This is a genomic window from Chimaeribacter sp. YP20170169 (genome assembly GCF_056739715.1).
This window is the reverse complement of the sequence record NZ_CP176824.1, coordinates 1,609,466-1,663,779: the sequence shown is the minus strand read 5'-3', so window position 1 is coordinate 1,663,779 and position 54,314 is coordinate 1,609,466. Positions and strand designations below refer to the sequence as shown.

Here is a 54,314-nt window from a genome sequence, read left to right as displayed (position 1 = left end):
ACCAGCTACTTCAGGCAGTGATCACCGATTTCAAACCTGACGCCTACAACGCGGAAAAGCACTTCAGCCCACAGGCGCTGGAGGAGAACTACCGCATCCTGAAAAAGGCGATGCAGATTGGCGAAGAGCTGGTGAGTTATCTGGAAAATCCCCGACCCCGATGACCAACATAGGGCCGGGAAAATACACCAGTAAGAGGATCAATTATCTCTTTACTCATGTGGGGAGCATCGGTGATGACAAACTGTTTATCGAGGTCACCAACACAATTGATGGCGGCTCTATTTTTTACTCGCGCTTGTTTCTGTTCTCAGTAGCCCATACGCCGTGGGCCATCGAGCAATCCTTTGCCCTGATCTCTGGATAGACGTTGCTGGTAGAAAACCATCAGCACCGTTTGCTACACCTGCATATTCATCACATCCTGATACGCCGCGACCAGTTTATTGCGTACCTGAACGCCCATTTGCAGGGCGACGGAGGATTTTTGCATCTCCACCATCACGTCGTTCAGGCCGATGCCGGGGACGCCCAACTCGAACTGCTCCGCTTGGGTGCGGGCGCTGGTCTGGATGTCGCTGATCTTGCCGAGCGCGGCTTTTAGCTCGCCGGCGAAGCTGGCCTGCGGGTTGGCCTGCGCCGGTGCGCCGCCGGTGGCCTGAATGGCGGTGGCGCGCAGTTGCTGTAAAACGCCCTCAATGCCTTGAATTGACATGCTTTTCCTCTATTCCCCCGCCCAAGCCGGCTGGCCCGGCGGTCATCACGCTTTTTGATGGCTGACACCCTACCACAGGCTTTTTGCCCTAAAGCGCCTAATTAGCCGCAAAAAACACGGCTTTTTCAGCCATCAAAATCGGGGGGTGCGGCAAATAATGGCTCACCTTTAAAAATGGGAAAGTTCCTATTCCTGAAGCTCGTGCCTTTAGACGCGTCAACGCAAACCGCCAGGGAGTCCGTTTTGCAATTCAACACCATCACTCACATCCGTTTGCCGCATAGTGGAGTCACCGCATGAGTGCCGCTACCAGCGAGAACCGTGAAAACGGCATGACCGCGCTGTTAAATCGCCTGCGCGCCAACCCCAAGGTCCCGCTGCTGGTCGCCGCGGCCGCGGCAATCGCCATTGTTGTCGCCATGATGCTCTGGGCGCGCACCCCTGACTACCGGGTGCTGTTCAGCAACCTGAGCGACAAGGATGGCGGCGCCATCGTCACCCAACTTACGCAGATGAATGTGCCCTACCGCTTCGCCGACAACGGTGGCGCGCTGCTGATCCCGGCGGACAAAGTTTACGAGACCCGTCTGCGCCTCGCGCAAGCCGGCCTGCCGAAGGGCGGCGCGGTGGGCTTTGAGCTACTCGATCAGGAGAAGTTCGGCATCAGCCAGTTCAGCGAGCAGATCAACTACCAGCGCGGCCTGGAGGGCGAACTGGCGCGCACCATTGAGACGCTGGGGCCGGTGCAGAGCGCCCGCGTCCACCTCGCGATGCCCAAACCGTCGCTGTTCGTGCGCGAGCAGAAATCCCCCTCCGCCTCCGTCACCTTGGCGTTGCACGCCGGGCGCGCGCTGGATGAGGGTCAGATCAACGCCATCGTCTATATGGTCGCCAGCAGCGTCTCCGGCATGGCGCCGAGCGGCGTCACGGTCGTTGACCAGAATGGCAACCTGCTAACCCAGACCGGCGGCAGCGACCGCCTCCTCAACGCCACCCAGCTCAAATACACCACCGAGGTGGAGAGCCGCTTCCAGCGCCGGATCGAGAGCATCCTGACACCGATGGTCGGGGCCAGCAACGTGCGCGCCCAGGTCACCGCCCAGATCGATTTCGCCGCGCGTGAGCAAACTGACGAGCAGTACCAGCCCAACGGCGACGGCGAGAAGGCCTCCGTGCGCTCCCGCCAGCTGAGCACCAACCAGCAGATTGGTGGCTCTAGCGTAGGCGGCGTGCCGGGCGCGCTCTCCAACCAGCCGACGCCGGCCCCCACCGCGCCGCTGGAGAACAGCACGGCGAAAAATGACAAAGATGCCAAGGGCAACGCGGCCCGTACCGCCACCACCGCCCGCAGCAGCGGGCCGGAGAGCAGCCGCCGGGATGAGACCACCAACTACGAGCTGGATCGCACCATCCGCCACACCACCGAAAGCGCGGGCGGCGTGCAGCGCCTCTCCGTGGCGGTGGTGGTCAACTACGCCGCAGGTGCGGATGGCAAGCCCAAGGCGCTGAGCGAGGCGCAGATCAAGCAGATCAACGATCTGGTGCGTGAGGCGATGGGCTACTCCGCCGAGCGCGGCGACAGCCTGAACGTGGTCAACACGCCGTTCAATGACGCGCCGACCGGCCCGGCAGAGCTGCCGTTCTGGCAACAGCAGTCGTTCTTCGACCAGCTGATCAACGCCGGTCGCTACCTGCTGATCCTGATTGTGGCCTGGATCCTGTGGCGCAAGCTGGTACGTCCGCAACTGCGCAAACAGCAGCAGGCCCAGCAGGCTGCCCAAGCCGCCGCCGCTGCCCCGGCCGCGCCGGCTGCCGATGCCACGGCCAAACCAAGCATGGAGGAGCTGGCCCAGCGCAAGCGCTCACAGCAGCGCGTTACGGTGGAAGTGCAGACCCAGCGTATGCAGGAGCTGGCCGATAAAGAACCGCGCGTGGTCGCCCTGGTGATCCGCCAATGGATGAGTACCGAGCTATGAGTATGACCGGAACCGAAAAGAGCGCCATCCTGCTGATGACGCTGGGCGAAGACCGCGCGGCGGAGGTGTTCAAGCACCTCTCCTCGCGCGAGGTGCAGCAACTGAGCGCCGCGATGGCCAACATGCACCACATCTCCACCAAGCAGCTGGCGGAAGTGCTGGCGGAGTTCGAGGTGAACGCCGAGCAGTACGCCGCCCTGAGCATCAACACCAATGACTACCTGCGTTCGGTGCTGGTCAAGGCACTGGGCGAGGAGCGCGCCTCCAGCCTGCTCGAGGATATCCTTGAGACGCGTGAGACCACCACCGGCATGGAGACGCTCAACTATATGGAGCCACTGATGGCGGCCGACCTGATCCGCGACGAGCATCCGCAGATCATCGCCACCATCATGGTGCACCTGAAGCGTGGCCAGGCGGCCGACATTCTGGCGCAGTTCGACGATCGCCTGCGCAACGACGTGATGATGCGTATCGCCACCTTTGGCGGCGTGCAGCCAGCGGCGCTGGCAGAGCTGACCGAGGTGCTGAACAACCTGCTGGATGGCCAGAACCTCAAGCGCAGCAAGATGGGCGGGGTGCGCACCGCAGCCGAGATCATCAACCTGATGAAGACCCAGCAAGAAGAGGCGGTCATGGACGCGCTGCGCGACTACGACGGCGAGCTGGCACAGAAGATCATCGACGAGATGTTCCTGTTCGAGAATCTGGTCGAGGTCGACGACCGCAGCATCCAGCGCCTGTTGCAGGAGGTGGACAACGAGTCCCTGCTGGTGGCGCTGAAGGGCGCGGAGCAGCCGCTGCGCGACAAGTTCCTCAACAACATGTCCCAGCGTGCGGCCGACATCCTGCGCGACGATCTGGCCAACCGTGGCCCGATGCGCATGTCGCAGGTCGAGGCCGAGCAGAAGGCGATCCTGCTGATTGTCCGCCGTCTGGCGGAGACCGGCGAAATGATGATTGGCGGTGGCGAGGATACCTATGTCTGATGCACTCAACCGGCTGCCGTGGCAGCCGTGGCAACTCAACGATCTCTCCCCTGCCCCGGCGCGCCCGGTGGCGAGCGTGCCGGCGGCCTACGAGGTGCCCAACGAGGGCCACGACGAGCAGCTGCGGCTGGCCGAATTGGCCGCCCAGCGCCAGCAGGCCCAGCAGGAGGGGCACCAGCTCGGCTTCCAGCAGGGCAAGCAGCAGGGCTATGACGCCGGTTTCCAGGCCGGTTATCAGGCCGGGCAGCAACAGGGGTTGGAGGCGGCGCAGCGCCAGCAGCAGCCCATTACCGCGCAGTGGCAGGGGCTGGTGTCAGAGTTCCAGCAGACCCTTGACGCGCTGGACAGCGTGATCGCCTCGCGCCTGATGCAGCTGGCACTGACCGCTGCCCGGCAGATTATCGGCCACACGCCGCAGTGCGACGGCGCGGTGCTGCTCGAGCAGATCCAGCAGCTGATTCAACAGGAGCCGATGTTCAGCGGCAAGCCGCAACTGCGGGTCAACCCGCAGGATGTCGAGCGCGTTGAGCAGCAGCTTGGTGCCACCCTCAGCCAGCACGGCTGGCGGCTGGTGGCGGACGCACAGATCCACCGCGGCGGCTGCAAAGTCTCGGCGGAGGATGGCGATCTGGACGCCTCGCTGGCGACCCGCTGGCAAGAGCTGTGCCGTCTGGCCGCACCGGGGGCGTTATGACCGCGCGTCTGGGCCGCTTGCTGAACGCGCTGGAGGGGGCCGAGCAGCGCATCGCCCGTACCCCACCGCTGCGCCGCTATGGCCGGCTGGTGCGCGCCACTGGGCTGGTGCTGGAGGCGACCGGCCTGCAACTGCCGCTCGGGGCCACCTGCCTGATTGAGCGGCGCGATGCCAACCAACAGGTGCAGGAGGTGGAGAGCGAGGTGGTCGGCTTCCAGGGTTCACGCCTGTTTTTGATGCCGCTGGAGGAGGTGGAGGGCATCCTGCCCGGCGCGCGCGTCTATGCGCGCCCCGCCGCCGATGGCCAGAGCACTGGCAAGCAGCTGCCGCTCGGCCCCCAGCTGCTTGGCCGGGTGCTGGATGGCGGCGCCCGCCCGCTGGATGGCCTGCCGCCGCCGGAGACCGCCACCCGCGCGCCGCTGACCTCCGCCCCGTTCAACCCGTTGCAGCGCACGCCGATTGAGCAGGTGCTGGACACCGGCGTGCGCGCCATCAACTCGCTGCTGACCGTTGGCCGCGGCCAGCGCATGGGGCTGTTCGCTGGCTCCGGCGTCGGCAAGAGCGTGCTGCTCGGCATGATGGCGCGCTACACCCAGGCGGACGTGATTGTGGTCGGGCTGATTGGCGAGCGCGGCCGCGAGGTGAAGGACTTCATCGAAAATATCCTCGGTGAAGAGGGGCGCGCCCGCTCGGTGGTGATCGCCGCGCCCGCTGACGTCTCGCCGCTGCTGCGGATGCAGGGGGCGGCCTACGCCACGCGCATCGCCGAGGATTTCCGTGATCGCGGCCAGCATGTGCTGCTGATCATGGACTCCCTGACCCGCTACGCGATGGCGCAGCGCGAGATTGCGCTGGCAATCGGCGAGCCGCCGGCCACCAAAGGCTACCCGCCGTCGGTGTTCGCCAAGCTGCCAGCACTGGTGGAGCGCGCTGGCAACGGCATCAGCGGCGGCGGCTCGATCACCGCCTTCTACACAGTGCTGACCGAGGGCGATGACCAGCAAGACCCGATCGCCGACTCGGCGCGCGCCATTCTGGATGGGCACGTGGTGCTGTCACGCCGATTGGCGGAGGCGGGCCACTACCCGGCCATCGATATCGAAGCCTCCATCAGCCGCGCCATGACCTCGCTGATCGATGAGACCCACTACCGCCGGGTGCGCCAGTTCAAGCAGCTGCTGGCCAGCTACCAGCGCAACCGCGATCTGATCAGCGTCGGTGCCTATGCGCCGGGCAGCGATCCCATGCTCGATCTGGCGATCCGCCTCTACCCGCAGATGGAGGCGCTGCTCCAGCAGGGCATCCATGAGCAGAGCGACTTCACCGCCGCCTGTGAGCAGCTGACCACCCTGTTGCCGGGCTGACCGGCAACCCCTTTACCTGCGTGAGGTCACGATGAATAGCCCCTCCCCGCTGGGCACCCTGTGCAATCTGGCCCAAAAGGCGCTGGATCAGGCGGCGGCGCAGCTCGGCCAAGTGCGCCAGTCGCACCAGAGCGCCGAACAGCAGCTCACCATGCTGCTCGGTTACCAGGATGAGTATCGCCAGAAGCTGAACCACACCCTCGGCGGCGGCATTGACGCCCTGAGTTGGCAGAACTACCAGCAGTTCATCCAGACGCTGGACAAGGCGATTGAGCAGCACCGCCAGCAGCTGACGCTGTGGAGCCAACGGCTGGAGCAGGCGTTGCGCCACTGGCAGGAGAAGCAGCAGCGGCTGAACGCTTTCCAGACCCTCGCTGACCGCGCGCTCACCCAGCAGCGGATGCAGGAGGGGCGGCTGGACCAAAAACGCATGGATGAATTTGCCCAACGAAGCGCACACAGGAAACGAGAGACATGAACCTTAATGTGTTGACCCTGGCCCCCGCCATGGACGCCACTGCCCTGCCGGACGCCGCTGGCGGTTCGGCCCAAGAGGGTGCCACCGATTTTGCCGACCAGCTGGATGCGCGGCTTGGCCGCCCGGCCGCCGCCGACACCTTGGCTGCGTTGAGCGTGGCCGACCCGGCGACGCCCCCGCCACCGAGACTGCCCCGCTGCTGCTGGACGCCACGGCCGCCGAAACAGCGGCACTGGCGACAGAGGCCAGCGCCCTGCCCACCGGCCTCCAGAGTGCCGCCGTGCCCGCCGCCGACCGCCAGACCGTGCCGGTGAAGGGTGAGGAGGTCGATGTGGTCAGCCAGCTGGCCGCCGCCCTTGGCAAGCTGACGCCAGCCACCACCACCGCCAGCCGCGACGTGCCGCGTGAGGGCGCGCGCAGTGACAAGCAGGAGGCCACGCAAGACGACCAGCAGGCGATTGCGTCGCTGTTTGCCATGCTCGGCCTGCCGCAGCCGGTGATCAGCACGCCGGAGAGCGCCACGGCGAAAGCCACCCCGGCCACTGATGCCCTCACCGTGGCGCTGCCCACCGCCCGCGCCGATCGCGCCCCGCTCTCGGTGAGCAGCGATCGTAGCCACCTGTCGGCCACGCCAACTGACACCACCCTGCCAGCGGCCGCCCCGGCGGCGTCGCAGAGTCTGGAGAGCGCGGCGCTGGCACTCGCCTCCCCCGCCACGCCAGACGCCACTGACGCCCAGAGCGGAAATGACGTGGCTGCCCCGGCCATGCCAGACCCCACAGCACTGGCCGCCCCCGCCACCGCCACACCGCTGGCCGCCAGCAGCAGCGCGCCACCGGCGGCCGCCGCCAGTGCCGCCCTTGGCGGCCAGCTGGCCAGCCCGGAGTGGCAGCAGGCGCTTGGCCAGCAGGTGTTGCTGTTCAGCCGTCAGGGCCACCAGAGCGCGGAACTGCGGCTGCACCCGGAAGATCTGGGCGCGTTGCAGATCAGCCTGCGGATTGACAACGATCAGGCGCAGCTGCACTTCGCCTCCGCACACCAGCAGGTACGGGCGGCGGTGGAAGCGGCCATGCCGCACCTGCGCACCGCGCTGGCGGAGAGCGGCATCAACCTCGGCCAGAGCAGCGTCGGCAGTGACGCCAGCGGCTGGCAACAGGCGCAGCAGCAGGGCAGCCCGGGCGGCGGTGCCAGCCAGCGCGACACGTGGCGCACGCCAGCCCCTCCGCCGAACCGCTGGCGGTGCCGGCCTCGCTGGCGGCCCGTCTCGACAACCGCAACGGGGTGGATATTTTCGCCTGACGCGCGCCTGCCGGCTTGCCACAAACGGACGAGGTAAGCCGGTTTTACCTCCCTATTCAGCCTATTGTCCGGGGCGAGAAACGCGATAATCATCGCCATATCCTGTCCGGCCCGCCTGCGCGCCGGACCCAAACGTCACAGGAATTGACCTATCCATGTCTGAACAAGCCATCACCGCCAAAGGTAAAGGTAAACGCTTTCCCTGGATGATCATCGTCATCGTGGTCGCCCTTGCTGCCTGTGCGGCTGCGGGCTACAGCTGGTGGATGCTGCACAAGCAACCTGCCCAGGGCGAGGTGAACAAACCCCAGCCGCCGGCCGCGCCGGTGTTTATGCCGCTGGATACCTTTACCGTCAACCTGCAAACCCCGAACAATGACCCGGATCGCGTGCTCTATATCGGCCTGACGCTGCGCGTGCCGGATGAGGCGACCCGCACCCAGTTCAGCAGCTACCTGCCGGAAGTGCGCAGCCGCCTGCTGATGCTGCTCTCGCGCCAGACGCCAGACCAGCTCGCCAGTGAAGAGGGCAAGCGCCAGCTGATCGCCCAGATTAAAGAGACGCTGCGCCCGACGCTGGTGCCTGGCCAGCCGGACCAGAAGGTGACGGACGTGCTGTTCACCGCCTTTATTTTACGGTGACCGGCGATGGGCGATAGCATCCTTTCACAGGCCGAGATCGACGCCCTCCTGAACGGTGACAGCAGCAGCAGCGATGAGCCTGCTGCCGTCACCGGCAACGAGAGCGACGTCCGCCCCTATGACCCAACCACCCAGCGTCGCGTGGTGCGTGAGCGCCTGCAAGCGCTGGAGATCATCAACGAACGCTTCGCGCGCCACTTCCGCATGGGGCTGTTCAACCTGCTGCGCCGCAGCCCGGACATCACGGTCGGCGGGATCAAGATCCAGCCCTACCATGAATTTGCCCGCAACCTGCCGGTGCCGACCAACCTGAATCTGGTGCACCTGAAACCACTGCGCGGCACTGCGCTGTTCGTGTTTGAGCCGAGTCTGGTGTTCATTGCCGTTGACAACCTGTTCGGCGGCGATGGCCGCTTCCCCACCAAGGTGGAGGGGCGCGAGTTCACCCATACCGAGCAGCGGGTGATCAAGCGGATGCTGCGGCTGGCGCTGGAAGCCTACGGTGACGCCTGGAGCGCCATCTTCAAGATTGACGTGGAGTATGTGCGCGCCGAGATGCAGGTGAAGTTCACCAACATCACCACCTCGCCGAATGACATCGTGGTCACCACGCCGTTCCACGTCGAGATTGGCGCGCTGAGCGGGGATTTCAACATCTGTATCCCGTTCGCCATGATTGAGCCGCTGCGTGAATTGCTGACCAACCCGCCGCTAGAGAACTCCAGCCGTGAGGACAACCACTGGCGCGAGACGCTGGTGAATCAGGTGCAGCACTCTGAGCTGGAGCTGGTGGCGAACTTTGCCGAGATCCCGCTGCGGCTCTCCCAGATTTTGAAACTGCAACCCGGTGACGTCCTGCCGATTGAGAAACCAGACCGCCTGATTGCCCATGTGGACGGCGTGCCGGTGCTCACCAGCCAGTTCGGCACCCTGAAAGGCCAGTACGCGCTGCGCGTGGAACACCTGATAAACCCTATTTTGAATTCGCTGAATGAGGAACAGCCCAATGAGTGACGCCAACCAGCCGTCTGACGCAACCGCATCCGTGGACGATTTGTGGGCTGATGCGTTCAACGAACAGCAGCAGGCCGCCGCCGAACCGACCCCGACCGTCACCACCGAGGGGGTGTTCAACTCCCTCGAGCCGAGTGATGTGCTGGGCAACCTGCAAGATATCGACATGATCCTCGATATCCCGGTCAAGCTGACCGTGGAGTTGGGCCGCACCAAGATGACCATCAAGGAGCTGCTGCGCCTGTCGCAAGGCTCCGTGGTGGCGCTGGATGGCCTGGCCGGGGAGCCGCTGGATATCCTGATCAACGGCTACCTGATTGCCCAGGGCGAGGTGGTGGTAGTGGCCGACAAGTTCGGCGTGCGCATCACCGACATCATCACCCCCTCTGAGCGCATGCGCCGCCTGAGCCGCTGATGAGCCACCCGACCTCCCCCTACGCCGCACCGGCCGCCGCCCCACAGGCAGCGGCCGTGGTTCCGGCAGCGCCCGCCCTGACTCCCGCCTCGTCGATTGGTCAGGTGGGGTTTGCGCTCGGTGGCATCCTGCTGCTGATCCTGCTGGGCGGCTGGCTGGTCAAGCGCCTCGGCTTCGCGCCACAGCGCCGCAACAGCGCGCTGCTGAAGGTGGCCGCCAGTTGCCCGGTCGGGCAGCGCGAGCGGGTGGTGGTGGTCGAGGTGGAGAACACCTGGCTGGTGCTCGGCGTGACCGCGCAGCAGATCACCACGCTGCACACCCTGAGCGCCCCGCCCCCGGCGGAGGACGCCGCGCCCGCCCCGGCCCCCTTCCGCCAGCTTTTGAACACTGTGCTTCACCGCCCGGACACTCGGCATGACTGACACCCGTTTCCCGCGCGCCCTGCGCCTCTCCCTGCGCTGGCTGCCGGCCCTGCTGCTGCTCGCCGCGCCTGCGGCTTTCGCCCAGTTGCCGGGGCTGGTCAGCCAGCCGCTGGCCAACGGCGGCCAGAGCTGGTCACTGCCAGTGCAGACGCTGGTGTTTATCACCAGCCTGACGCTGCTGCCAGCCGCGCTGCTGATGATGACCGGCTTTACCCGCATCATCATCGTGCTTGGCCTGCTGCGCAACGCCCTCGGCACCCCCTCCGCACCACCGAATCAGGTGATGCTGGGGCTGGCGCTGTTTTTGACCTTTTTCGTGATGTCACCGGTGTTCGACAAGATCTACACCGATGCCTACCAGCCCTTCAGCCAGGATAAGATCAGCCTGGAGCAGGCGATGGATCGCGGCGCACAGCCGCTGCGCGCCTTTATGCTGCGCCAGACGCGCGAGGCCGATCTGGCGCTCTATGCGCGGCTCGCCAACCTGCCGCCGCTGGCGGGGCCGGAGGCGGTGCCGATGCGCATCCTGCTGCCAGCCTACGTCACCAGCGAGTTGAAGACCGCCTTCCAGATTGGCTTTACGATGTTCATCCCGTTCCTGATTATCGATCTGGTGGTCGCCAGCGTACTGATGGCGCTGGGGATGATGATGGTGCCGCCCGCCACCATCTCCCTGCCCTTCAAGCTAATGCTGTTCGTGCTGGTGGATGGCTGGCAACTGCTGCTGGGATCGCTGGCCCAGAGTTTCGTATCCTGACGGAGGCGGCATGACCCCTGAATCGATTATGGCGATGGGCAGTGAGGCGATGAAGGTCGCGCTGCTGCTGGCCGCCCCGCTGCTGCTGGTATCGCTGGTGACCGGTCTGGTGGTGAGCCTGTTGCAGGCCGCCACCCAGATCAACGAGATGACCCTCTCCTTCATCCCGAAAATTCTGGCGGTGGTGGCTACGCTGGTGATCGCTGGCCCCTGGATGCTCAACCTGCTGCTGGACTATATGCGTACCCTGTTCAGTAGCCTGCCGACGCTGATTGGCTGATGCTGGTCTTCGATACCACCCAGCTGGCCCACTGGCTGGGCCTCTACTTCTGGCCGCTGCTGCGCATTCTGGCGCTGTTGAGCAGCGCCCCGCTGTTTGGCGAGAAGCAGATCCCCAAACGTGCCCGGCTCGGGCTAGGGCTGCTGATCACCGTGCTGATCGCCCCCGGTTTGCCGCCAGCGGAGATACCGATTTTCACTGCCGGCGCGCTCTGGCTGGGCATCCAACAAATCCTGGTTGGCACGGCGCTCGGCCTGACCATGCAACTGGCCTTCGCCGCGGTGCGGATGGCTGGCGAGCTGGTGGGATTGCAGATGGGGATCTCGTTCGCCACCTTCTTCGATCCCTCCGGCGGCCCCAACACCCCGGTGCTGGCGCGCCTGATGAACCTGCTGGCGGTGCTGCTGTTCCTGAACTTTGACGGCCACCTGTGGCTGATTTCACTGCTGGCCGACAGTTTCCACACCCTGCCGATGCGTGACGCGCCGATGCAGGGCAACGGCTTTATGGCGCTGGCGCAGGCTGGCGGGCTTATTTTTAGCAGCGGCATGATGCTGGCGCTGCCGATCATCGCCCTGCTGCTGACGCTGAACATGGCGCTCGGCCTGCTCAACCGCGTGACGCCACAGCTGTCGGTGTTTGTGGTGGGCTTCCCGCTGACCATGACGCTGGGGATGCTGGCGCTGGGGATGATGATGCCGCTGATGGCCCCCTTCTGCGAGCGCCTGTTCGGCGAGATGTTCGACCGGCTGGCGGTGATCATCGGCGGCATGGTGGGCTAACGGCGGGCTTAGGGCCAGGTTTTGTGGCCCCAGTGCATGATGCCGCGTTTTTCCTCATTAATTTCTGCCATTGCTGTGTTCATCAAGGCACTCCGCCCCGGCCTGTGCCAGGGAGCGGGTTGCCTGATGGTAATACGCCACTGTCGCCTGACGCGTGTCATCCAGGGTCATGGGCAGCATCCGATCCCTAAGGCACCAACTCACGGGCGCCCTGCGCAATCTTGCCATCAATGGCCTGATACAACCTTCAGAGCCGGGCACTTTCCCCACTCTACCCGTGTATGCGGAAATTATTGCGGCCAAAGGTCTCCCCTGAAACATGTACCCGAACAAGCGTCCATGGCCCTTTTTCCTTGAGCCATAGATAGATAGGGTTTGCCATTTCCGGGGGCGCTGCTTTTAGCAGAAAAGCAGATTTTTGGCCCCGAGGGGCCGGGGTTCAGGAGGCGGGTTGGCGCACCAGCAGCACCAGCACTTCGTAGTGGGCAGTGTGGGGGAACATGTCGAACAGCTGCACTTTTTCGCAGCGGTAGTCAGGCAGGCGTGCCAGATCGCGCGCCATGCTCTCGGCGTTGCAGCTGGAGTAGAGGATGGCTGGCGGTGCCATGCGGCTGAGGTAGTCACACAGCTCGGCACCGATGCCGCGGCGCGGTGGGTTGACCAGCACCAGATCCGGCGTCTGCGCTTCGCCGGTGGCAAAGCGGGTGGAGTCGAGCGCCTGAAAGTCGACCTGTGGCAGCCCCAACTCCTGTGCCGAACGGCGTGCGCAGGCGATCGCCTCGGCGCTGATCTCAATCCCGGTCAGCGCCATCTCCGGCGTGGCGCAGTGCAGCCCAAAGCCGCCGACGCCGCAAAACAGATCCCACATCCCCTTTACCGGCAGGTCGGCTACCCAGCGGCGCGCGGTGGCGTAGAGCGCCGCCGCCACCTGCGGGTTGGTCTGGAAGAAGCTGCGCGGCCGTAGGTAGAGTGGCACCTGATTGAACTGCTCTGCCAGCGCCTCCTGCGGCGTCAGCATAATCTCCGTCTCTCCCTCCAGAATGGCCATATGTACCGGCTGGAGGTTAACGGAGATCACCCGCAACTGCGGCAGTTGCTGTTGCAGCCACGGCAGCGCGGCGCGCAGTTGCGTCAGCTTGGTCTCCGAGCGCAGCACAAAGCGCAGCATCAGGCCGCCATCCAGCGTGCTCTCGGTGAGCAGGATAAACTTCAGCTCGCCACGCTTGCGCGCCACGTTATAGGGCGTGAGGCCAGCGCGGGCGATAAAGTGCTTCAGCACGGCAAACACCGGCGCGAAAGAGTCTGGGTAGAGCGGGCAGTCGCTGAGGTCAACCGGGGTGCCGTCACGGTGCAGCATCCCGAGCAGCGGCCGCTCGACACTGCCGCTCACCACCATCTTGGCTTTGTTGCGGAAGGCCTGCTGCGGCCCGGCGACCGGCGGCAGCCACTGTCCTACCGGCCGATCGGCCAGCAGGTGTTGCAGGTGCTGCTGTTTATCATCCAGCTGTTGGGCGTAAGGGCGTTCCAGCCACTGGCAGGAGCGGCAGGTGCCGGCGTCATACTGTGCGCAATGCATAAAATACCTGGTTGGCTGCGGGGTACGGCAAAATAAGGGGCGCAAATTGTACTGTATGCGCCCGGCCATTGCCAGCCGGTGTCAGCGGCGGCGGGTGAAGAAACGGCGGCTGGAGGGAGGGAGGAAAAGCAGCAGCAGCACCAGCGCGTCGGGCAGCTTCTGCATCATCAGTTGGTTGGCCGCCGCCACCGGGTCGGCGTTCTCAATGCGGAAGATTTTCGGCCCGAACCACTCGCAAGAGGCCAGCACCATATAGAGCACCACCACCAGCTGGCAGCCGAGGTAGAGCCAGCGCCCCCAGTTGCGCGCCCGCATCACCGCGTAGGCGCAGTGCGCCTCCAGCAGGATGATCAGCAGGCTGCACAGCAGCAACAGGGTGTTGATCCAGTTCTCAGTGCTGGCGCGGACGAAATCCCCGACGCCGGCCAGCCCCAGCTCATCAAACAGCAGCAGAAAGCCCAGCAACCGGGTGGCGATGATCGCGGTTGCACCTACCATAACGGGAACGGGAATGAATGCCAGCCGGCTCATGACTGTTAACTGCCTCCTGCCTGTCACATCACTGTGAAAAAAGACGCCGCCAGGTCGGCGGCGTCGGCAATAAAAGCGTAACAGCTTTAGGATAAATCAGCTACGTGCGGCCCGCTGCAAATCGCGCACCCGTTGCTTTTCTGCCCGCGCCATGAACCACCAGGCGAACAGGCCGATAATCCCCACCACCAGCAGGATCAGTGACGCCAGCGCGTTGATCTCTGGGTTGACGCCAAGGCGCACGCTGGAGAAGACCAGCATCGGCAGCGTAGTGGCACCCGGCCCGGAGACAAAGCTGGCGATCACCAGATCGTCCAGCGACAGGGTGAAGGCCAGCAGCCAGCCGGAGACAATCGCCGGGGCGATCATTGGCACGGTGATGACAAAGAATACCTTCAGCGGCGCGGCGCCCAGATCCATCGCCGCCTCCTCAATGGAGCGATCCAGCTCGCGCAGGCGGGAGCCGATCACCACCGCGACGTAGGCGGTACAGAAGGTGACGTGCGCCAGGAAGATGGTGAACATCCCCCGCTCCTGCGGCCAGCCAATGGCGTGGCCCAGCGCCACGAACAGCAGCAGCAGCGACAGGCCGGTGATCACGTCCGGCATCACCAGCGGCGCGGTGAGCATAAAGGCGAAGCCAGTCGAGCCACGGAAGCGGCCAAAGCGCACCATGACTACCGCCGCCAGCGTGCCGAGGATCACCGCCGCCGTCGCCGCGCAGGCGGCGATGCTCAGGCTGAGGCCCACGGCGTTAATCATCGCCGTATCATGGAATAATTGGCCATACCAGCGCACCGACCAGCCGGCCCACACCGTCACCAGCTTGGAGCTGTTGAAGGAGTAGATCACCAGCATCAGCATCGGCGCATAGAGGAAGGTGAAGGCCAGCACCAGAATCAGGATGCGCCACGGGGAGCGCACTACCGGTAAACTGCTCATTCGGCCTCCAGGCTACGGTTTTGATGTTTATGGAACCAGAGGATCGGCACAATCAGCAGCAGCAGCATCACAATCGCCACCGACGAGGCCACCGGCCAGTCGCGGTTATTGAAGAACTCCTGCCACAGCACGCGGCCAATCATGATGCTGTCCGGGCCGCCAAGCAGCTCCGGGATCACGTACTCACCCACCGCCGGGATAAACACCAGCATCGAGCCAGCAATGATGCCGCCCTTGGTCAGCGGCACAATCACCTGGAAGAAGGTCTTCAGCGGCCGCGCGCCGAGATCCATCGACGCTTCCACCAGCGAGTAGTCGAGCCGGGTCAGCGCGGTGTAGATCGGTAGCACCATAAACGGCAGGTAGGAGTAGACCACGCCAATATAGACTGCCAGGTTGGTGTGCAGGATCACCAGCGGCTGGTCGATGACGCCAGCCCACATCAGCACGTTGTTCAGCACGCCGTTGTTCTTCAAAATCCCCATCCAGGCGTAGACGCGGATCAGGAATGACGTCCACGACGGCAAAATCACCAACAACAGCAATATGTTGCGTGACGAGGGCTTGCTGTGGGCAATCGCCCAAGCCAGCGGGTAGCCGATCGCCAGACAGCAGAGGGTCGAGACCGCCGCAACGCGCAACGACTGGAGGTAGGCGTCGAAATAGAGCGGATCTTCGGTCAGCGACAGGTAGTTGCTGAAGTTGAGCGCGATGCTGAGCACGCCGTCGGCCCAGCTGGTCAGCTCGGTGTAGGGCGGAATGGCGCGCGCCATCTCGGCCAGACTGATCTTGAACACAATCAAGAACGGCAGCATAAACAGCAACAGCAGCCAGATCAGCGGCAGCGCAATCACCAGCTTGCGGCCGTGGGCGCGGCGCAGGCGGGTAAACCAGCCCGGCTGCGGGCTGGCCGCCGCCGACTGTTCGGATAACAGGGACATGGCTCCTCCTGATCAGGCCGTCAGTACGACACAGCTGTCCGCTTCCCAGCAGAGGCTGATCTCATCGCCCCAGGTGGGCATACCTTTGCGGTAGCGATGGTCGTTTTGCAGTTGGGCGGTGATAATCTGGCCGCTGTGGAGCCGCACGTGGTAGATGGAGAGGTCGCCCAGGTAAGCGATGTTGACCACCTCCCCCACGGCGAAGTTGCAGCCGTTGGCTGGCACCTCGTGGCACAGGGCGATCTTCTCCGGGCGCAGCGCGATGCTGACCGGCACGTTATCCATCACCGTGGCGTCCGCGTCCACCAGCAGCGGATGGCGCAGGCCGGGGCTGGCGATCACCAGCGCGTCGTTGCGCCGCTCCTGCAACACACCCTCAAACACGTTGACTGAGCCGATGAACTCGGCGCTGAAACGGGTGTTCGGATGCTCGTAGATCTCCTCCGGCTCACCAATCTGCACGAACTTGCCACGGTTCATGATGGCAATGCGGCCAGCCATGGTCATCGCCTCCTCCTGGTCGTGGGTCACCATCACGCAGGTGACGCCGACGCGCTCCAGGATATCCACCACCTCCAGCTGCATCCGGTCGCGCAGCTTCTTGTCGAGCGCACCCATTGGCTCATCGAGCAGCAGCAGCTTCGGGCGTTTCGCCAGGCTGCGCGCCAACGCGACACGCTGGCGCTGGCCGCCAGAGAGCTGGTGCGGCTTGCGGCGGGCATACTCGTCCATGTGTACCAGCGACAGCATCTCCGCCACCCGCGCCTTGATCTCGGCAGCGGGCAGTTTGTCCTGTTTCAGGCCAAAGGCGATGTTCTGCTCCACCGTCATGTGCGGGAAGAGCGCGTAGGACTGGAACATCATGTTGATTGGCCGCTTGTAGGGCGGCACGTGTGACATATCCTGCCCATCCAGCATGATCTGCCCGTGGCTCGGCGACTCAAAGCCAGCCAGCATCCGCAGCAGGGTCGACTTGCCGCAGCCAGACGCGCCCAGCAGGGCAAAGATCTCGCCCTTATAGATGGTCAGGCTGACGTCATCCACGGCATGTTGGCCGTCGAAGGATTTGGTCAGGTTACGGATCTCCAGCAGTGGAGTGACTACTTTTTGGGACTTGGGCTGTGGGCGGGGAATCGCGTCATTCACTCAATGTGCTCTCCGGCAAAAGCGGGTCAACGCTGCATGACACCATGCAACACTATCAATAATAGTAACAGGCGGGGGAAACCGCCTGTTTTGTCAGGGTTTGGAGGCAATGCCGGCCCGAGGGGAGCCGGCAACCCGCCCCGCATGGGGGCGTGGCGTCAGTGGCGGCTTATTTGCCGCTCTTTACCTTGGTCCAGGCGCGGGTGCGCACACGGTCAATTTTCGGCTCCTGCACCTTCAGCGTGAACAGCTTGGCGCGCACGTCAGCTGGCGGGTAGATGCCGGGGTTGTTGCGCACCTCCTCGTTCACCAGCGGGGTGGCCGCCTGATTGCCGTTGGCGTAGTAGACAGTGTTGCTGATCTTGGCGATCACATCCGGCTTCATCAGGTAGTTGAGGAACTGGTAGGCCTCATCGGTGTTCTTGGCGTCCGCTGGCATCGCGAAGACGTCAAAGAAGGCCAGCGCCCCCTCTTTCGGGATGCTGTAGGCGATGTTGACGCCATTTTTCGCCTCTTTGGCGCGGTTGGCCGCCTGCATCACGTCGCCCGCCCAGCCGACTGCCACGCAGATGTCGCCATTTGCCAGGTCATTGATATATTGCGACGAGTGGAAGTAGCGGATGCTCGGGCGCAGCTGGAGCAGCAGGTCAGTGGCCGCGGTGCTGTAGTCCGAGGCGTTGCTGCTGTTCGGGTCTTTGCCCAGATAGTTCAGCACGGTGGCGAAGATCTCCTCCGGCGCATCCAGGAAGGAGACGCCGCAGCCCTTAAGCTTCGCCAGGTTCTCCGGCTTCAGTACCAGATCCCAGCTATTGACCGGCGCGTCTGCGCCCAGGGCGGCCTTCACCTTGTCAACGTTATAGCCAATGCCGGTGGTGGCCCACAGGTAAGGGATGGCGTATTTGTTGTCCGGGTCATGCTTGGCGACCAGCTTCATCAGCTCCGGGTCGAGGTTTTTGTAGTTCGGCAGCTTGCTCTTGTCGAGCGGCTGGAACACCCCCGCGCCCAGCTGGCGCTCCAGAAAGCTAGCGGAGGGCACCACCAGATCAAAGCCGGTGCTGCCGGCCATCAGCTTGCCCTCGAGCACCTCATTGGAGTCGAAGACGTCATACACCACCTTGATGCCGGTCTCTTTTTGGAAATTGGCTAAGGTATCGGGCGCGATATAGTCCGACCAGTTATACACATGCAGCGTTTTCTCTTCCGCTGACGCCGTAACGGACGCTGCCATCAACAGGCCGGCCACGACACCCGACAACCACTTTTTACGCGGGGTGAACATCCGTAACTACCTCCAAAACAGGGTGAATCATAGAATTGAACTTGTATCTCAAAAGGATACAAAACCTTTCCTGACTTAGCGCCATGACTGCCGCGGCCGCTGCATAGCCATGCAACGCGCCGGGCGTGCCCATTACCGGATTAACCGCTTGGTTTTTCAGGGGTATCGCAGGCCCTACACAGAACATGAAGCATAACCGCAGTTGCCGCGTCACACCATAGTCCAGCGTAAAAAACGCCTTTTATCGATTTTTTATGCACTCATTGTCTACGTAATAGACCAGATGGGCAAAAAGTGGCAAGCAAAATCTGGCCATAAGGCCAAAGTCACAGAATAAAACAGCGAAAAACGGTGGGAAGGGAAGATTTGCCGCCGGGAAGCGGCAAAGGGGATCAGTGCAACAGGTGCACGCTCTCTTGCGGCGGCATGGGGTCCTCTTCATCGCCCAAGAACAGCAGGTCATTGGCCCGCGCCTCCAGGATGATCATGGAGAGCTGCTCCTCACCCTGCTGCATGAAGCTGGCGAACTGCTCAAGGGTGATACCGGCGGCCACCCCCACTGACTGGCAGACAATCAGCTTCGGCAGGTTGTCATCCTGAATATCAATGAAGGCCTTGGCCGACAGCGAGCTGGCGTTGATCTGGCTCAGGTCGGCAAACAGCGGGATCAGCGCGGTCGGCTTCACTTCGGCCAGCGCCGAATACAAAATCACGTTATCCACCAGGTCAATCTTGGCATCAAAAATGCCTTCAAAATTCTGCATATGCGGCAGATGGAGAGCCTGACAGGAATCACACTCAAAGAATGATATCCCCAGCTGATCCAGCCAGCGGCGCAGCAGCGCCAAGTCGGGGATGGCGAGTGAATCCATAGTTAGTCTGCCTCACGGGTTACGGAGATGGGAAAAGGGGCATAGCTTACGGAATATTACCGCGCAACGCCATGCACAATCACCGGCTTAGCGACGGGTTTCAGATTTAACCGCCGGTTTTCAGCCGGTGGCCGCGCCGCATACGCCGGTCGATATAGTCTATCATCATTCCGGCCAGATCGAGACCGGTGGCGGCCTCAGTGCCCTCCAGCCCCGGCGAGGCGTTGACCTCCATCACCAGCGGGCCACGGGCGGCGCGCAGGATGTCCACGCCAGCCACCTCCAGCCCCAGCGCGGCGGTGGCCTTCAAGGCGATGGCCCGCTCCTGCTCGCTGATCTCCACCGGGTGCGCGCTGCCGCCCCGGTGCAGATTAGAGCGAAAGTCACCGGGGCGCGCCCGGCGCTCCACTGCCGCCGCCACCTTGCGGCCAACCACCAGACAGCGCACATCGCACCCGTTGGCCTCGCGAATATACTCCTGCACCAGAATGTGGGCGTTGAGGCCACGGAAGGCATCAATCACGCTCTCCGCCGCCTGCTGGGTCTCCGCCAGCACCACGCCGATGCCCTGCGTGCCCTCCACCAATTTAACCACCAGCGGCGCGCCGCCGACTAACGCGATCAAGTCATGGGTATCGTCCGGTGAATGGGCAAATCCGGTAACCGGCAGGTCGATGCCAGCGCGCGCCAGAATTTGCAGTGAGCGCAGTTTGTCACGCGCGCGGGTGATGGCGACCGACTCATTGAGCGAAAAGCTGCCGAGCATCTCAAACTGGCGCAGCACCGCGGTGCCGTAGAAGGTGATGGAGGGGCTGATGCGTGGGATCACCGCCTCAAAGGGAGCCAATTGCCGCCCCTGGTAGTGGATGGTTGGGGCCGCCGGGTTGATGCCCATATAGCAGGAGAGCGGGTCGATGACCTCCACTTCATGCCCACGCTGCTCTGCCGCCTCACGCAGCCGCCGGCTCGAGTAGAGCGTCTTATCACGTGACAAAATGGCGAGTTTCACGGCATTTTCTCCCTCTCTTGCCACCGGGCGGTGGCATAAGCAGCAATAGGCCAGATAAATCAGAGTAACAGGTAATTCCTGCTTTTGTTTCCGGCTTTCGCCCGGCATAGTAGCGGCAACAACAAAAGTTAATGCGCCAGGTAACATTTTTTGTGCAACGCCACTCTGTTTCATTTTCGGCATGCACAGCCCGGCACATTTTGATGGTTTATTCTCAAGTCCTTTACAGGCACGTTAACTAAGGAGTTTCCATGTTTGCAGTGATTTTTGGGCGTCCGGGCTGTCCGTATTGTGTCCGTGCTAAAGAGCTGGCTGAAAAACTGACCGAAGAACGTGATGATTTCAACTTCCGCTACGTGGACATCCACGCGGAAGGCATTACCAAGGCAGACCTGGAAAAGACCGTCGGCAAGCCGGTTGAAACGGTGCCGCAGATCTTCCTGGATCAGAAACACATCGGCGGTTGCACTGATTTCGAAGCATACGCAAAAGAGCACCTGGCCCTGTTCCAGTAATCTTTTGGTGTGACAAAAAAGGCGCTCATGGAGCGCCTTTTTTTATGTCCGCCGTCTGGTGGCGCGCAGGGTTCTGACAAAGTGCTGCGCCAGCAGAAACAGCAGCGCCCCCAGCACGCACCAGAAGATAGAGCTGGCGGCATAGGCCAGCTCCTGTGGCAGGGTGCGCACCCGCACGAAGAACAGCACGCGGATCAGGTAGCAGAAAGGCATCGCCAGCAGCCCGCCATAGAGGGCGGCGGTCAGGCAGCGGTGCTCGATGAGCCAGGCGGTGATGAAACCGGGAATGGCGAACAGCAGCAGGCCATACTCCGGGCCGGGCGCGAAGTGACGCACGCTGACCGTCTCGGTCTTCAGTGCGACAAACACGGCCAAAAACAGTGCGCCGCAGAGGAGTGAACCGAATCTCGACTGGATATAGGCCATCTTGCTTCCTTTATAGAGGGGAAAACGCCCGCCGGGCCATGCTAGCCGGGGGAACATCAGATCCTGCTTCCTTGCGATGAAAGACGTGCTGCGCCAACAACATAAAACATGTTTACATCCGGTTTTTACCGGTTTTTATCTGGCTGAAGGGCGGGCTTGGGGCTACACTGTCGCGCATCATCGCGTTGTGATAGAGGAGTTCGATCCCCTGGCGATTTTGCTGTCCGCTTCAAATATAATGCTGCTGAATTTATATCGTTAACCCTCTCATATCAAGAATTTGTTGTTAAACAATAAGTTAACCCACGTGAACATAAACGTCTCTAATTTGTTAAACGGGAATTACGTCCTGTTACTGTTCGTTGTTTTAGCGCTCGGACTCTGTCTGGGTAAGCTGCGGCTTGGTTCCATTCAGCTGGGAAATTCCATTGGCGTATTAGTGGTTTCCCTGATCCTTGGCCAGCAGCACTTCGCGATCAATACCGAGGCGCTGAGCCTGGGCTTCATGTTGTTTATTTTCTGTGTCGGCGTGGAAGCCGGGCCTAACTTTTTCTCGATCTTTTTTCGCGACGGCAAAAATTACCTGATGCTGGCGCTGGTGATGGTCACCAGCGCGATGCTGATCGCCCTTGGCCTCGGCAAGCTGTTTGGCTGGGACATCGGCCTGACCGCCGGGATGCTGGCTGGCGCGATGACCTCCACCCCGGTGCTGGTGGGCGCGGGCGATACGCTGCGCAACACCCTCGGCAACGGTGAGCTGCTTACTGCCGCGCAAAACAACCTCAGCCTTGGCTACGCCCTCACCTACCTGATTGGGCTGGTGAGCCTGATCTTCGGCGCGCGCTACCTACCAAAGCTGCAACATCAGGATCTGCCCACCAGCGCCCAGCAAATCGCGCGCGAGCGCGGGCTGGACGCCGACAGCCAGCGCAAGGTCTACCTGCCGGTGATCCGCGCCTACCGCGTCGGCCAGGAGCTGGTGGCCTGGGCGGATGGCAAGAACCTGCGCGAGCTGGGCATCTACCGCCAGACCGGCTGCTACATTGAACGCATCCGCCGCAACGGCATTCTGGCGACGCCGGATGGCGACGCGGTATTGCAGGTGGGCGATGAGATTGCGCTGGTGGGCTACCCGGATGCCCATGCGCGCCTTGACCCGAGCTTCCGCAACGGCAAAGAGGTCTTTGACCGCGACCTGCTGGACATGCGCATCGTCACCGAAGAGATCGTGGTGAAGAACAATAACGCCGTCGGCAAGCGCCTGAGCCAGATCAAACTGACCGACCACGGCTGCTTCCTGAACCGGGTGATCCGCAGCCAGATTGAAATGCCGATTGACGACAGCACGGTGCTTAACAAGGGTGATGTGTTGCAGGTGAGCGGTGACGCGCGCCGGGTGAAGAGCGTGGCGGATCGCGTTGGCTTTATCTCCGTTCACAGCCAGGTGACGGATCTGCTGGCCTTCTGCGCCTTCTTCATCATCGGCCTGATGGTCGGGATGATCACCTTCCAGTTCCACAACTTCTCTTTTGGCATCGGTAACGCGGCCGGGTTGCTGTTCGCGGGCATTCTGCTGGGCTTCCTGCGCGCCAACCACCCCACTTTCGGCTATATCCCGCAGGGGGCGCTGAACATGGTGAAAGAGTTTGGCCTGATGGTGTTTATGGCGGGCGTCGGCCTGAGCGCCGGCAGCAGCATCACCCAGGGGCTGGGCGCGATTGGCGGCCAGATGCTGCTGGCTGGGCTGGTGGTGAGTCTGGTGCCGGTGGTGATCTGCTTTATGTTCGGTGCCTTTGTGCTGAAGATGAACCGCGCCCTGCTGTTCGGCGCGCTGATGGGCGCACGCACCTGCGCCCCGGCGATGGAAATCATCAGCGACACCGCCCGCAGCAACATCCCGGCGCTCGGCTATGCGGGCACCTACGCCATCGCCAACGTGCTGCTGACGCTGGCCGGTACGCTGATCGTGGTGATCTGGCCGGGGCTGTAATCCCTTGATCAATCAGCCATATAAAAAATTGCAATAATTTTATCGAAAAAGCGCCGCGCCGCCCGAACTTTCCCTGGGCGGCGCAGTCTTATTCAGTGCCACTGCTTTTCTTTGATGTCCCCACTTTGGAGAGCCCGATAGTCCCGCCTGTTTCCAGGTTCAAGACTACCGGGTTTTTTCTTGGCGATCGTTTCGCCACATTACCTGCCTACCTTTTCCCTCACCGCCCCACGGTGGCAGGCCGGGCCGCAACCGGCGGATTTTTATTGCTTAAATCAACCCTAAACGTGCTCCCCCATTAGGATTTTCCCCCTTTACTCGCCACAGGCGCGCCCCTAATGTGTGCCTCTTTTGGATAGCGCGCTGTGATGTGCTGCCGTGATATGAGGGAGAATTGATGGAACAACTGAACCACCAACTGTTTAGCTGGATAAATGCCACCCCCGACTCGCCGCTGTGGCTGGTGCGGCTGGCGACCTTTGTGGCGCGTGACCTGATCGCGATTGTGCCGCTGCTGATCGCCGGATTGTGGCTATGGGGGCGGCATGAGAGCATCACCCACCAGCGTGAGCTGGCCTGTAAGACCTTTATCGCTGTCTGCTTCGCGATGGCCGCCACCACCAGCGTCTCCCTGCTCTACCCGCACGCGCGCCCCTTTGTTGAGGGCTTTGGCTATCACTTCCTGCCACATGCGCCCGATGACTCCTTCCCCAGCAACCACGGCACCGTGATCTTCACCTTTGCATTGGCCTTCCTGAGCTGGCACCGCCCCTGGTCTGGCGCGGTGTTGATGGTTGTGGCCTGCGCCATCGCCTGGTCGCGGATCTACCTCGGCGTGCACTGGCCGCTGGACATGGTGGGCGGCCTGCTGGCCGGCGGCGTTGGCTGCCTCTTCTCCCAGCTGGTGTGGAATCTGTTTGGTTCGGCCATTGCGCCACGGCTGGAGCGCCTCTACCGCTTCAGCTTCGCCATCCCGATCCGCAAGGGCTGGACACGCCACTGATTGAACAAAAGGCCCCGGCGCGGGCCTTTTCTGATTTTCCGCCTGCCGTTATCACGTTAGTATGGACACCCTGTACAGAGAACGAGGTCAGGAATGGAAACTCGACGCGAAGAACGCATCCAACGGCTGGTTCAGGCATTGAAACGGTCAGACAAAATTCACCTGAAAGAGGCCGCCGCGCTACTCGGGGTCTCGGAAATGACCATCCGGCGCGACCTGAGCGCCCAACCCTCCAGCGTGGTGCTGCTGGGCGGTTATGTGGTCATTGATCCGAAGGCCAGTAGTGTCACCAGCTACTTTGTCTCCGACCAGCAGGGTAAGCAGGTAGAGGAGAAGCGCCACGTCGGCCGGCTGGCGGCGCAGTGCATCGCCGCCGATGACACCGTGTTTTTCGACTGTGGCACCACCATCCCCTATATTATTGACGCCATTGATGAGGCGCTGCCCTTCACCGCGGTCTGCTATTCGCTGAATACCTTTCTGGCGTTGCAGGACAAACCGCTGTGCAAAGTGGTGCTGTGCGGCGGGGAATTCCGCCCGGACAGCTACATCTTTACCCCGCTGGCGGGGCGCAACCTGATGGAGAACATCTGCCCCACCAAGGCCTTTATCTCGGCGGCGGGCATCCATCTGGAGCAGGGCGTCAGCTGTTATAACTTTGAAGAGATTGAGATGAAGCACCGTGCCCTCGCCGGGGCAGGCCAGCGCATTCTGGTAGTGGATCACACCAAATTTGGCAAGGTGAAACCGGCGCGCGTCGGCGATTTGACGCTATTTGATACCGTGATCACCAACCGCCCGCCCGAGCCAGCCTGCGCCCGCTACCTCAAGGAGCACCGCATCACCCTACTGAGCTAAGGCTCCCCCCTCCCGCCGCCCTTTCCCCCGCCAGACTGGTTAAAATCGCGTCAAATAGCGCGAATTCCCTCTGGCGGGGGATAGCAAACGTTTGCGTTGTTGGTTATGCTGCTGCCCCGTCTACTCCAGCAGATTCCGCTGGCTAAAAAGCCATCAAGCGGTGAGATATTGGCTGCCTGCCGTTACTCATAATCTTATTGTGCATTTGCGAAGGCGATCACGGATGTTTTCACCACGGATCGCTATTGTGGCGCGCGCCGCTGCCACGGGCGGAGAAGGTTGCAGGACAAAATATCGCATTGCCGTTCAGGGACTTGTGCAATTCACGCAACCCCGGCATGATGCAAAACAAAAAACGTTAAGATGGCACTTCAACAAAAGAATATTTTTTAACCAGCCTGTTCAGGCAGGCTGATGCCGGCCCACCGGCATTTTCTCTCAACGTGTTCACGCGGAGGCACTATGGACACTACACAAACGGGTACACTCACCGCGCCAGCCGGCTCTGGGCTGGGCTGGCGCAAAAGCGACACCATGTGGATGCTGGGGCTGTATGGCACCGCCATCGGCGCGGGCGTGCTGTTCCTTCCGATCAATGCTGGCGTTGGCGGCCTGATCCCACTGGTCATCATGGCGCTGCTGGCCTTCCCGATGACCTACTTCGCCCACCGTGGCCTCTGCCGCTTTGTGCTCTCCGGTAAAAATCCTGGTGAGGACATCACGGAAGTGGTGGAAGAGCACTTCGGCACTGGCGCGGGCAAGCTGATCACCCTGCTCTACTTCTTCGCCATCTACCCGATCCTGCTGGTCTACAGCGTGGCGATCACCAACACGGTGGAGAGCTTCATCATCCACCAGATGCACCTGAATGCCCCGCCGCGCGCGCTGCTGGCGCTGATCCTGATTGTCGGCCTGATGACCATCGTCCGCTTCGGTGAGGCGCTGATCGTGAAAACCATGAGCATCCTGGTGTTCCCGTTTGTCGCCATCCTGATGCTGCTGGCCCTCTACCTGATCCCCAACTGGAGCACCGCGCTGTTCGAGAACGTCAACGTCTCTGCGTCCGCGGGCGGCAAGGGCCTGCTGATGACGCTGTGGCTGGCGCTGCCGGTGATGGTGTTTGCCTTCAACCATTCGCCCATTATCTCTGCCTTTGCCGTGGCCAAGCGTGAAGAGTATGGCGTGGACGCCGAGCGCAAATGTGCCTCGATTCTGGCGCGCAGCCACCTGATGATGGTGGTGACGGTGATGTTCTTTGTCTTCAGCTGCGTGCTGAGCCTGTCCCCGGCTGACCTGATGGCTGCCAAGGAGCAGAACATCTCCATCCTCTCCTATCTGGCGAACCACTTTAACAACCCGATGATCGCCTACCTGGCGCCGTTCATTGCCTTTGTTGCCATCACCAAGTCGTTCCTCGGCCACTATCTGGGTGCGCGTGAGGGCCTGAACGGCATGATGACCAAGGCACTGCGCAGCCGTGGCAAGAGCCTGCCGGTGAGCAAGTTGAACCGCATCACCGCGGGCTTCATGCTGGTGACCACCTGGCTGGTGGCGACGTACAACCCGAGCATCCTCGGCATGATCGAGACGCTGGGCGGCCCGGTGATCGCGGTACTGCTGTTCCTGATGCCGATGTACGCCATCCGTAAAGTGCCAGCGATGCGCAAATACAGCGGCGCGGCCAGCAACGTCTTTGTGGTGCTGGTAGGCCTGATCTCCATCTCCGCCATCCTCTACAGCCTGTAGGGCGAGACGCACAAAAAAGAGCGCCGCGGCGCTCTTTTTTTATGGCTCCGGCTCAGGACTTGTCGCCGAACCAGCCACCAAACCAGCTCGAAAGCTGCATCATGATGCGATCCCACAACCGGCTGATGAACCCGCCCTCTTTCACCTCTTCAAGCGCCACCAGCGGCCGCTGCTCCACCACCTTGCCATTCAGCTCAAAGTTGATGGTGCCGACCGCCTGATTCTTCGCCAGCGGGGCCTGCAACTGCGGCTGGCTGAGGGTGAAGCTGGCCTTCAGGTTCTTCATCTCGCCGCGCGGAATGGTGATGGCCGCATCCTGCGCCACGCCGAGCGGCACCTCATTGCGATCGCCAAACCAGACACGCTGGCTGACAAAGGGCGCGCCCGCCTTGATCGGCGTCGCGGTCTCAAAGAAACGGAAGCCCCAGGTGAGCAGCGTCTGGCTCTCATTGAAGCGCACGTTGTCGCTTGGCGCGCCCAGCACCACCGAGATAAGCCGCATCCCGTTGTCGCTGGCGGAGGAGACCAGATTGTAGCCAGCGCCGGAGGTGTAGCCGGTCTTGACGCCATCGACGTTCAGGTTGGTGCTCCACAGCAGGCGGTTGCGGTTCACCTGGCGGATGCGGTTGAAGGTGAACTCCTTCTCCTTGTGCAGCGCGTACTCATCCGGCGTGTCGCGGATCAGCGCCTGCGTCATCACCGCCATGTCGCGGGCGGTGCTGTACTGCCCCTCCGCGTCCAGCCCATGCACCGTCAGGAAGTGGGTGTTCTGCAACCCCAGCGCCTGTGCGTAGGTGTTCATCAGGCGGACAAAGGCGTCCTGGCTGCCAGCCACGTAGTCCGCCAACGCGATGCTGGCGTCATTGCCGGACTGGATGACGATCCCCTTGTTCAGCTCCGACACCGGCACGCGGTCGCCGGGTTTGAGGAACATCAGCGAGGAGCCGCGCAGCACGGGGTTGCCAGTGGCCCACGCATCTTTGCCGACGGTCACCATGTCATCCGGCGTGATCTTTTTCGCCTTGATGGACTGGCCCACCACGTAGCTGGCCATGATTTTGGTCAGGCTGGCCGGATCGAGGCGGGCATCGGGGTTGGATTGGGCCAGAATCTTGCCGCTGCTGTAGTCCATCAGCACAAAAGCACGGGCGTTGATCTGCGGGGCGGTGGGCGCGTCGGCGGCCTGCGCGGCGGTAGCCAGCAGCAGCACGCCGGCGCCAGCCAGAAGACGGGGTGAAAATACGGAGGCGTTGTTCATCGGCTTATCAGCGTTTCCATTCAGATAATTGAAAATGCGCGCTTTCAATCAGCTTGTTGCGACATAACATGCAAACCTAGCATTTTTTTTACCCGCTGATAAACCTTCAATATGTAAAGTTTTTGCCCACCTGGCACTTCTTAAGCAAAATTTCCCCGCGCTTATCGCGCTGACCCGCCGGATGGATTGACCCCGGCGCGGCGCTCAGGCATGGTGTGGCCTCTTTTCTTTCAGGATGAATGGGTTATGGGATTGCTGATTAAGGCGGCGATCGGCGCGCTGGTGGTGGTGCTGATCGGCCTGTTGTCGAAGACCAAGAATTACTACATTGCCGGGCTGGTGCCGCTGTTCCCGACCTTTGCGCTGATTGCCCACTACATTGTGGGCACCGAGCGCTCCCTTGAGGCGTTGCGCACCACCATCCTGTTTGGCATCTGGGCGGTGATCCCCTATCTGGTCTACCTGATCTCGCTCTACTTCCTGCTCGGCGTGCTGCGGCTGCCGTTGGCGCTGCTGGCTGGCGTGGCCTGCTGGACGGCGGCGGCCTGGCTGCTGATCCAGGGCTGGAACCGCTGGCACGGGCAGGGGTAACGGCGGCACCTGTCGTCAGCGTGTCACTTTTCTGATTTAGCCTGAGCCTCCCTGACGCCACGCCCGGTGGCGTCTACGCTGTCAGAAGCCCACGCTGACCCGGAGGTACGCCATGGATTTAGCCCTGTTCGACCTTGACGAGACGTTGATGTGTGAAGATAGCGCCGCCCTGTGGCTGCGCTGGCTGGTGTCGCAGGGCTTTGCCCCGCCAGAGCTGGTGCGCCGCCAGCCGGTGCTGCTGGAGCAGGCGCGCCGTGGCGAGCTGACGCGTGAGGAGTACCGGCTGCTGACGATGGCGACGCTCACCGGCTTTAGCTGCCGCACTGTGGCTGGCTGGGTCGATCGCTTCACCCGCCGCGACATTTTGCCGCGTCTCTACCCGGCCGCCCGCCGCCAGTTACAGTGGCACCGCGAGCGCGGCGACACGCTGATCATCTTCTCCGCCTGTAGCCACGCCCTGCTTGGCCCCATCGCCCTGATGCTCGGCGCGCACCATGCCCTCGCGCCGCAAGCGGAGATCGCCGACGATCGCTACACCGGCGCGCCAGATCCAGAGGATACCCTGCTCACCCACGCCGAACGGGCGGAGGCGTGGCTGGCAAACTGGCGCGGCGAGCCGTTCCGCGCGCTGCACGGCTACAGCGACTCCATTCAGGATCGCCTGCTGCTGGAGCGCGTTGACCATGCCAGCGTGATCAACCCGGCGCCCGACCTGCACGCGCTGGCGAGCCGCAGCGGCTGGCAGGTGCGCGCCTGGCAGCGCTAGGCGAGGCCAACGTCGCGCCAGAGGGCGTTGCCCTCCCGCTCAATCTCCTCCTGCAAAAAGGCCAGCAACAGCTTCAGCGCCGCCGAGGGCCGCAGCCCGGCTGGCGTCTGGAGCTGTAGAGTACGCTGGCTGAGCTGGCTGATGTTGAGGTTGCGTAGCCGCATCCCATCCTGACGGGCGCGGAACAGCAGCGTGAAGTGGCTGCATAGGGTGAGCGCCTGTGGCGTGTGCAACACGAAGTGGTAGAGGCCGGAGAAGTTGTTGCAGCTGAAGGCCGGCTCCAGAAAGGTGCCGCTCATCCGGCAGGAGAGATCGAACAGCTGGCGGATGGTGGTGCCCGGCTCCGGCAGGGCCAGCGGATAGGTATGCAGGCCAGCCAGATCCACCGGCCCCTCGGCCAGTGGGTGATCAGGGCGCATCAGCAGCAGCACTGGCGCGGGTTGCGTGCTGATCACCTCCACACCGCGCTCCGGTGCCAAACTAAGTTGCAGCGCCACCTCGGCCTCGCCGCGCCGCAGCATCTCCGCCACCTCCATCGCCGATCCCGCCTGCAAGTGGAAAGAGACGGCCGGGTTCTGCGCCCGGAAGCGGGTCAGCAGCGTGGGCAGCAGGTCGAAGGCCATGCCATCGGTACAGGCGACCCGGATCAGGGTACGCCGCACTGCCCGCAATCCCTGAATCTCCGCCACCGCGTACTCCATATCGCGCATACTGCGGCGCACATGGTTCTCCAGAATTTGCCCTGCATCGTTCAGCACCATGCCGCGCGCATGGCGCTCAAACAGCGACGCGCCAACCCGTGCCTCGAGCCGCTGGATCTGGCGGCTGATGGCTGAGACAGCGACAAACAGTTGCTGGCTGGCGGCGGTGAGTGAGCCGGTATCGGCCACCGCCAGAAAGTAGCGGATCTCGGTGCTGTGCATAAGGCTGCCCCATAATGATGCATGCCTCACAATTGGGCACCCGAGCTTTATATTCAAAGCAATGCTCGCTTGCAATTATTATTATTGTGGCAACCCTGTCGATTGGCTTAGATGGAGAGGAAAATAATAATCACGACAGGGAAATTTTATGACAGCACAACATGCAGTGGCTCAGGCGCTGGCCTGGTTTGACAGTGGCGCCTTCCGTGACACCCTGGCGCGCCGCGTGGCCTGCGTCACCGAGAGCCAACGCGACCCGCAATCCCCCCACCTGACGCGCTACCTGAGCGAGGAGATCGGCCCGGCGCTGGCCGCTCTGGGCTTTGATCTGCAACAGGTGGAGAACCCACAGGCCGACCAGCCCCCCTTCCTGATCGCCAGCCGCATTGAAGACCCGGCGCTGCCGACGCTGCTCTGCTACGGCCACGGCGACGTGGTGAACGGCGAGGCGGAGAGCTGGCGCAGCGGCCTCACCCCGTGGGCACTGGTTGAGGAGGAAGACCGCTGGTATGGGCGCGGCTCTGCCGACAACAAGGGGCAGCACAGCGTCAATCTGGCGGCGCTGGAGCAGGTCTACGCCGCGCGCGGGGGCCGGCTTGGCTTTAACTGCAAGTGGCTGTTTGAGATGGGTGAGGAGATCAGTTCACCGGGGCTGGCGGAGATTTGCCGCCGCGAACGTGAGGCGCTGGCGGCTGATCTGTTCATCGCCGCCGATGGCCCGCGCATGAGCGCGGCGCGCCCGACGCTGTTCCTCGGCTCACGCGGCTGCGTCAACTTCCGCCTGAGCATCCATGCCCGCCCGCGTGCCTACCACTCCGGCAACTGGGGCGGCGTATTGAGCAACCCGGCCACCCGGCTGGCGAACGCGCTGGCGGCGCTGGTGGATGCACATGGCGCGTTGCAGGTGGCGGCGCTGAAGCCACCGGCCCTCACCCCGGCGCTGCGCGCCATCCTTGGCGAGCTGGAGGCCGGTGGCCAGCCGGGCGACCCGGAGATTGACGCCAACTGGGGCGAGCCGGGGCTGACACCCGCCGAGCGCCTGTTTGGCTGGAACACGCTGGAGGTGCTGAGCTTTTTGGCCGGCAATCCGCAGCAACCGATGAATGCCATCCCGCCGCAGGCCAGCGCCACCTGCCAGCTGCGCTTTGTGGTCGGCACAGACTGGACGGCACTGGCTGACCACCTGCGCCAGCACCTCGACGCCGCTGGCTTCCCGGATGTGGAGGTGGAGGTGATCCGCGGCACGCCAGCCACCCGCCTCGACCCGGACGATCCGCTGGTGGGCTGGGCGCTGGGAGTGATGGCGCGCGCCAGCGGCAAAAAACCGGCGCTGCTGCCCAACCTTGGCGGCTCGCTGCCCAACGATGTGTTTGCCGACATCCTTGGCCTGCCGACCCTCTGGCTCCCCCACTCCTACCCGGCCTGCGGCCAGCACGCCGCCGATGAGCACATGCTCAAGCCGGTGGCGCGCGAGGGGCTGGCGATCATGACGGAGCTACTGTGGGCGCTGGGCGAGCCTGACCACCCGCTGCGCCAGACCGCCGCTGCCACCGGGGAGATGACGCCATGAGTACCCTGACCCTGACGGCCACGCGCCCCAGCCTCTACAAAACCCTGTTCGCCACCTGCATCGGCAACGCGCTGGAGTGGTTTGACATCGCGGTGTATGGCTTTTTCGCCGCCTACATTGCCCACGCCTTCTTCCCGACCGCCGATCCTTCGGTGTCGCTGCTGCTGGCGTTCGGCAGCTTCGGCGTCTCCTTCCTGATCCGCCCGCTGGGGGCGGTGGTGCTGGGGGCCTATGCCGACCGCGCAGGCCGCAAGGCGTCGCTGCTGCTCTCCATGAGCCTGATGATGCTGGGCGGGCTGATTATCGTGGTGATGCCGAGCTATGCGAGCATCGGGCTGGCCGCGCCGCTGCTGGTGCTAGTGGCGCGCCTGATTCAGGGCTTCTCCGCTGGCGGTGAGTTTGGCAGTTCGACGGCGTTTCTGGTCGAGCACTTCCCGGAGCGGCGCGCCTTTATTGCCAGTTGGCAGTTCGCCACGCAGGGCGCGAGCACCCTGCTGGCCTCGATGTTTGGCCTTGGGCTGGCGGCCTGCCTGACCGAACCGCAGATGCAGGCATGGGGCTGGCGCATTCCGTTCGCCTTCGGCCTGCTGATTGGCCCGGTGGGGCTCTACATCCGCCGCCATATCCATGAGCCGACCGCCACCGCCGAGGCACCGCGCTGTGACTCGCCGGTGAAGACGCTGGCGCGTGAGCAGAAGGGGCGCTTCTTCACCGCCATTGGCCTGATGGTGGTCTCCACCGCGGTTAACTACATGCTGAACTATGTACCGACCTATGCCACCAAAACCTTGCACCTGCCGGGCGAGGTGGCCTTCAGCGCCACGCTGATCGCCGGGGTGATCCTGACGGTGGTGACGCCGCTGATGGGGCTGTGGGCCGAGCGCGTGGGCCGCCAGCCGTTGATGTGGGGCGCGCTGTTGCTGCTGCTGGTAACCATCTTCCCCAGCTTCTGGCTGATGACGCACTTCCTGTCGGCGCTGTCGCTCTGCCTTCTGGTGGGCTGGATGGCGCTGCTGAAGTCCATCTACTTCGCGGCGGTGCCGTCGCTGATGGCGGATCTGTTCCCGGTCTCCACCCGCGCCAGCGGCATGGCGATCAGCTATAACGTGGCGGTGACGGTGTTTGGCGGCTTCGCGCCCTTCCTCTGTACGCTGCTGATCAGCGCCACCGGTACACCACTGGCCCCGAGCTACTACCTGATGGCGGTCAGTGTGCTGAGTGCCGTGGCGCTGATGAGCGCCCAACGCCTGCCGCGCTGACTCTCCCGGCCCACGGATGGGCCGTTCTCTCCGCAAAGCCGCGTCGTTGAAGCTACACCACTGGCTCCGATCTACCACCTGATGGCGGTCAGTGTGCTGAGTGCCGTGGCGCTGATGAGCGCCCAACGCCTGCCGCGCTAACTCTCCCGGCCCACGGATGGGCCGTTCTCCCCGCAAAGCCGCGTCGTTGAAGCTACACCACTGGCTCCGATCTACCATCTGATGGCGGTCAGTGTGCTGAGTGCCGTGGCGCTGATGAGCGCCCAACGCCTGCCGCGCTGACTCTCCCGGCCCACGGATGGGCCGTTCTCCCCGCAAAGCCGCGTCGTTGAAGCTACACTACTGGCTCCGATCTACCACCTGATGGCGGTCAGTGTGCTGAGTGCCGTGGCGCTGATGAGCACCCAACGCCTGCCGCGCTGACTTTCCCGGCCCACGGATGGGCCGTTCTCCCCGCAAAACCGCGTCGTTGAAGCGGCTTTGGTTGCCTCGGTGTCCATTACCCTCTCGCTTTCAATTCGCCCATTTTCCGCTAATAGGCCAACGCGCTCTCCCATTTTCCCATTGGCCTAAGGTAAGCCCAGCACTCCGTTTTAAGTATGTTGTAATGAAATGTGCACCCAGCTTATGCACACCTTATGCCAGTCGCGCCGAACCGGGGCCAGCCACGGTGGCCATTGCCGCTTCGTTTGCCGCCACGCCTTGCCACACGCGGCCTGCGCGAAATTCGTTTATTTTTCGCACTGTTAGTTGACTGCATAAAACACTGGATATATCCACAGGTATGCTGTATATTTATTGAACTCCTTTCGAGGGGAGATAGAGCATCCTGACATTGAGTGGTGAAAGTGATGATGATATCCGCAGCGGGTTTTGAAGCCCTTCATCAAACGGTCTCAATGAGCAGCCGTGAACTGGCTGATGTGACCGGAACCTCGCATGGCGAGGTCAAGCGCCTGATTAAGAGCCTGGAGTCGGCCCAGCGCCTGTCGCAGCCGTTGCGCGCCGCTGATTACGAGCGCGATGGGGAGACCCACCAGGAGTATCTGTTGAACAAACGCGACTCCCTGATGGTGGTGGCGCGCCTGTCGCCCGCTTTTACTGCCGTGGTGCTGGATCGCTGGCAGGAGCGCGAGTTGACCCACGATCTGCCGGACTTTACCAATCCGGCGGTGGCGGCCCGTGCCTGGGCGGAGGAGTTTGAGCGCCGTCAGGCGATGGAAAAGCAAATAGCCCTCATCGCCCCGAAGGCAGACTTCTTTGACCGGTATGTCACCGTTGAGGGCACGCTCGGCTTCCGTCAAGTGTGCAAATTGCTGAAGGTAAAAGAGACGGACTTCCGCCAGTTCCTGCTGGAGCGCCAGATCATGTACCGTCTGGCCGGCGCGTTGACGCCCTACCAGCAGCACATTGACGCAGGCCGGTTCGAGATGCATACCGGCACCGGCGAGAACCGCCACGCCTTCTCACAGGCGATGTTCACCTCCAAGGGGGTGAAGTGGGTCGCTGACCTCTGGGCCAACAAGGTTGCCCAGACCACCCGAGGCGCGGCAGCCTGATGCCGTGCCCCGGTTGACGCTGGCTTAACCATTGCCGGGGTGATTATCGCCCCGGTAGCGGTTCCTCTGTGCCACGCACATTGTCTTGCCCGATAAATTAGCCCTGCCCGAGGGATTAGCCCTGCCCCCCTTCCCTGCATTTCCCCCCTATTTGTAGGGCGGATACACTTTTCGCATAAATAGGGATGAATGGTTATTCATCCCAATAAATTGCATTAATTCCGCGTGGGAAAATAACAATTTCCCTGTATTATTAAATTAAACTTCTCTCTATTTTTATTGCGTGATAGCGTTATAACGATCACACTCCACCTCACGTTTTATTTATTATACTCCCGGCAGCACATCGGGCTTCACCCTTATTTTCCGTTCACCCAGGGGGCACGTGATGGCATTATATAAATACGATCATTTCCTTCGACAATCGCGCGTGACGGCATTTGATATGATTTATGACCCCGGTGACCGGGTAGTTTATCCCGGCATCTACCGCTGCACCTCCTGCGGTGATGAGGTGGCCGTGGGCAGCGGGCAGTGCTTGCCAGAGATTGGGCACCGGGAGCATTACGGCTCTGTGCCCGTGCGTTGGCAATTGCTGGTCTACCCGCAATTGCGTTCCTAATAATAGCGTTAAATTAGTCTGAATAAACCAATAACCAATACCAATTTATTACTACGAATGTGCTCATTGCCCTTTATTTCCGCTACCCTCCCTGCATGCGGCGGAAAAACAACACCAGGAAAAACCGGGCATCCATGATGCCCGGTTTCTTTATTCCGCGCCGACACGCAGCAATTTCCCGTTCTCCGCATCAGTCAGCAAATAGAGATAGCCATCCGGCCCCACCCGCACCTCACGGATACGCTCTTTGCGCTGGCTGAGCAGCCGCTCCTCATCCACCACTTTGTCGCCGTCGAGTGTCAGGCGGATCAGCTCCTCCTGCGCCAGCGCGCCGATAAACAGCGAGTGGCGCCAGGCTGGGAAGCGATCGGCGTCATAGAAGGCCATGCCGCTGATGCCCGGCGATTTTTTCCAGTGGTAGAGCGGCGGCTCGGTGCCAGCGGCAGTCTCGCCCTTGGCCTCAGGGATCGCCAGCCCTGAGTAGTTGATGCCGTGCGTCGCCAGCGGCCAGCCATAGTTTTTGCCAGCCAGCGGGATGTTCACCTCATCCCCACCGCGCGGACCGTGCTCATTCTCCCACATCACCCCGCTCCAGGGGTTGAGCGCCAGCCCCTGCGGGTTGCGGTGGCCGTATGACCAGATCTCTGGCCGCGCGCCGCTGCGGTTGACAAAGGGGTTGTCCGCCACCGGCTGCCCGTCGGCCGTCAGGCGCACGATTTTGCCCTGCAACAATGATAGCGATTGGGCGGTCGGCCGCTGGTTGTTCTCGCCCAGCGCCATGAACAGGTTGCCCTGACGGTCAAAGGCCAGCTTGCCGCCGAAGTGGTTGCCGACGGAGAGTTTGGGCTGTTGCTGGAAGATGCGTTTGAACCCCTCCAGTCGGCTGAAGTCCGCAGAGAGCTGGCCGTAGCCCAGCGCGGTGCCGGCCTTGTCGCTCTCCTCGCCGCTGCCCTGCTCGGCATAACTGAGGTAGACACGGCGGCTGGTGGCGAAGTCCGGGGCGGGCAGTACCTCCAGCAGGCCCCCCTGCCCGTTGGCCCACACCTTGGGCACGCCGGGAATCGGGTCAGACAGCCCCTTACCGGCTTGCCAGTGGCGCAGGTTGCCGTCGCGCTCGGTGATCAACATGCCCCGATCGCCCGGCAGGAAGGCCAGTGACCAGGGGTGCACCAGTCCCTCCTGCAAGACCGTCACTTGGGGGGCAGCGATGGCCGGGGCAGCAAAGGCGGGTAACAGGACACAACTCAGTAACAGGGCGGGCAGACGCGGCAGGGGCATTGTGTGATCTCCATGTTAAGGTTTGTGTTAAGGGTAGATGATCACCACGGCGCGGCGGTGGCTTTACGTTTGCTGACATTCCTTGTAGGGTGCGCCTTGCAGGCACACGGCGGGCAAAAGCAGGCTACGCTGTAATCAACCTGCCGCTGCACTGTGCAGCGGGCGCGCTGTTTCCTATTTTTTACATCTTTTTTACGGCGCAACAGGTATCCTTTCCTGCGAAAAGTCAGACAGATGAGAGAGTAAATGGTCAACACATCACAGGCGAAGGTCATCATTCATTTATGCAGTTACTTGATCCTTCTTTACGGGCTTACGCTCACCATCCCGCTGCTCTTTGCCCTCTATTTCAAAGAGCGCGCCGAGATCTTTGCGTTTCTCTACACCCTGGTGCTCTGTCTGGGCGTGGGCCTGATTGGCTCGTTCATCTCCCGCCGCAGCCCGCGGCACAACCTTGACCGCAAGAACGGCTTCCTGCTGATCCTGTTGCTGTGGGTGATCTTCTCACTGATCAGTGGCTTGCCGCTGCTGCTGAACGAGGATATGCACATCCGGCTGGTGGATGCGGTATTCGAGGGGGTATCGGGCATCACCACCACCGGCGGGTCGGTGCTGAACAACATTGACGCGCTGCCGCGCTCGATCCTCTACTTCCGCGCGCAGCTCAACTTTTTGGGCGGCCTCGGGGTCATTATTTTGGCCATCGCCATCCTGCCGCTGCTGGGCGTCGGGGGGCTGAAGATGTACCAGTCCGAGATGCCGGGGCCGATGAAAGAGGAGCGCGTCACGCCGCGGCTGGCGGATGGCGCGAAGAACCTGTGGTTTGTCTACCTGATGCTTGGCGTGCTCTGCACCCTCTCCTATCGGCTGGTCGGCATGACCTGGTTTGACGCGCTCTGCCACGGCATCTCCACGGTGTCACTGGGCGGCTACTCCACCCGTGGCGACAGTCTGGGCTACTTCAACAACGACGGCGCGGAGGTGGTGGCTGGCATCTTCTCGCTGCTCTCTGCTGTCAGCTTTACCCTCTACTTCTTTGCGCTGAAGAAGCGCAGCGTGATGGTGATCCTGCGTAACCCGGAGTTCCGTTTCTTTATCGGCCTGGCCGGGGTGGTGATTGGCATCACCTGCTTTGAGCTTTACCGCGTCAACCACTTCCCGCTGAAGGAGGCGCTGGTGCACGGCTTCTTTATGGCCTCCTCGGTCATGACCGACAACGGCCTGTCGCCCAGCAACTACGGCACCTGGCCACAGCACGTGATCATGCTGCTGATGATCTCCAGCTTCTTTGGCGGCTGCATCGGCTCCACCTGTGGCGGCATCAAGATCTTCCGCATCTATGTGCTCTACCAGCAGTGCAAGGGGGAGATTCACCAGATCCTGCGGCCGAACCAGATCAAGACCATCAAGATGGGCAGCAGCCCGATTGACTACCGCATCGTGAAGTCCATTTGGGGCTTTTTCAGCCTCTACATCTTCTTCACCGTGGTGCTGACCTGGATTTTGAACAGCATGGGCTATGACATGCTGACCGCCTTCGCTACCGTCGCCGCCTGCATCAACAACATGGGCCTCGGCTACGGTGCCACCGCCACCGGCTTTGGCTCACTGAACGACGGTGCCAAGTGGCTGATGTGTCTGGCGATGCTGTTGGGGCGTCTGGAGATCTTCCCGGTTATCGTGCTGTTCTCACGCAATTTCTGGCGCTATTGAGTGAGTGGCCCGCCACGGAGGGCGGGCCAGCCCCCCGTTTACAGCTCACCCAATGTAAAGGTGTGCTCAATGGTGCTATCCACATAGAGTTCCGAGATCTTCAGCGAGTTGCCATTGACGGTAAACATCACCACGGAATCCATCTCCCCACTGCCCAGCCAGCGATCTGACTGCACCCCCTTCTCTGACCACACCACATAATCGCTGGAGAGCTTGCATTGATAGGCAAAGCGTTCGCCATCCTGTGGGCGTTGATAACTGAGGTAGACCACGCCCTGCGCGTTGGGTTTGGTGGCTTTGATCCCCTTCACTTTGCGTTGCATGATGCTGGCGATGGCCGCTTTGCAAATGTGTTGGGGTTTGAAGGCACCGGTATCCGCCGGTGGCAGGTCAACGGCTGGCGTGCGTTTGGCCGTGATCTGCAACATTTGGCTTGGCACAGACACAGCGTTAGCTGGCTCACTATCTTGAACAACACGCACGGCAATGGCTATTGCCCCGATAATGATCACGATAATCATTAACCCTCCTGAGGAGGAGGCGCGTGGCGCGGGATCTTTGAGACCGCACTGGGGGCAAAACTTGGCCTCCTCGGGGAGAGTGGCACTGCATTTACGGCATTTTTTTATTGTCATGGTTAACCCTCAGCGGTATCAGTGTTAGTGAGAGCCAGAGCCGCCGGTGGCATTGCTCATTTATCGCTCAACTCAATCCTCATTGCCTTGCTGAGGGAATGCCACACAGCCGGGCGGCCCGGCAAGGAGAAGGCATGAACAATCTATTCCGCGACTTTCCACCGGCAGCGGTGCGCGCCGAGGAGGAGACCTTTGAGGAGCTGCTGGCGCGCCCCGATGTGCGCATTGAGCGCATTGTCTCCACCGGGCAGGCCAGCCCACCCGGCTTCTGGTACAGCCAGCCACAGGGGGAGTGGGTGGTGGTGCTACAGGGCGCGGCCGGGCTGCTGATTGAGGGGGAGCCGGTACGTGAGTTGCGCCCCGGCGACTTTATCAATATCCCCGCCCACTGCCGCCATCGCGTCGAGTGGACAGAGGCCAACGGCCCCACCGTGTGGCTGGCGGTGCACTATTAATTGGCGCCGGACGCCCCTACCGCCTGATTCAACGCACCAGATCGTCCAGCCGCTCATCGAGGATGCCAGCTGGCTCCAGGTGGGCGGTGACATCTGCCCGGCAGAACAGCCCGCGCACCGCCTCCTCTGCCTGGTCGCCAATCTCATGGCCGACATCCACCGTCAGGCTGCCGTCCACTTCCACATGGAACTCCACAAACACCCGGTCGCCGCCGTTGCGGGTGCGCAGGTCATGGATGCCCCGCACGCCAGGGCAGGCCAGCACGGCACGGCGGATGCGCTGGCGATCCTCCGCGCCCAGCTCGCGGTCGAGCAGCTGTTTCAGCGCATCGGCGGCCATACCGCGCGCGTTCCAGAGCATGTAGAGCGAGATGCCGAGCGCCCCCAGCGCGTCGGCGCGCGTCCAGCCAAATAGGTGATCCAGCAGCAGCGCCACCAGCACCGCCACGTTGACCGCCACGTCAGTGATGTAGTGCGCCCGGTCGGCGGCGATGGCGGTAGAGCCGGTGCGCCGCACCACGTAGCTCTGCATCGCCACCAGCCCACCAGCGGCCAGCGAACTGACGACAATCACCCAGATCCCCAGCCCGAGTTGCACCAGCGGCTGCGGGTTGATCAGTCGGCCCGCCGACTCAATGCCCAGCCCCACCCCGGCCGCCGCCAGCAGCAGCGCCTGAATGAAGGCCGCCACCGCCTCCGCCTTGCCGTGGCCGTAGCGGTGCCCCTTGTCCACCGGCCGCAGGGCGTAGCGCACGCCGACCAGCGTCACCAGTGACGCCAGCACATCCACCAGCCCGTCGGCCGCCGAGGTCAACAGCGACATCGAACCGGTCGCCAGCCAGGCCCACACCTTGATGCTCACCAGCGTCAGCGCCACCAGCAGCGATACCAGCGAGGCGGTGCGCGCCAGCCCGGCGGCCGGTGGGCGTCCCGTCATTACGCGGTTTTCATTGGGAATATTCACGTACTCATCTTCATCCAGTCACGGGCCAATGCCTCTATTGTGGCGGCGCAAGGGCCGGATTGGCAACCTGCCCACCGCATTCCTGCGCGCCATCTTCAACTACCCTTAGCGTGGATGGGCCGACGATCACCCACCCACTGTGAGCTATAGCCCATTTCTGTTTTTAATTGTATGATGAATGCATCAGACTTTTAGGAAAAACGTTATGCGTCACTCCCTTATCCTCTGCTGGCATTTTGTCCGCGCTTTCATCGCCATCTATCTCTGCCTGTGGGCTGGCAATGGTCTGGCGACACTGCTGCCAATCACCATTCCCGGCAGTATCCTCGGCATGTTGATCCTGTTCCTGCTGCTCTCCTTCCAGATTCTACCAGCGCGCTGGGTCAAGCCCGGCTGCCATCTGCTGATTCGCTACATGGCGCTGCTGTTCGTGCCGATTGGCGTCGGGGTGATGAACTACTATGACCAGATCCGTGCCCAGTTCGGGCCGCTGGTGGTCTCCTGCTTCGTCAGCACGGTGATCGTGATGTTGGTGGTGGCCTACTCCTCGCACTATGTGCACCGTGAGCGGCCCGTGGTGGGGCAAAAAACGCCGGGGGGCAAGCCATGAACGAGATGTGGTGGTCGCTGCCGCTGACGCTGGCGGTCTTCTTTGCCGCGCGGCGGCTGGCGGCGCGCTGGCGGGTGCCGCTGCTCAACCCGCTGCTGGTCTCAATGGTGGTGATCATCCCGCTGCTGCTGCTGACCCACACCCCCTACGTGCGCTATTTTGCTGGCAGCAAGGTGCTTAATGACCTGCTGCAACCGGCGGTGGTGGCGCTGGCCTTCCCGCTCTATGAGCAGCTGCACCAGATCCGCGCGCGCTGGCGTTCCATCATCAGCATCTGTTTCCTCGGCAGTGTCACGGCAATCTGCACCGGCACCGCGATCGCGCTGTGGATGGGCGCGTCACCGCAGGTGGCGGCTTCGATCCTGCCGAAATCGGTCACCACGCCGATCGCGATGGCGATCTCCCAATCGATCGGCGGCATCCCGGCCATCAGCGCCGCCTGCGTGGTGTTTGTCGGTATCCTCGGCGCGGTGTTCGGCCACCTGCTGTTCAACCTGCTCGGCATCCGCACCAAGGCGGCGCGCGGGCTGGCGATGGGCACCGCCTCCCACGCGCTGGGGACGGCGCGGGCAGCGGAGATGGATTTCCAGGAGGGGGCGTTCAGTTCGCTGGCGCTGGTGCTGTGCGGCATCATTACGTCGCTGATTGCGCCGCTGCTGTTCCCGCTGCTGCTGGCCCTATTGGGATGAAAAAAAGGCGCGCCGCGATGATGAGTCGCGGTGCGCCAAACGCAGGCTGGCCCGGTTTAAGCCGACCTGAAAAGGCTCTGCCCGCCGCCAGGCGGACAGGTAAGGGAACTACTGGTTCAGCTGGAACAGCGACATGCCCTGCATATCACTGAAGGCCTTGTAGGCCGCCTGCAACGCCACTTGCTGCATGCTGTAGCTGGAGATGGCCGCGTTCCAGTCGGTGTCCTGCAAGTTGCTCAACTTGGTGGAGTTGGTCAGAGTGCGCTGGTCGCCGATGCTGTCCAGCGTGTCCAGCTCATTCATCTGGGTGCCTAACTCGGCGCGCACCGACAGCACATTGTTCAGCGAGTTGCTCAGGCCACGGTTGGCGACGTCCAGCGCCGCGGTCAGCGCCTCGCTGTCGCCGTCGCTGCTGGTCAGCGCGTTGATGGCGGTGTCGAGGGTGGCGAAGAGATCTTTCTGCGTTGAGCCATCCTCCTCGCTCTTGGCGTTCGACGTGGCCGACATAAACACCTGGTTGCCGGTATGGCTGACGGTCATGGTGCGGTTGGCATCCACGCGCTGCTCAATCGCCTGCTCGCTGCCCTGATAGCTCACGCTGCCGTTGGCATCCACGACGAAGGGGGCGCTGTCGCTCTTGTAGCCGCCGAAGATGTAGTGGCCGGTGCCGTCGGTGCTGTTCACCATGTTGAGCAGCTGGTCTTTCAGCCCCTGCAACTCGGTGGCGAGCGAGGCGCGGTCATCATCGCTCATGGTGCCGTTGCCGGCGTTGACCACGGTCGATTGCGCGCTCTGGATCGAGGCGGTGACGTTCGAGAGGATCGACTCCTCAAGGCTCAGGCTGTTGTTGGCGAAGGTGCGGGCCAGCGCATACTGGCTGTTCTGCGCCTCCGACTGGTTCACCATGATCGCCTGCGAGGCGGCCATCGGGTCATCCGACGGCTTGTTGACGCGCAGCCCGGTAGAGAGCTGGGTGCCGCTGGCCTGCCACTTGGCCTGACTGTTGCTGATGCCGCCCATCGATTGCTGGTACAGCATACTGGTGCTTAAACGCATTTTGTCGCTCCTGTTAGCCGCGGATGTCCATCAGCGCGTTGAAGATAGTGGATGCCGTCTGGATCACCTGCGCGTTCGCCAGGTAGTACTGCTGGTAACGTTGCAGGTCGCCATACTCCTCGTCGAGGTTGACGCCGGAGATGGACTGCTGCTGGGTGGTCAGCTGGGTCACGATGTTGCTTTGGGTGGTGCTGTTCATCTCGGCGGTGCTGGTCTGGCTGCCGACGCTGCTCACCAGCCCGGCGTAGGCCCCGGCCAGCGTGGTTTTGCCCTGCACCAGCTTGGCGGTTTGCAGGTCGAGCAGCTTCTGGCCGTTGCGGTTGTCGCTGACGCCGCTGTCTGACTCGGAGGCGGCGGCGATTTTGCTGGTGTCGCTGACAGCCAGGCTAAAGGAGCTGGCGGCGTTGCTGACGGTCTTCAGCGTGAAGCTGTCACCGCTGGCGGCTTGGCCGCTGACGCTGACGGCCACGCCATCAAAGTTCAGCGTCGGGTTGCCGCTCTCATCGCTGCCAGCGGTGGCGCTGATGGACGCGCCGTCAGCCACGCGGGTCACTTTCCAGTTGGCGCCGTCATACTTCAGCGTGTAGTCGCTGGCCTGCAACTGGGTGGTGTCGGTGTAGCTGGCGCTCAGCGCCGCGCTGCCGCTGTTTTTGGTGTTGCCCAACACGCTCGGGTCGTCAATGCTGAAGAACTTGCCGCCAGCGTTACCCTCAATGTCAAAGCCTTGCTCATGCACCTGATTGAACTGGTCTGCCAGCGTCGCCGCCAACTGGCCGAGCTGGTTGCGCGCGGAGTCCAGCGACTCGGTGCGGAAGGTCAGCAGGCCGCCGAGGGTGCCGGTGGTCACCTGGCTCTCCGCCACTTCGCTGGTGACGCCGCCACGGGTGTAGCCGAGGGTCAGGCGGCTCGGGTCGCTGCTGGAGGGCACCGCTTCGAGGCTGTAGGCGTTGCCGCCCTGCACCAGCATCAGGCCACCAGCCACCGAGATATTCAGGCTGTCGCCATCCTGCTGGGTGACGCTCACTCCCACCACGTCATTCAGCTCATTCACCAACTGGTCACGCTGGTCGAGCAGCGCATTCGGCTCGGTGCCGCTGGCACCGCGCGCGCGGGTGATCTGGTCATTCAGCTTGGCGATCTGCTGGGCGTAGTTGTTGACTTGGCTGACGTTGTCCTTGATCTGCTGGTTCACGCCGCTGTCGAGATCCTGCAAATATTGGTCGGTGCTCTTGAACTGGTTGGCCAGCGCCGAGGCGCTGCCGAGCACGGTCTGGCGCGCCGCGTCATCATCCGGGCTGCTGACCATGCTCTGCAAGTTGCTGAACAGCGTCTGCATGGAGGTGGAGAGGCTGTTGGTGGTGTCTGACAGCAGATCGTCCACCTGCGACACTTGGTTGTAGTAGGCGGTCAGCGCGCTGTTGGTGGTCGAGGCCGCGCGCAGCTGGTTGACGATGAACTGGTTATACTCGCGGTTGACGCCGCTGACCGTCACGCCATTGCCGATGTACCCCTGCGCGGTGGCGGTGCCGTTGTTCTGCGAGATGGTGGCGGTCTGGCGGTTGTAGCCGCTGGTGGTGACGTTGCTGATGTTGTTGCTGGCGGTGTTGAGGGCAGCCTGCGCCGCGCCCAGCCCGCTCATGGCCGTGTTGATTAAGTTATTGGACATCTCAAATCCTTGTTGCCGGCGGCCTCGCCTGCACCGGCCGCATGATAAAGGGTGCCGGGTGCGGGTTGCGCCCCTCGCCGGCCTGATTGGGTTATCGGCGCACAGGGGGAAAACTTGAGTGAAAAAGCGGGAATGGGCGGCGGGAAAACCGCCGCCGCACGGTCAAAACAGCGTGCTGAGATCGTGGGTGTAGGCCTTCACCGCCTGCACCCCCGCGCCCTTGATCTGCTGGATGACGCTCACCAGCTTGCTGGCGTAGTTCGGGTCGGTGGCGTAGCCAGCCTGTTGCAGCGCGTGGGCCGCCTGCTCCGGCGTCTCTGCCGCCGCCACGGCCGCGTAGCGCGGGTTGTGGGTCAGCAGCCGCACGTAGTCGCTGATCGCCTCCACATAGGAGCCGTAGACGCGGAAGCTGGCGGTGATCTTCTTCGCCACCCCGTTCTCATACTCGGTGGTGGTGATGTCGGTGGTCGGGCCATCCCAGCCGCTGCCAGCCTTGACGCCAAACAGGTTGTAGCTCGGCTGGCCATTTTGGGTCGGGATCTCGCGCTGCCCCCAGCCGGACTCCAGCGCCGCCTGCGCCATGATCAGCTGGTGCGGGATGCCGCTCTCCTGGCTCGCCATCTGCGCGGGCAGGCTGAGGCGTGACACAAAGTCGCCGCTGTTGCCGGAGAGCGTGACGGGCGTGGCGCTGGCGGCTGGCATCCGCGGCGCGGCCTTGCGCAGCACCTGCGCCAGCGCCTGCGCCGGCAGGGTGTTGAGCACCTGCTGGTCCAGCGCCATCGGCACCGTCCCGGCGCGCTCATCCGGCCGCGCCTGCGTGCCGCCCAGCTGCTGCACCATCATGTCCGCCAGCCCCAGCCCGCGCTGTGACATCTCCTGCGCCATCTGCTGGTCATACATCGAGGTGTAGAGCCGCGTCTGGTCATTGCTGAGCAGCCCACCCTGCGGCAGTGCCGAGCGCATACTTTTCAGCATCATGCTGACATACACCCCCTCGAACTGCTGCGCCACCTGCTTGAGGTGCGACTGGGGATCCTTGCTGACATCCCGCTTCAGGGCGTTGAGCGCCTGCGCGTCATAGGCCGCGCCAGAGAGGCTATTGAGATCGGCCATCAGATGATTTCCAGATCGGCACGCAAACAGCCAGCGGTCTTCATCGCCTGCAAAATGGACATCAGGTCGATGGGCGTCGCGCCCAGCGCGTTCAGCGTGCGCACCACGTTGTTCAAGCTGGCGCTGGACTGCACCTGCTGCAACGCCCCGCCCTGCTGGCGCACCGAGATCTGGGTATTTGGCGTCACCACGGTCTGGCCGCCGGCCAGCGGGGTGTTGGGCTGGCTGACCTGATTCTGCTGGTCTACCACCACCGACAGGTTGCCCTGTGCCACCGCGCAGCTCTCCAGCGTCACGTCGCGGTTCATCACCACCGAGCCGGTGCGGGAGTTGATGATCACCTTCGCATCCTTCGGCCCCAGCGTGACGTTGATGTTCTGGATCTGCGCCAGCGTGCGCACCTGCGCGCTGTTGCCAGCCGGTACTTGCACCTGGATGGTACGGCCATCGAGAGCGGTAGCGCTGCCCACGCCCTGTCGGTTGATGGCGTCGGCCACCGCCTGCGCGGTGCTGAAGTCCTCTTCATTCAGTTGCAGGTTGAGGCTGTTGCCGCTACCAAAGTGGGTCGGCAATTCGCGCTCAATGGTCGCGCCGCCGGTGATGCGCCCACCGGCCAGCTGGTTCACCTGCACGCTGCTGCCACCGGCCGACGCGCCCGCGCCGCCCACCAGCACGTTGCCCTGCGCCAGCGCGTAGACCTGATTGTCCACCCCCTTTAGCGGGGTCATCAGCAGGGTGCCGCCGCGCAGGCTCTTGGCGTTGCCCATGGAGGAGACCACCACGTCAATCGCCTGCCCGGCGCGTGAGAAGGGTGGCAACTTGGCGGTGACCATCACCGCCGCCACGTTCTTAAGCTGCATGTTGGTGCCAGCCGGCACCGTGATGCCCAGCTGCGAAAGCATGTTGTTCAGGCTCTGGGTGGTAAAGGGCGTCTGCATGGTCTGGTCGCCGGAGCCATCCAGCCCCACCACCAGCCCGTAGCCAATCAGGGCGTTGTCGCGCACCCCTTGCACCGTTGCCAAATCGCGGATCCGCTCCGCCCCGGCCGGGCTGGCCGCGAGCGTGGACGCCGCCAGCAGTAAACCCCATAGATATTTTCGCATCTGGAACCTCGTCGCCGCCGGACGAACGCCGCCCGGCGGTAAATGTGTTGTGTCGCGCCGCCGTCAGAGTGGCGACAGGTTGAGGAAGAAGCGCTGCATCCAGCCCATGTTCTGCGCCTCGTTGATGTAGCCGTTGCCGACGTACTCAATGCGCGCGTCCGCCACCTGGGTGGAGACCACCGCGTTCTGGCCACTGATGGTGCGCGGGTTGACCACGCCGGAGAAGCGGATGAACTCGGTGCCTTGGTTGATGGCGATCTGCTTCTCGCCCACCACGTGCAGGTTGCCGTTCACCAGCACCTGATCGACGGTTACCGTCAGGGTGCCGTTGAAGGTGTTGTTGGCGTTCGCCCCGCCCTTGCCGCTGAAGGTGTTGTCGCCGCTGGAGTCCACCGTCGCGCGGTTGTTGCCAAACAGCCCTTCCAGATAGCGTGGCACCGCGTCAAAGCCGAAGGTGGTCGAGCCGCTGCGGCTGGCGTTGGCAGAGGAGCTTTTGCTGGCGCTGACGTTCTCCTGCAACACGATGGTCAGGGTGTCGCCGATGTTGCGTGGGCGGCGATCCTCAAACAGCGGCTGGTAGCCGTAGTTCATCGGCTGCACGGTCTGGAAGATGGAGCCGTTGCCCCCCTGCGCCATCACCGCCGGTGCAGGCGCGGCGGTGGTCGGCCCGGTCACCAGATTGTCATGGGGGATGTAGGCGCAGCCGCTCAGGCCCAGCGCCAGCAGCAGGGCGACGGACGGATTATTCTGTTTCACCACGCTAAACCCTTGTTAAGTGGATGTCAGGCGGCCGGGCGCATCAGGCCCGGCCAGCCGGTCACAGCTGCGTCAGCTTTTGCAGCATCTGGTCAGAGGTGGAGACCGCCTTGCTGTTGATCTCATAGGCGCGCTGGGTCTGGATCATGTTCACCAGCTCCTCGGCCACGTTGACGTTGGAGGTCTCAACGTAACCTTGGTAGAGCAGGCCCGCGCCATTCAGGCCGGGGGTGCTCTCGGTCGGCGCGCCGGAACTTTGCGTCTCCTGGTAGAGGTTCTCGCCGACGCTCTCCAGCCCGCTGTCGTTGATGAAGGTGCTCAGTGTCAGCTGGCCCACCTGCTGCGCGGCGGTCTGCCCCTGCTGGGTGACGCTGACGATACCGTCACGGCCCACAGTGATGGAGAGGGCGTTGGCCGGGATGGTGATCGCTGGCTGCACCTGGAAGCCGCTGGAGGTCACCAGCTGGCCATTCTGGTCCACCTGGAAGGAGCCGTCGCGGGTGTAGGCCAGACTGCCATCCGGCAGTTGCACCTGGAAGAAGCCCTGCCCCTTGATGGCGATGTCCTTGCTGTTTTCGGTCTGCGACAGGTTGCCCTGGCTGTGCAGGCGCTCGGTCGCCACCGGGCGCACGCCAGTACCGATCTGCAGGCCGGAGGGCAGCGTGGTCTGGTCGGAGGATTGTGCCCCCGGCTGGCGCAGCGTCTGGTACATCAGATCTTCAAACACCGCGCGCTGGCGCTTGAAGCCGTTGGTGCTGACGTTTGCCAAGTTGTTGGCGATCACGTCCATGTTGGTCTGTTGGGCATCCAGCCCGGTTTTGGCGATATAGAGTGAGGAGATCATAAAAAGTCCTTAGTGCCTGGCATCAGCTCAGTGACAGCAGCGAGTTGGCGCGCTGTTCGTTCTCATCGACGCTGGAGATGACCTTCATCTGCATCTCGAAGCGGCGGGCGTTGGCGATCATGTCCACCATGGTCTCCACCGGCTTGACGTTGCTGCCCTCCAGCACGCCCGGCATCACGCGCACCTGCGGGTCAGCCGCCAGTGCCGCGCCCGGTGTGTCGCCGTTGGCGGCGGTGCGGTAGAGGCCATCATCGCCGCGCTGTACCTCGCCGGCCTGCGCCCGCACCAGCTTCAGCTTGCCCAGCTGGGCGGTGGTGTTGGGGGCGTCGCCAGCGTTCAGCGCGGTGAGGGTGCCATCGGCGGCGATGGTCAGCTGCGCGGAGGGCGGCACCTCAATCGGGCCGCCGTCGCCCATCAGCGGCAAACCGCCGACGGTCAGCTGGCTGTCAGCGTTGATCTGGATGTCGCCGTTGCGGGTGTAGGCTTCGCTGCCGTCCGGCAGGCGCACCGCCAAAAAGCCATCCTGCGGCAGCGCCACGTCGAGCGGGCGGCCGGTGGTGGTCAGCGGCCCCTGGCTGGTGTCTGCCCCCGGCGTGGAGGCGGCCACCAGCGTGCGGGTCGCCAGCGTCTCGCCCTGCACCGGCACGGCGCGATAGGCGTTGAGCTGCGCGCGGAAGCCCGGCGTGGAGGCGTTCGCCATGTTGTTGGCGGTGACCGCCTGCATGTCGAGCGTCTGGCTGGCCGCGCCCATCGCGGTATAGATTGCGTGATCCATCGTCTATCCGTCAGCGCCTTAGCGCAGGTTAACCAGGGTGTTCAGGATCTGGTCCTGAGTTTTGATGGTCTGGGCGTTGGACTGGTAGTTGCGCTGCGCCACGATCATGTTGACCAGCTCCTTGCTCAGATCCACGTTGGAGGCTTCCAACGCGCCGCTGGTCAGCGAGCCAAAGCCGCTGGCACCGGCCACACCAGTGATCGCCTGCCCGGAGGATTGGGTCGCTTTCCAGACGTTGTTGCCCGCGGACTCCAGCCCCTCGGTGTTGGCGAAGTTGCTCATTACAATCTGGCCAATCAGCTGGGTCTGGGAGTTGGAGTAGACGCCGGAGATGGTGCCGTCGTCATTGATCTGGTAGCCGGTCATGTCGCCCGCCGCGTAGCCATCCTGTGTCAGGGTGCCGATGCTGTCGCTGCCGGTGTTCTGTTGCAGGCTGCCCGTCATGCTGAGCTGCACGGTCTGCGCCTCGGCGCCATTCAGCGCGCCCATCGGCAGGGTGAGAGTCAGCCCGTTGGTGTTGGCCGTGCCATCGCCATTCAGGGTGCTGGTCAGCGCGCCGCTGCTGGAGAAGTTCAGGGTGCCGATTTTGCTTGCAGTCGAGCCGCTGACGCTGCCGTCCTGCGCGTAAACGTCCCAGGTGTTGTTGGCAGTCTTGGCGAAGTAGACGTTCATGTCATGGGCGTTGCCCAGCGTGTCAAAGGTGGTGATGGTGTTGACGTAGCTGTAGCTGGTGGCGTCGCTGGCGTTGAATGTGCCGTTCGCCACCACGTCATGGCCGGAGTTGAGGTTGGCGACCATGGTGGCGGTGCTGGTGGCGCGAGCCGGCAGCATGTTGTTGGAGATGCTCAGCGCCACTGGCTGCGCGCCCTGCGCGATGGTCGGCGGGGTGCCGGTGGCCGGGTAGCCGGTCAGGCTCAGCCCCTGCATGTTCACCAGATTGCGGTTCTCATCCAGCGTGAACTGGCCGTTGCGCGAGTAGTAGACGCCGCCGCTGCTGTCGGTCAGGCGGAAGAAGCCGTTGCCGCTGATGGCGACGTCCAGCCCACGGTTGGTGGTGTTGGTGGTGCCGTCGGTGAAGTCCTGCGTGACGCTGGCGACCTTGACGCCCATGCCGGTCTTGGAGCCAGCGAACATGTCCGCGAAGGAGACCGACGCGGATTTAAAGCCCGAGGTGGCGGAGTTGGCGATGTTGTTACCGATCACGTCCAGGTTGCTGGATGCGGCGTTAAGGCCGCTGACTGCCTGCGAGAAGCTCATATTTCTCTCCGTAAAATTGAGTGCTGTGTGTGCCGCGCCAACGGCGGCGAAAAAAGTCGCGCCCTACAGGATCTGGCGCACGTCGCTCAGGGTGGCGGTGCCGACGGTGCCGAGATCCAGCAACGCGCCGCTGCTGGCATTGGTGACGCCGTTGACCAGCGCATAGCGCAGCGGCTGCACCACCATCTGTTCGCCGTTGTTGGTGGCGTTGAAGCTGATGCTGTAAGCGCCATCTGGCGCGGTGGTGCCGTCATCCAGCGTGCCGTCCCAGCTGTAGCTGTGGACGCCGGCGGTCTGCGCGCCCAGATCGAGGGTGCGCACCACTTTGCCGGTGCTGTCGGTGATGGAGGCGGTGACGCTGCCAACCGACCGCTCCAGCTCCAGGCCAAACGGCGTGGTGCTGATGCTGCCGTCGCTGGCCGCGCCCGCCAGGATGGTGTTGCCCGCCACCATCACGCCGTGGCCGATCATCGCGGTGGACTGCACGGACTGGTTGCTGTTGATCTGGCCGGAGATGTTGCCGAGGGTGGTGTTGAGCTTCTCAATGCCGCTGACGGTGTTGATCTGCGCCAGCTGGCTGGTCAGCTCGCTGTTCTCCATCGGGTTGGTGGGGTCCTGGTTCTTGAGCTGCGCCACCAATAGCGTCAGGAAGCTGCCCTGCAGATCCGCCGCGCTGCTGCCGGTGGTGGCTGTGCTGCTGCTGGTGCTGGCGACGCTGTTGTCGAGGCTGTCATTGATCGAATTTAACACGGACATCGCAACTTCCTTATTGGCCGAGGGTGAGGGTTTTCATCATCAGGGACTTGGTGGTGTTGAGCACCTCCACGTTGGCCTGATAGCTGCGCGAGGCGGAGATGGTGTTGACCATCTCGTTCACCGGATCGACGTTTGGCATACGCACATAGCCGCGCTCGTCCGCCAGCGGGTTGCCGGGCTGGTAGACCAGCTTCTCCGGCGCCGAGGAGTCCACCACCTGCGCCACGCGCACGCCGCCGGTCTCCTGCCCCGGCGCGGCCGCCACCTGGAACACCACCTCTTTGGCGCGGTAGGGCTGCCCATCCGGGCCAGTGACGCTGTCGGCATTGGCGAGGTTGCTGGCGCTGACGTTCATTCGCTGGGACTGGGCCGCCAGCGCTGAGCCGGAGATATCAAAAATAGAGAGCATCGACATGCGGATTATCCTTGTTGCAGCACGGAGATCATGCTTTTAATCTGCCCGCCGAGCACCGTCAGGTCGGTCTGGTACTTCAGGCTGTTGTCGGCGAAGTTGGTGCGTTCCCGGTCCATATCGACGGTGTTGCCATCCAGCGCCGGCTGGTCAGGCACCCGGTAGAGCAAATCGAGGCTCGCCGCCGGGTTGGCCTGCGCCGGGATGTGGTGCGCCGAGGTGACGCTAAGCGCCAACCCGCCCCCTGCCCGCCCTTTTTCCATTACCTTGTTGAGCTGGCTGGCAAAGTCGATGTCCCGCGCCTGATAGCCGGGGGTGTCTGCGTTGGCAATGTTCGCGGCCAGGATCTCCTGGCGCTGGGCGCGTAAATTGAGCGCCTCCTGTTGAAAGCGCAACGCTGCGTCCAGTTTGTCGAGCATGCGTCCTCCGCAAATGAGAATTTGGAGCCGACAGCATAAACGCCCACTCCGCCGGTCTATCGTCAGAATAAGCCCATAATGGGCGGCTATTTATCTGCTTCACCCGTGAGCAACTCGCGTAAGATAAATCTGAATTACACTGGCCCCCGGACTCTCTTTCGGGGGCGTCAGAAGCCTGACCAGAGGAGTCCGCCGTGCATGTTCGCGCTCTGTTTCCTGCCCTGCTGGGCCTGTGCCTTGCCCTGCCGTCCGTCGTCGCCCACGCGGCGCTGGAGAGCCAGATTGCGCAATTTTTCCAGCGCCAGTATGCGCAGAGCGGGATGCAGGTGACGACCCGGGTGATCACGCCAGCGGCGCAGTGGCCTGACTGCCCTGCCCCCCAGCTGGCACTGCCCAACAGCGGCCGGAGCTGGGGGATGCTGTCGGTGTCGGTGCGCTGCGGCACACAGCGGCGTTTTGTGCAGACCGAGGTGCAGGTGAGCGGCCCCTACTGGGTGGCGGCGCGCCCCATCCCACGCGGTGCGGTGCTGGCGGCGGCGGATCTGCGGCAGAAGCATGGCCGCCTCGATCAGTTGCCGCCGCGCGGGGTGCAGAGCCAGCCACAGGCGCTGGGGGCGGTGGCGCTGCGCGCCATCAACGTCGGGCAGCCCTTGACGCTGAACATGGTGCGCCGCCCCTGGCAGGTACGCGCCGGGCAGGAGGTGCAGGTGGTGGCCGCTGGCACTGGCTTCAACGTCTCCAGCGCTGGCAAGGCGATGAACAACGCCGCCATTGCCGACCGCGTGCGGGTGCGGATGCTCTCCGGCCAGGTGGTGAATGGCGTGGTGGCCGCCGATGGCTCGGTGCAGTTGGCGCTGTAAAAAAACCGGCGTTAGGGTAAAGTTTTTTCCGCCGCGGTCGATAACCGTGGTACGGATTTATTTTGCGGGTGAGAGGACGTCATTCCCGCCAGAATGGGAGAGTTTTATGAGCATTGATCGTACTCAGCCGCTGTCCGGCGTCAGCCCGGTGCAGTCGCGTGAAACCAGCGAGGGCGGCCCGCAGTCCGCCAAGGGCAAGACCACCACCACCGCCCCCGAAGTGAAGGGCACCCAGGTGAGCCTGAGCGGCGCGCAGTCCAGTCTGACGCGTGACAGCGCGCAGGACATCAACATGCAGCGCGTGGAGCAGCTGAAGGCGGCGATCCGCGACGGGCAGTTGAAGATGGACACCGGCAAGATTGCCGACGCGCTGTTGCAGGACACCCAGGACTACCTGAAGGGCTGATGCACATGCATGATCTGCCGCAGACCCTGACCGCCCTGCTTGACACCCTCCGCGCCCTGTTGCCAGTGATGGAGGAGGAGCAGGCGATGCTGTGCGCCGCCCAGGTGAATGGCGTGGCGCTGCAACGCCTGACCGAGCAGAAGAGTTCCCTGCTGGCGACGCTGGCCTACCTTGACGGCCAGCGCAAGCAGCACGAAACCACCCTGCACCTGCGCGCGCCCTATGCCCAGACCCCAGCGCTGAACGCCCTGTGGCGGCGCATCGCCGCCGGTGCCAACGCGCTCAACCAGCGCAACCACCACAATGGCCGGTTGCTGAACCAGCACATCGCCCACAACCAGCAGTCGCTCTCCGTGCTGCGCGCCAGCCACGGCCAGACGCTCTATGGCCCGAATGGGCAAGCGCACAGCCAGGGGATCAGTATGCGGAAGATTTCTATTTAGGTGAGTGACCCCCGGCCTCGCGCCACGCGGGCGTGTTTAACCTTCGGTTTGTCCTTGTCTTTTTCTGCTTTGGCTTTTGTGGTTATTTTTGGCCTCGCTGAGGCCGGAGCAGGGTTTCGGTTGTTTGGGTTCCTCTGTCTACCCGTGCTCCCGAGCCTCAACCGAGCAGGGCCTGCCGGCGCGCCGGCCCTGCACCCGCGCGCTCTGGGTGCCTCGGCTAATTATTGCCCGCTACCGCGGGTTCCCTCCGTCAGCTTCCGGCCTGTCGGGCCGCGGCAGACGCGCTCCCAGCGCGGCTGCCACTTTCGCGCACATCCCTGTGCGCTCACCCGGCCCGGAATCTTCCGTCGGCAATAATTGAACGCCCTCACCATTTTGCAAATACTTGGCTGTGTGAGGGGGATGATTTAGCCATTGTGGATGCCTGTGGGCGCGCTTAGGCCGGAGCAGGGTTTCGGTTGTTTGGGTTCCTCTGTCTGCCTGTGCTCCCGAGCCTCAACCGAGCAGGGCCTGCCGGCGCGCCGGCCCTGCACCCGCGCGCTCTGGGTGCCTCGGCTAATTATTGCCCGCTACCGCGGGTTCCCTCCGTCAGCTTCCGGCCTGTCGGGCCGCGGCAGACGCGCTCCCAGCGCGACTGCCACTTTCGCGCACATCCCTGTGCGCTCACCCGGCCCGGAATCTTCCCTCGGCAATAATTGAACGCCCTCACCGTTTCTGCAAATGCTTGGCTATGTGAGGAAAGAGTTGGGGGGATTTTTATTTGTGGGGTGTTGTGGGTGGGCATGGCGGGTGCCTGTAGCCGCGCTAGGCCAGAGACGGGTTTCGGTTGTTCGGGTTCCTCTTTCTACCTGTGCTTCAGAGCCTCAACCGAGCAGGGCCCGCCGGCGCGCCGGCCC

Annotated in this window: 60 protein-coding genes and 1 pseudogene (1 of these 61 cut by a window edge); 34 read left to right on the top strand and 27 right to left on the bottom strand. The window is 62.9% G+C overall.

What is annotated here, in order from left to right; genetic code table 11:
* Positions 1–164, top strand: the final stretch of a protein-coding gene (locus ACK3SD_RS07395; RefSeq protein ID WP_481127301.1) for a hypothetical protein. 361 nt of this gene lie to the left of the window's left edge; only the last 164 of its 525 coding nucleotides appear in the window; the start codon falls outside the window, past its left edge; its stop codon occupies positions 162–164.
* A 236-nt stretch (positions 165–400) separates the two neighbouring features.
* Here the strand turns inward: ACK3SD_RS07395 and fliE are convergent, their stop codons facing one another.
* Positions 401–715 (bottom strand): flagellar hook-basal body complex protein FliE, encoded by a 315-nt coding sequence (fliE, locus tag ACK3SD_RS07390; protein WP_137762940.1) that lies wholly within the window; start codon positions 713–715, stop codon positions 401–403.
* Between the two features lie 296 nt (positions 716–1,011).
* Here fliE and fliF point away from each other — a divergent pair, with 296 nt between their 5' ends.
* The 14 genes from fliF (at position 1,012) to fliR (ending at position 11,826) form a co-directional block, all read left to right on the top strand.
* Entirely contained in the window at positions 1,012–2,691 is a 1,680-nt protein-coding gene (gene fliF, locus ACK3SD_RS07385; RefSeq protein ID WP_481127300.1) for a flagellar basal-body MS-ring/collar protein FliF, read from the top strand.
* On the top strand, positions 2,688–3,680 hold the full coding sequence (gene fliG, locus ACK3SD_RS07380) for a flagellar motor switch protein FliG (RefSeq protein WP_481127299.1): 993 nt from the start codon (positions 2,688–2,690) through the stop codon (positions 3,678–3,680). The genes fliF and fliG overlap by 4 nt, the downstream gene beginning before the upstream one ends.
* Entirely contained in the window at positions 3,673–4,374 is a 702-nt protein-coding gene (fliH, locus tag ACK3SD_RS07375) for a flagellar assembly protein FliH (RefSeq protein WP_481127298.1), read from the top strand. Before fliG ends, fliH begins: the two co-directional genes overlap by 8 nt.
* Complete coding sequence (gene fliI / locus ACK3SD_RS07370; protein WP_137762936.1) at positions 4,371–5,738, top strand: flagellar protein export ATPase FliI; 1,368 nt, start codon at positions 4,371–4,373, stop codon at positions 5,736–5,738. The genes fliH and fliI overlap by 4 nt, the downstream gene beginning before the upstream one ends.
* Positions 5,739–5,769: 31 nt before the next feature.
* A complete protein-coding gene (gene fliJ / locus ACK3SD_RS07365) occupies positions 5,770–6,216 on the top strand; it encodes a flagellar export protein FliJ (protein WP_137762935.1) in 447 nt (148 codons plus the stop codon).
* On the top strand, positions 6,213–6,530 hold the full coding sequence (locus tag ACK3SD_RS07360) for a hypothetical protein (protein WP_481127297.1): 318 nt from the start codon (positions 6,213–6,215) through the stop codon (positions 6,528–6,530). Before fliJ ends, ACK3SD_RS07360 begins: the two co-directional genes overlap by 4 nt.
* On the top strand, positions 6,497–7,552 hold the full coding sequence (locus ACK3SD_RS07355; protein ID WP_481127296.1) for a flagellar hook-length control protein FliK: 1,056 nt from the start codon (positions 6,497–6,499) through the stop codon (positions 7,550–7,552). The genes ACK3SD_RS07360 and ACK3SD_RS07355 overlap by 34 nt, the downstream gene beginning before the upstream one ends.
* A 118-nt stretch (positions 7,553–7,670) precedes the next feature.
* Complete coding sequence (gene fliL / locus ACK3SD_RS07350; RefSeq protein ID WP_481127295.1) at positions 7,671–8,156, top strand: flagellar basal body-associated protein FliL; 486 nt, start codon at positions 7,671–7,673, stop codon at positions 8,154–8,156.
* A gap of 6 nt (positions 8,157–8,162) precedes the next feature.
* Complete coding sequence (gene fliM, locus ACK3SD_RS07345) at positions 8,163–9,170, top strand: flagellar motor switch protein FliM (RefSeq protein WP_137762933.1); 1,008 nt, start codon at positions 8,163–8,165, stop codon at positions 9,168–9,170.
* On the top strand, positions 9,163–9,585 hold the full coding sequence (gene fliN, locus ACK3SD_RS07340) for a flagellar motor switch protein FliN (RefSeq protein WP_137762932.1): 423 nt from the start codon (positions 9,163–9,165) through the stop codon (positions 9,583–9,585). The genes fliM and fliN overlap by 8 nt, the downstream gene beginning before the upstream one ends.
* Positions 9,585–10,007 (top strand): flagellar biosynthetic protein FliO, encoded by a 423-nt coding sequence (gene fliO / locus ACK3SD_RS07335; RefSeq protein WP_481127294.1) that lies wholly within the window; start codon positions 9,585–9,587, stop codon positions 10,005–10,007. Before fliN ends, fliO begins: the two co-directional genes overlap by 1 nt.
* Positions 10,000–10,764 (top strand): flagellar type III secretion system pore protein FliP, encoded by a 765-nt coding sequence (fliP, locus tag ACK3SD_RS07330; RefSeq protein WP_481127293.1) that lies wholly within the window; start codon positions 10,000–10,002, stop codon positions 10,762–10,764. The genes fliO and fliP overlap by 8 nt, the downstream gene beginning before the upstream one ends.
* A 10-nt stretch (positions 10,765–10,774) precedes the next feature.
* Positions 10,775–11,044, top strand: coding sequence for a flagellar biosynthesis protein FliQ (fliQ, locus tag ACK3SD_RS07325; RefSeq protein ID WP_481127292.1), 270 nt, complete (start codon positions 10,775–10,777; stop codon positions 11,042–11,044).
* The gene (fliR, locus tag ACK3SD_RS07320) at positions 11,044–11,826 is read left to right on the top strand and encodes a flagellar biosynthetic protein FliR (protein WP_481127291.1); all 783 of its coding nucleotides are present in this window, start codon (positions 11,044–11,046) and stop codon (positions 11,824–11,826) included. The genes fliQ and fliR overlap by 1 nt, the downstream gene beginning before the upstream one ends.
* 439 nt (positions 11,827–12,265) lie before the next feature.
* On the opposite strand, the gene rlmC is transcribed toward fliR, so the two are convergent.
* From rlmC to rimK, 8 genes are all read right to left on the bottom strand, one after another.
* Positions 12,266–13,402 (bottom strand): 23S rRNA (uracil(747)-C(5))-methyltransferase RlmC, encoded by a 1,137-nt coding sequence (rlmC, locus tag ACK3SD_RS07315; protein WP_481127290.1) that lies wholly within the window; start codon positions 13,400–13,402, stop codon positions 12,266–12,268.
* A gap of 81 nt (positions 13,403–13,483) precedes the next feature.
* The gene (locus ACK3SD_RS07310; protein WP_481127289.1) at positions 13,484–13,900 is read right to left on the bottom strand and encodes a YbjO family protein; all 417 of its coding nucleotides are present in this window, start codon (positions 13,898–13,900) and stop codon (positions 13,484–13,486) included.
* Between the two features lie 129 nt (positions 13,901–14,029).
* Positions 14,030–14,875 (bottom strand): putrescine ABC transporter permease PotI, encoded by an 846-nt coding sequence (gene potI / locus ACK3SD_RS07305; RefSeq protein ID WP_481127288.1) that lies wholly within the window; start codon positions 14,873–14,875, stop codon positions 14,030–14,032.
* Positions 14,872–15,816 (bottom strand): putrescine ABC transporter permease PotH, encoded by a 945-nt coding sequence (gene potH, locus ACK3SD_RS07300; RefSeq protein WP_481127287.1) that lies wholly within the window; start codon positions 15,814–15,816, stop codon positions 14,872–14,874. Before potH ends, potI begins: the two co-directional genes overlap by 4 nt.
* Before the next feature lie 12 nt (positions 15,817–15,828).
* Entirely contained in the window at positions 15,829–16,962 is a 1,134-nt protein-coding gene (potG, locus tag ACK3SD_RS07295) for a putrescine ABC transporter ATP-binding subunit PotG (protein WP_137762921.1), read from the bottom strand.
* Between the two features lie 169 nt (positions 16,963–17,131).
* A complete protein-coding gene (gene potF / locus ACK3SD_RS07290) occupies positions 17,132–18,241 on the bottom strand; it encodes a spermidine/putrescine ABC transporter substrate-binding protein PotF (protein WP_137762920.1) in 1,110 nt (369 codons plus the stop codon).
* 392 nt (positions 18,242–18,633) lie between these two features.
* On the bottom strand, positions 18,634–19,113 hold the full coding sequence (locus ACK3SD_RS07285) for a YbjN domain-containing protein (protein ID WP_481127286.1): 480 nt from the start codon (positions 19,111–19,113) through the stop codon (positions 18,634–18,636).
* 106 nt (positions 19,114–19,219) lie between these two features.
* Positions 19,220–20,122 (bottom strand): 30S ribosomal protein S6--L-glutamate ligase, encoded by a 903-nt coding sequence (rimK, locus tag ACK3SD_RS07280; RefSeq protein ID WP_481127285.1) that lies wholly within the window; start codon positions 20,120–20,122, stop codon positions 19,220–19,222.
* A gap of 251 nt (positions 20,123–20,373) precedes the next feature.
* Here rimK and ACK3SD_RS07275 point away from each other — a divergent pair, with 251 nt between their 5' ends.
* Complete coding sequence (locus ACK3SD_RS07275; protein WP_101826325.1) at positions 20,374–20,637, top strand: GrxA family glutaredoxin; 264 nt, start codon at positions 20,374–20,376, stop codon at positions 20,635–20,637.
* A gap of 42 nt (positions 20,638–20,679) precedes the next feature.
* On the opposite strand, the gene ybjM is transcribed toward ACK3SD_RS07275, so the two are convergent.
* Positions 20,680–21,063, bottom strand: a complete 384-nt coding sequence (gene ybjM, locus ACK3SD_RS07270) for an inner membrane protein YbjM (RefSeq protein ID WP_481127284.1) — start codon at positions 21,061–21,063, stop codon at positions 20,680–20,682.
* A gap of 76 nt (positions 21,064–21,139) precedes the next feature.
* On the opposite strand from ybjM, the gene ACK3SD_RS07265 reads away from it, so the two are divergent.
* The 5 genes from ACK3SD_RS07265 (at position 21,140) to ACK3SD_RS07245 (ending at position 26,660) form a co-directional block, all read left to right on the top strand.
* Positions 21,140–21,325: a hypothetical protein gene (locus ACK3SD_RS07265; protein WP_137762916.1), complete on the top strand. Its 186-nt coding sequence runs from the start codon at positions 21,140–21,142 to the stop codon at positions 21,323–21,325.
* 45 nt (positions 21,326–21,370) lie between these two features.
* Positions 21,371–23,053, top strand: coding sequence for an aspartate:alanine antiporter (locus ACK3SD_RS07260; protein ID WP_137762915.1), 1,683 nt, complete (start codon positions 21,371–21,373; stop codon positions 23,051–23,053).
* A gap of 397 nt (positions 23,054–23,450) precedes the next feature.
* Entirely contained in the window at positions 23,451–24,056 is a 606-nt protein-coding gene (ybjG, locus tag ACK3SD_RS07255) for an undecaprenyl-diphosphate phosphatase (protein WP_481127283.1), read from the top strand.
* A 93-nt stretch (positions 24,057–24,149) separates the two neighbouring features.
* Positions 24,150–24,914, top strand: a complete 765-nt coding sequence (gene deoR, locus ACK3SD_RS07250) for a DNA-binding transcriptional repressor DeoR (RefSeq protein WP_481127282.1) — start codon at positions 24,150–24,152, stop codon at positions 24,912–24,914.
* A 462-nt stretch (positions 24,915–25,376) separates the two neighbouring features.
* Positions 25,377–26,660 carry an HAAAP family serine/threonine permease gene (locus ACK3SD_RS07245; RefSeq protein ID WP_481127281.1) on the top strand — a complete coding sequence of 428 codons (1,284 nt, stop codon included), beginning with the start codon at positions 25,377–25,379 and terminating at the stop codon, positions 26,658–26,660.
* Between the two features lie 52 nt (positions 26,661–26,712).
* Here the strand turns inward: ACK3SD_RS07245 and ACK3SD_RS07240 are convergent, their stop codons facing one another.
* A complete protein-coding gene (locus tag ACK3SD_RS07240; protein WP_481127280.1) occupies positions 26,713–27,918 on the bottom strand; it encodes a serine hydrolase in 1,206 nt (401 codons plus the stop codon).
* Between the two features lie 246 nt (positions 27,919–28,164).
* Between ACK3SD_RS07240 and ACK3SD_RS07235 the strand changes: the two genes are divergently transcribed.
* Together ACK3SD_RS07235 and ACK3SD_RS07230 are read left to right on the top strand one after the other, a co-directional pair.
* Positions 28,165–28,509, top strand: coding sequence for a GlpM family protein (locus tag ACK3SD_RS07235; protein ID WP_137762910.1), 345 nt, complete (start codon positions 28,165–28,167; stop codon positions 28,507–28,509).
* Between the two features lie 112 nt (positions 28,510–28,621).
* Complete coding sequence (locus ACK3SD_RS07230) at positions 28,622–29,275, top strand: HAD family hydrolase (protein ID WP_481127279.1); 654 nt, start codon at positions 28,622–28,624, stop codon at positions 29,273–29,275.
* Here ACK3SD_RS07230 and ACK3SD_RS07225 read toward each other — a convergent pair.
* Positions 29,272–30,198 (bottom strand): LysR family transcriptional regulator, encoded by a 927-nt coding sequence (locus ACK3SD_RS07225; RefSeq protein WP_481127278.1) that lies wholly within the window; start codon positions 30,196–30,198, stop codon positions 29,272–29,274. The two genes, ACK3SD_RS07230 and ACK3SD_RS07225, sit on opposite strands and share 4 nt — an antisense overlap.
* Positions 30,199–30,346: 148 nt before the next feature.
* Here ACK3SD_RS07225 and ACK3SD_RS07220 point away from each other — a divergent pair, with 148 nt between their 5' ends.
* From ACK3SD_RS07220 to ACK3SD_RS07205, 4 genes are all read left to right on the top strand, one after another.
* A complete protein-coding gene (locus ACK3SD_RS07220; protein WP_481127277.1) occupies positions 30,347–31,768 on the top strand; it encodes a M20 family metallopeptidase in 1,422 nt (473 codons plus the stop codon).
* Positions 31,765–33,027, top strand: a complete 1,263-nt coding sequence (locus ACK3SD_RS07215; protein ID WP_481127276.1) for an MFS transporter — start codon at positions 31,765–31,767, stop codon at positions 33,025–33,027. The genes ACK3SD_RS07220 and ACK3SD_RS07215 overlap by 4 nt, the downstream gene beginning before the upstream one ends.
* Positions 33,028–33,878: 851 nt before the next feature.
* Positions 33,879–34,586 carry a phage antirepressor KilAC domain-containing protein gene (locus ACK3SD_RS07210; RefSeq protein ID WP_137762905.1) on the top strand — a complete coding sequence of 236 codons (708 nt, stop codon included), beginning with the start codon at positions 33,879–33,881 and terminating at the stop codon, positions 34,584–34,586.
* 388 nt (positions 34,587–34,974) lie between these two features.
* Positions 34,975–35,208 carry a protein L gene (locus ACK3SD_RS07205; RefSeq protein ID WP_481127275.1) on the top strand — a complete coding sequence of 78 codons (234 nt, stop codon included), beginning with the start codon at positions 34,975–34,977 and terminating at the stop codon, positions 35,206–35,208.
* Positions 35,209–35,358: 150 nt separating this feature from the next.
* Here ACK3SD_RS07205 and ACK3SD_RS07200 read toward each other — a convergent pair whose 3' ends face one another.
* A complete protein-coding gene (locus ACK3SD_RS07200) occupies positions 35,359–36,486 on the bottom strand; it encodes a PQQ-dependent sugar dehydrogenase (RefSeq protein WP_481127274.1) in 1,128 nt (375 codons plus the stop codon).
* 246 nt (positions 36,487–36,732) lie between these two features.
* Between ACK3SD_RS07200 and ACK3SD_RS07195 the strand changes: the two genes are divergently transcribed.
* Positions 36,733–38,199 (top strand): TrkH family potassium uptake protein, encoded by a 1,467-nt coding sequence (locus ACK3SD_RS07195; RefSeq protein ID WP_481127273.1) that lies wholly within the window; start codon positions 36,733–36,735, stop codon positions 38,197–38,199.
* Positions 38,200–38,237: 38 nt separating this feature from the next.
* Here ACK3SD_RS07195 and ACK3SD_RS07190 read toward each other — a convergent pair whose 3' ends face one another.
* Both ACK3SD_RS07190 and ACK3SD_RS07185 read right to left on the bottom strand, forming a co-directional pair.
* Entirely contained in the window at positions 38,238–38,720 is a 483-nt protein-coding gene (locus ACK3SD_RS07190; protein WP_481127602.1) for a hypothetical protein, read from the bottom strand.
* Between the two features lie 69 nt (positions 38,721–38,789).
* Positions 38,790–38,834: pseudogene (locus tag ACK3SD_RS07185) on the bottom strand (hypothetical protein); the annotation flags it as partial.
* A 134-nt stretch (positions 38,835–38,968) separates the two neighbouring features.
* Between ACK3SD_RS07185 and ACK3SD_RS07180 the strand changes: the two are divergent.
* On the top strand, positions 38,969–39,289 hold the full coding sequence (locus tag ACK3SD_RS07180) for a cupin domain-containing protein (protein ID WP_481127272.1): 321 nt from the start codon (positions 38,969–38,971) through the stop codon (positions 39,287–39,289).
* A gap of 28 nt (positions 39,290–39,317) precedes the next feature.
* On the opposite strand, the gene ACK3SD_RS07175 is transcribed toward ACK3SD_RS07180, so the two are convergent.
* A complete protein-coding gene (locus tag ACK3SD_RS07175) occupies positions 39,318–40,226 on the bottom strand; it encodes a cation diffusion facilitator family transporter (RefSeq protein ID WP_481127271.1) in 909 nt (302 codons plus the stop codon).
* A gap of 232 nt (positions 40,227–40,458) precedes the next feature.
* On the opposite strand from ACK3SD_RS07175, the gene ACK3SD_RS07170 reads away from it, so the two are divergent.
* Together ACK3SD_RS07170 and ACK3SD_RS07165 are read left to right on the top strand one after the other, a co-directional pair.
* Complete coding sequence (locus ACK3SD_RS07170; RefSeq protein WP_481127270.1) at positions 40,459–40,863, top strand: CidA/LrgA family protein; 405 nt, start codon at positions 40,459–40,461, stop codon at positions 40,861–40,863.
* Entirely contained in the window at positions 40,860–41,552 is a 693-nt protein-coding gene (locus ACK3SD_RS07165; RefSeq protein ID WP_481127269.1) for a CidB/LrgB family autolysis modulator, read from the top strand. Before ACK3SD_RS07170 ends, ACK3SD_RS07165 begins: the two co-directional genes overlap by 4 nt.
* Before the next feature lie 108 nt (positions 41,553–41,660).
* On the opposite strand, the gene flgL is transcribed toward ACK3SD_RS07165, so the two are convergent.
* The 11 genes from flgL to flgB all read right to left on the bottom strand — a co-directional run bounded on the left by flgL (position 41,661) and on the right by flgB (position 51,709).
* On the bottom strand, positions 41,661–42,608 hold the full coding sequence (gene flgL / locus ACK3SD_RS07160; RefSeq protein ID WP_481127268.1) for a flagellar hook-associated protein FlgL: 948 nt from the start codon (positions 42,606–42,608) through the stop codon (positions 41,661–41,663).
* A 13-nt stretch (positions 42,609–42,621) separates the two neighbouring features.
* The gene (gene flgK / locus ACK3SD_RS07155) at positions 42,622–44,274 is read right to left on the bottom strand and encodes a flagellar hook-associated protein FlgK (RefSeq protein ID WP_481127267.1); all 1,653 of its coding nucleotides are present in this window, start codon (positions 44,272–44,274) and stop codon (positions 42,622–42,624) included.
* Positions 44,275–44,436: 162 nt separating this feature from the next.
* Positions 44,437–45,387, bottom strand: coding sequence for a flagellar assembly peptidoglycan hydrolase FlgJ (gene flgJ, locus ACK3SD_RS07150; RefSeq protein ID WP_481127266.1), 951 nt, complete (start codon positions 45,385–45,387; stop codon positions 44,437–44,439).
* The gene (locus tag ACK3SD_RS07145) at positions 45,387–46,490 is read right to left on the bottom strand and encodes a flagellar basal body P-ring protein FlgI (RefSeq protein WP_481127265.1); all 1,104 of its coding nucleotides are present in this window, start codon (positions 46,488–46,490) and stop codon (positions 45,387–45,389) included. Before ACK3SD_RS07145 ends, flgJ begins: the two co-directional genes overlap by 1 nt.
* A 63-nt stretch (positions 46,491–46,553) precedes the next feature.
* Positions 46,554–47,246, bottom strand: coding sequence for a flagellar basal body L-ring protein FlgH (locus tag ACK3SD_RS07140; RefSeq protein ID WP_240775743.1), 693 nt, complete (start codon positions 47,244–47,246; stop codon positions 46,554–46,556).
* Between the two features lie 61 nt (positions 47,247–47,307).
* The gene (gene flgG / locus ACK3SD_RS07135; protein WP_137762893.1) at positions 47,308–48,090 is read right to left on the bottom strand and encodes a flagellar basal-body rod protein FlgG; all 783 of its coding nucleotides are present in this window, start codon (positions 48,088–48,090) and stop codon (positions 47,308–47,310) included.
* Positions 48,091–48,112: 22 nt separating this feature from the next.
* A complete protein-coding gene (locus ACK3SD_RS07130; protein ID WP_481127264.1) occupies positions 48,113–48,865 on the bottom strand; it encodes a flagellar basal body rod protein FlgF in 753 nt (250 codons plus the stop codon).
* A gap of 18 nt (positions 48,866–48,883) precedes the next feature.
* A complete protein-coding gene (flgE, locus tag ACK3SD_RS07125) occupies positions 48,884–50,122 on the bottom strand; it encodes a flagellar hook protein FlgE (protein WP_481127263.1) in 1,239 nt (412 codons plus the stop codon).
* 63 nt (positions 50,123–50,185) lie between these two features.
* Positions 50,186–50,878, bottom strand: coding sequence for a flagellar hook assembly protein FlgD (gene flgD, locus ACK3SD_RS07120; protein WP_137762890.1), 693 nt, complete (start codon positions 50,876–50,878; stop codon positions 50,186–50,188).
* Positions 50,879–50,888: 10 nt separating this feature from the next.
* Positions 50,889–51,293 carry a flagellar basal body rod protein FlgC gene (gene flgC / locus ACK3SD_RS07115; RefSeq protein ID WP_481127262.1) on the bottom strand — a complete coding sequence of 135 codons (405 nt, stop codon included), beginning with the start codon at positions 51,291–51,293 and terminating at the stop codon, positions 50,889–50,891.
* A gap of 5 nt (positions 51,294–51,298) precedes the next feature.
* Entirely contained in the window at positions 51,299–51,709 is a 411-nt protein-coding gene (gene flgB, locus ACK3SD_RS07110) for a flagellar basal body rod protein FlgB (RefSeq protein ID WP_137762888.1), read from the bottom strand.
* A gap of 194 nt (positions 51,710–51,903) precedes the next feature.
* Between flgB and flgA the strand changes: the two genes are divergently transcribed.
* The 3 genes from flgA to ACK3SD_RS07095 all read left to right on the top strand — a co-directional run bounded on the left by flgA (position 51,904) and on the right by ACK3SD_RS07095 (position 53,418).
* Positions 51,904–52,569 carry a flagellar basal body P-ring formation chaperone FlgA gene (gene flgA / locus ACK3SD_RS07105; protein WP_481127261.1) on the top strand — a complete coding sequence of 222 codons (666 nt, stop codon included), beginning with the start codon at positions 51,904–51,906 and terminating at the stop codon, positions 52,567–52,569.
* 106 nt (positions 52,570–52,675) lie between these two features.
* Positions 52,676–52,975, top strand: a complete 300-nt coding sequence (flgM, locus tag ACK3SD_RS07100) for a flagellar biosynthesis anti-sigma factor FlgM (RefSeq protein ID WP_481127260.1) — start codon at positions 52,676–52,678, stop codon at positions 52,973–52,975.
* Positions 52,975–53,418 carry a flagella synthesis protein FlgN gene (locus ACK3SD_RS07095; protein WP_481127259.1) on the top strand — a complete coding sequence of 148 codons (444 nt, stop codon included), beginning with the start codon at positions 52,975–52,977 and terminating at the stop codon, positions 53,416–53,418. Before flgM ends, ACK3SD_RS07095 begins: the two co-directional genes overlap by 1 nt.
* Positions 53,419–54,314: the final 896 nt, after the last annotated feature.

Excerpts from the sequence above, each read along its gene's own strand:
- fliQ (WP_481127292.1), top strand. The coding sequence starts at position 10,775 with ATGACCCCTGAATCGATTATGGCGATGGGCAGTGAGGCGATGAAGGTC.
- potI (WP_481127288.1), bottom strand. The coding sequence starts at position 14,875 with ATGAGCAGTTTACCGGTAGTGCGCTCCCCGTGGCGCATCCTGATTCTG.
- ACK3SD_RS07220 (WP_481127277.1), top strand. The coding sequence starts at position 30,347 with ATGACAGCACAACATGCAGTGGCTCAGGCGCTGGCCTGGTTTGACAGT.
- flgJ (WP_481127266.1), bottom strand. The coding sequence starts at position 45,387 with ATGGCCGATCTCAATAGCCTCTCTGGCGCGGCCTATGACGCGCAGGCG.
- ACK3SD_RS07095 (WP_481127259.1), top strand. The coding sequence starts at position 52,975 with ATGCACATGCATGATCTGCCGCAGACCCTGACCGCCCTGCTTGACACC.
- flgG (WP_137762893.1), bottom strand. The coding sequence starts at position 48,090 with ATGATCTCCTCACTCTATATCGCCAAAACCGGGCTGGATGCCCAACAG.
- ACK3SD_RS07225 (WP_481127278.1), bottom strand. The coding sequence starts at position 30,198 with ATGCACAGCACCGAGATCCGCTACTTTCTGGCGGTGGCCGATACCGGC.
- potF (WP_137762920.1), bottom strand. The coding sequence starts at position 18,241 with ATGTTCACCCCGCGTAAAAAGTGGTTGTCGGGTGTCGTGGCCGGCCTG.
- fliO (WP_481127294.1), top strand. The coding sequence starts at position 9,585 with ATGAGCCACCCGACCTCCCCCTACGCCGCACCGGCCGCCGCCCCACAG.
- ACK3SD_RS07360 (WP_481127297.1), top strand. The coding sequence starts at position 6,213 with ATGAACCTTAATGTGTTGACCCTGGCCCCCGCCATGGACGCCACTGCC.
- rlmC (WP_481127290.1), bottom strand. The coding sequence starts at position 13,402 with ATGCATTGCGCACAGTATGACGCCGGCACCTGCCGCTCCTGCCAGTGG.
- fliI (WP_137762936.1), top strand. The coding sequence starts at position 4,371 with ATGACCGCGCGTCTGGGCCGCTTGCTGAACGCGCTGGAGGGGGCCGAG.
- ACK3SD_RS07235 (WP_137762910.1), top strand. The coding sequence starts at position 28,165 with ATGGGATTGCTGATTAAGGCGGCGATCGGCGCGCTGGTGGTGGTGCTG.
- ybjG (WP_481127283.1), top strand. The coding sequence starts at position 23,451 with ATGGAACAACTGAACCACCAACTGTTTAGCTGGATAAATGCCACCCCC.
- ACK3SD_RS07180 (WP_481127272.1), top strand. The coding sequence starts at position 38,969 with ATGAACAATCTATTCCGCGACTTTCCACCGGCAGCGGTGCGCGCCGAG.
- fliE (WP_137762940.1), bottom strand. The coding sequence starts at position 715 with ATGTCAATTCAAGGCATTGAGGGCGTTTTACAGCAACTGCGCGCCACC.
- flgD (WP_137762890.1), bottom strand. The coding sequence starts at position 50,878 with ATGTCCGTGTTAAATTCGATCAATGACAGCCTCGACAACAGCGTCGCC.
- flgE (WP_481127263.1), bottom strand. The coding sequence starts at position 50,122 with ATGAGCTTCTCGCAGGCAGTCAGCGGCCTTAACGCCGCATCCAGCAAC.
- ACK3SD_RS07130 (WP_481127264.1), bottom strand. The coding sequence starts at position 48,865 with ATGGATCACGCAATCTATACCGCGATGGGCGCGGCCAGCCAGACGCTC.
- fliL (WP_481127295.1), top strand. The coding sequence starts at position 7,671 with ATGTCTGAACAAGCCATCACCGCCAAAGGTAAAGGTAAACGCTTTCCC.
- fliG (WP_481127299.1), top strand. The coding sequence starts at position 2,688 with ATGAGTATGACCGGAACCGAAAAGAGCGCCATCCTGCTGATGACGCTG.
- ACK3SD_RS07195 (WP_481127273.1), top strand. The coding sequence starts at position 36,733 with ATGGTCAACACATCACAGGCGAAGGTCATCATTCATTTATGCAGTTAC.
- fliR (WP_481127291.1), top strand. The coding sequence starts at position 11,044 with ATGCTGGTCTTCGATACCACCCAGCTGGCCCACTGGCTGGGCCTCTAC.
- ACK3SD_RS07190 (WP_481127602.1), bottom strand. The coding sequence starts at position 38,720 with ATGATTATCGTGATCATTATCGGGGCAATAGCCATTGCCGTGCGTGTT.
- flgL (WP_481127268.1), bottom strand. The coding sequence starts at position 42,608 with ATGCGTTTAAGCACCAGTATGCTGTACCAGCAATCGATGGGCGGCATC.
- ACK3SD_RS07210 (WP_137762905.1), top strand. The coding sequence starts at position 33,879 with ATGATGATATCCGCAGCGGGTTTTGAAGCCCTTCATCAAACGGTCTCA.
- ACK3SD_RS07215 (WP_481127276.1), top strand. The coding sequence starts at position 31,765 with ATGAGTACCCTGACCCTGACGGCCACGCGCCCCAGCCTCTACAAAACC.
- ACK3SD_RS07240 (WP_481127280.1), bottom strand. The coding sequence starts at position 27,918 with ATGAACAACGCCTCCGTATTTTCACCCCGTCTTCTGGCTGGCGCCGGC.
- fliF (WP_481127300.1), top strand. The coding sequence starts at position 1,012 with ATGAGTGCCGCTACCAGCGAGAACCGTGAAAACGGCATGACCGCGCTG.
- ACK3SD_RS07175 (WP_481127271.1), bottom strand. The coding sequence starts at position 40,226 with ATGACGGGACGCCCACCGGCCGCCGGGCTGGCGCGCACCGCCTCGCTG.
- ACK3SD_RS07165 (WP_481127269.1), top strand. The coding sequence starts at position 40,860 with ATGAACGAGATGTGGTGGTCGCTGCCGCTGACGCTGGCGGTCTTCTTT.
- ACK3SD_RS07285 (WP_481127286.1), bottom strand. The coding sequence starts at position 19,113 with ATGGATTCACTCGCCATCCCCGACTTGGCGCTGCTGCGCCGCTGGCTG.
- ACK3SD_RS07230 (WP_481127279.1), top strand. The coding sequence starts at position 28,622 with ATGGATTTAGCCCTGTTCGACCTTGACGAGACGTTGATGTGTGAAGAT.
- ACK3SD_RS07265 (WP_137762916.1), top strand. The coding sequence starts at position 21,140 with ATGAAAGACGTGCTGCGCCAACAACATAAAACATGTTTACATCCGGTT.
- flgK (WP_481127267.1), bottom strand. The coding sequence starts at position 44,274 with ATGTCCAATAACTTAATCAACACGGCCATGAGCGGGCTGGGCGCGGCG.
- ACK3SD_RS07170 (WP_481127270.1), top strand. The coding sequence starts at position 40,459 with ATGCGTCACTCCCTTATCCTCTGCTGGCATTTTGTCCGCGCTTTCATC.
- fliN (WP_137762932.1), top strand. The coding sequence starts at position 9,163 with ATGAGTGACGCCAACCAGCCGTCTGACGCAACCGCATCCGTGGACGAT.
- fliH (WP_481127298.1), top strand. The coding sequence starts at position 3,673 with ATGTCTGATGCACTCAACCGGCTGCCGTGGCAGCCGTGGCAACTCAAC.
- deoR (WP_481127282.1), top strand. The coding sequence starts at position 24,150 with ATGGAAACTCGACGCGAAGAACGCATCCAACGGCTGGTTCAGGCATTG.
- potH (WP_481127287.1), bottom strand. The coding sequence starts at position 15,816 with ATGTCCCTGTTATCCGAACAGTCGGCGGCGGCCAGCCCGCAGCCGGGC.
- ACK3SD_RS07205 (WP_481127275.1), top strand. The coding sequence starts at position 34,975 with ATGGCATTATATAAATACGATCATTTCCTTCGACAATCGCGCGTGACG.
- flgB (WP_137762888.1), bottom strand. The coding sequence starts at position 51,709 with ATGCTCGACAAACTGGACGCAGCGTTGCGCTTTCAACAGGAGGCGCTC.
- ACK3SD_RS07275 (WP_101826325.1), top strand. The coding sequence starts at position 20,374 with ATGTTTGCAGTGATTTTTGGGCGTCCGGGCTGTCCGTATTGTGTCCGT.
- ACK3SD_RS07200 (WP_481127274.1), bottom strand. The coding sequence starts at position 36,486 with ATGCCCCTGCCGCGTCTGCCCGCCCTGTTACTGAGTTGTGTCCTGTTA.
- flgC (WP_481127262.1), bottom strand. The coding sequence starts at position 51,293 with ATGTCGATGCTCTCTATTTTTGATATCTCCGGCTCAGCGCTGGCGGCC.
- ACK3SD_RS07310 (WP_481127289.1), bottom strand. The coding sequence starts at position 13,900 with ATGGTAGGTGCAACCGCGATCATCGCCACCCGGTTGCTGGGCTTTCTG.
- ACK3SD_RS07245 (WP_481127281.1), top strand. The coding sequence starts at position 25,377 with ATGGACACTACACAAACGGGTACACTCACCGCGCCAGCCGGCTCTGGG.
- fliM (WP_137762933.1), top strand. The coding sequence starts at position 8,163 with ATGGGCGATAGCATCCTTTCACAGGCCGAGATCGACGCCCTCCTGAAC.
- ybjM (WP_481127284.1), bottom strand. The coding sequence starts at position 21,063 with ATGGCCTATATCCAGTCGAGATTCGGTTCACTCCTCTGCGGCGCACTG.
- fliJ (WP_137762935.1), top strand. The coding sequence starts at position 5,770 with ATGAATAGCCCCTCCCCGCTGGGCACCCTGTGCAATCTGGCCCAAAAG.
- fliP (WP_481127293.1), top strand. The coding sequence starts at position 10,000 with ATGACTGACACCCGTTTCCCGCGCGCCCTGCGCCTCTCCCTGCGCTGG.
- flgM (WP_481127260.1), top strand. The coding sequence starts at position 52,676 with ATGAGCATTGATCGTACTCAGCCGCTGTCCGGCGTCAGCCCGGTGCAG.
- ACK3SD_RS07145 (WP_481127265.1), bottom strand. The coding sequence starts at position 46,490 with ATGCGAAAATATCTATGGGGTTTACTGCTGGCGGCGTCCACGCTCGCG.